This is a genomic window from Stenotrophomonas sp. CASM114 (genome assembly GCF_049384325.1).
In the GTDB taxonomy this organism is placed as follows: domain Bacteria; phylum Pseudomonadota; class Gammaproteobacteria; order Xanthomonadales; family Xanthomonadaceae; genus Stenotrophomonas; species Stenotrophomonas muris.
In genome coordinates this window covers 168077-225101 of record NZ_JBMRGJ010000004.1, presented here as the reverse complement: position 1 = coordinate 225101, position 57025 = coordinate 168077, and the positions used below count along the sequence as shown (strand labels likewise).

At 67.6% G+C, this 57025-nt stretch carries 51 protein-coding genes and 1 riboswitch (2 of these 52 cut by a window edge); of the genes, 33 read left to right on the top strand and 18 right to left on the bottom strand.

Annotated elements, in window-relative coordinates:
- On the top strand, positions 1-1496 hold the 3' portion of the coding sequence (locus tag VG566_RS07030; protein ID WP_241884677.1) for a S46 family peptidase. The gene continues 652 nt to the left of window position 1, outside the view; the window shows 1496 of its 2148 coding nt (coding positions 653-2148); the start codon falls outside the window, past its left edge; the stop codon is at positions 1494-1496.
- Positions 1497-1729: 233 nt separating this feature from the next.
- Positions 1730-5176, top strand: a complete 3447-nt coding sequence (locus tag VG566_RS07025) for a hybrid sensor histidine kinase/response regulator (protein WP_241884676.1) — start codon at positions 1730-1732, stop codon at positions 5174-5176.
- Positions 5177-5215: 39 nt separating this feature from the next.
- Here VG566_RS07025 and VG566_RS07020 read toward each other — a convergent pair whose 3' ends face one another.
- From VG566_RS07020 to acs, 4 genes are all read right to left on the bottom strand, one after another.
- Positions 5216-5791 carry a manganese efflux pump MntP family protein gene (locus VG566_RS07020; RefSeq protein ID WP_053494536.1) on the bottom strand — a complete coding sequence of 192 codons (576 nt, stop codon included), beginning with the start codon at positions 5789-5791 and terminating at the stop codon, positions 5216-5218.
- Positions 5792-5879: 88 nt separating this feature from the next.
- Positions 5880-5969, bottom strand: a riboswitch (yybP-ykoY riboswitch).
- A gap of 179 nt (positions 5970-6148) precedes the next feature.
- On the bottom strand, positions 6149-6541 hold the full coding sequence (locus VG566_RS07015) for a hypothetical protein (protein ID WP_197561334.1): 393 nt from the start codon (positions 6539-6541) through the stop codon (positions 6149-6151).
- Between the two features lie 171 nt (positions 6542-6712).
- Positions 6713-7378 (bottom strand): response regulator transcription factor, encoded by a 666-nt coding sequence (locus tag VG566_RS07010; RefSeq protein ID WP_006477308.1) that lies wholly within the window; start codon positions 7376-7378, stop codon positions 6713-6715.
- 110 nt (positions 7379-7488) lie between these two features.
- The gene (gene acs, locus VG566_RS07005) at positions 7489-9432 is read right to left on the bottom strand and encodes an acetate--CoA ligase (protein ID WP_069117630.1); all 1944 of its coding nucleotides are present in this window, start codon (positions 9430-9432) and stop codon (positions 7489-7491) included.
- A 245-nt stretch (positions 9433-9677) separates the two neighbouring features.
- Between acs and VG566_RS07000 the strand changes: the two genes are divergently transcribed.
- The 4 genes from VG566_RS07000 (at position 9678) to xth (ending at position 15434) form a co-directional block, all read left to right on the top strand.
- A complete protein-coding gene (locus VG566_RS07000; RefSeq protein ID WP_032957835.1) occupies positions 9678-11105 on the top strand; it encodes a DcaP family trimeric outer membrane transporter in 1428 nt (475 codons plus the stop codon).
- Between the two features lie 127 nt (positions 11106-11232).
- Positions 11233-12897: an MFS transporter gene (locus VG566_RS06995; RefSeq protein ID WP_014648890.1), complete on the top strand. Its 1665-nt coding sequence runs from the start codon at positions 11233-11235 to the stop codon at positions 12895-12897.
- 198 nt (positions 12898-13095) lie between these two features.
- Entirely contained in the window at positions 13096-14505 is a 1410-nt protein-coding gene (locus tag VG566_RS06990) for a coniferyl aldehyde dehydrogenase (protein ID WP_241884675.1), read from the top strand.
- A 161-nt stretch (positions 14506-14666) separates the two neighbouring features.
- Positions 14667-15434 (top strand): exodeoxyribonuclease III, encoded by a 768-nt coding sequence (gene xth, locus VG566_RS06985; RefSeq protein WP_053494539.1) that lies wholly within the window; start codon positions 14667-14669, stop codon positions 15432-15434.
- 72 nt (positions 15435-15506) lie between these two features.
- Here xth and VG566_RS06980 read toward each other — a convergent pair whose 3' ends face one another.
- Positions 15507-15758, bottom strand: a complete 252-nt coding sequence (locus VG566_RS06980) for a GlsB/YeaQ/YmgE family stress response membrane protein (protein ID WP_005411656.1) — start codon at positions 15756-15758, stop codon at positions 15507-15509.
- Between the two features lie 84 nt (positions 15759-15842).
- Here VG566_RS06980 and VG566_RS06975 point away from each other — a divergent pair, with 84 nt between their 5' ends.
- The 9 genes from VG566_RS06975 to VG566_RS06935 all read left to right on the top strand — a co-directional run bounded on the left by VG566_RS06975 (position 15843) and on the right by VG566_RS06935 (position 23972).
- Positions 15843-16442: a 4'-phosphopantetheinyl transferase family protein gene (locus VG566_RS06975; RefSeq protein WP_046433275.1), complete on the top strand. Its 600-nt coding sequence runs from the start codon at positions 15843-15845 to the stop codon at positions 16440-16442.
- Positions 16443-16481: 39 nt separating this feature from the next.
- A complete protein-coding gene (rsmG, locus tag VG566_RS06970) occupies positions 16482-17120 on the top strand; it encodes a 16S rRNA (guanine(527)-N(7))-methyltransferase RsmG (RefSeq protein WP_032957829.1) in 639 nt (212 codons plus the stop codon).
- Positions 17121-17232: 112 nt separating this feature from the next.
- Positions 17233-18030 (top strand): ParA family protein, encoded by a 798-nt coding sequence (locus VG566_RS06965; RefSeq protein ID WP_014648884.1) that lies wholly within the window; start codon positions 17233-17235, stop codon positions 18028-18030.
- Entirely contained in the window at positions 18030-18953 is a 924-nt protein-coding gene (locus tag VG566_RS06960) for a ParB/RepB/Spo0J family partition protein (protein ID WP_014648883.1), read from the top strand. Before VG566_RS06965 ends, VG566_RS06960 begins: the two co-directional genes overlap by 1 nt.
- 127 nt (positions 18954-19080) lie before the next feature.
- Positions 19081-19815, top strand: coding sequence for a suppressor of fused domain protein (locus VG566_RS06955; protein WP_241884674.1), 735 nt, complete (start codon positions 19081-19083; stop codon positions 19813-19815).
- A 45-nt stretch (positions 19816-19860) separates the two neighbouring features.
- Positions 19861-20826, top strand: coding sequence for an NAD-dependent epimerase/dehydratase family protein (locus VG566_RS06950; RefSeq protein WP_014648881.1), 966 nt, complete (start codon positions 19861-19863; stop codon positions 20824-20826).
- A 90-nt stretch (positions 20827-20916) separates the two neighbouring features.
- Positions 20917-21639: a glycosyltransferase family 2 protein gene (locus VG566_RS06945; protein ID WP_005420380.1), complete on the top strand. Its 723-nt coding sequence runs from the start codon at positions 20917-20919 to the stop codon at positions 21637-21639.
- Entirely contained in the window at positions 21639-21986 is a 348-nt protein-coding gene (locus VG566_RS06940; protein ID WP_014648879.1) for a lipid-A-disaccharide synthase N-terminal domain-containing protein, read from the top strand. Before VG566_RS06945 ends, VG566_RS06940 begins: the two co-directional genes overlap by 1 nt.
- 213 nt (positions 21987-22199) lie before the next feature.
- Positions 22200-23972: a DUF885 family protein gene (locus tag VG566_RS06935; protein WP_241884673.1), complete on the top strand. Its 1773-nt coding sequence runs from the start codon at positions 22200-22202 to the stop codon at positions 23970-23972.
- 95 nt (positions 23973-24067) lie between these two features.
- Here the strand turns inward: VG566_RS06935 and VG566_RS06930 are convergent, their stop codons facing one another.
- The 5 genes from VG566_RS06930 to VG566_RS06910 form a co-directional block, all read right to left on the bottom strand.
- Complete coding sequence (locus tag VG566_RS06930; protein ID WP_241884672.1) at positions 24068-27277, bottom strand: CusA/CzcA family heavy metal efflux RND transporter; 3210 nt, start codon at positions 27275-27277, stop codon at positions 24068-24070.
- Positions 27278-27287: 10 nt separating this feature from the next.
- A complete protein-coding gene (locus VG566_RS06925; RefSeq protein ID WP_241884671.1) occupies positions 27288-28493 on the bottom strand; it encodes an efflux RND transporter periplasmic adaptor subunit in 1206 nt (401 codons plus the stop codon).
- Entirely contained in the window at positions 28490-29743 is a 1254-nt protein-coding gene (locus VG566_RS06920) for a TolC family protein (protein WP_049407169.1), read from the bottom strand. Before VG566_RS06920 ends, VG566_RS06925 begins: the two co-directional genes overlap by 4 nt.
- A 56-nt stretch (positions 29744-29799) precedes the next feature.
- Positions 29800-30132, bottom strand: a complete 333-nt coding sequence (locus VG566_RS06915) for a hypothetical protein (RefSeq protein ID WP_014648874.1) — start codon at positions 30130-30132, stop codon at positions 29800-29802.
- Between the two features lie 241 nt (positions 30133-30373).
- Positions 30374-30763 carry a RidA family protein gene (locus VG566_RS06910; RefSeq protein WP_100450806.1) on the bottom strand — a complete coding sequence of 130 codons (390 nt, stop codon included), beginning with the start codon at positions 30761-30763 and terminating at the stop codon, positions 30374-30376.
- 108 nt (positions 30764-30871) lie between these two features.
- On the opposite strand from VG566_RS06910, the gene VG566_RS06905 reads away from it, so the two are divergent.
- Positions 30872-31765 (top strand): LysR family transcriptional regulator, encoded by an 894-nt coding sequence (locus VG566_RS06905; protein ID WP_100450805.1) that lies wholly within the window; start codon positions 30872-30874, stop codon positions 31763-31765.
- Positions 31766-31911: 146 nt separating this feature from the next.
- On the top strand, positions 31912-32421 hold the full coding sequence (gene dnaQ, locus VG566_RS06900; RefSeq protein ID WP_241884670.1) for a DNA polymerase III subunit epsilon: 510 nt from the start codon (positions 31912-31914) through the stop codon (positions 32419-32421).
- A 13-nt stretch (positions 32422-32434) separates the two neighbouring features.
- Here the strand turns inward: dnaQ and VG566_RS06895 are convergent, their stop codons facing one another.
- Positions 32435-33649 (bottom strand): glycosyltransferase, encoded by a 1215-nt coding sequence (locus VG566_RS06895; RefSeq protein WP_241884669.1) that lies wholly within the window; start codon positions 33647-33649, stop codon positions 32435-32437.
- A gap of 281 nt (positions 33650-33930) precedes the next feature.
- On the opposite strand from VG566_RS06895, the gene rpmB reads away from it, so the two are divergent.
- The 9 genes from rpmB to VG566_RS06850 all read left to right on the top strand — a co-directional run bounded on the left by rpmB (position 33931) and on the right by VG566_RS06850 (position 42140).
- On the top strand, positions 33931-34167 hold the full coding sequence (rpmB, locus tag VG566_RS06890) for a 50S ribosomal protein L28 (protein ID WP_005411638.1): 237 nt from the start codon (positions 33931-33933) through the stop codon (positions 34165-34167).
- 10 nt (positions 34168-34177) lie between these two features.
- Positions 34178-34345 (top strand): 50S ribosomal protein L33, encoded by a 168-nt coding sequence (rpmG, locus tag VG566_RS06885; protein WP_169411268.1) that lies wholly within the window; start codon positions 34178-34180, stop codon positions 34343-34345.
- A gap of 475 nt (positions 34346-34820) precedes the next feature.
- Positions 34821-35069, top strand: coding sequence for a hypothetical protein (locus tag VG566_RS06880; protein WP_049442085.1), 249 nt, complete (start codon positions 34821-34823; stop codon positions 35067-35069).
- A gap of 125 nt (positions 35070-35194) precedes the next feature.
- On the top strand, positions 35195-36613 hold the full coding sequence (gene cls / locus VG566_RS06875; RefSeq protein ID WP_014648869.1) for a cardiolipin synthase: 1419 nt from the start codon (positions 35195-35197) through the stop codon (positions 36611-36613).
- A gap of 45 nt (positions 36614-36658) precedes the next feature.
- Complete coding sequence (locus tag VG566_RS06870) at positions 36659-38080, top strand: FAD/NAD(P)-binding protein (RefSeq protein ID WP_241884668.1); 1422 nt, start codon at positions 36659-36661, stop codon at positions 38078-38080.
- A 9-nt stretch (positions 38081-38089) separates the two neighbouring features.
- The gene (uvrD, locus tag VG566_RS06865; RefSeq protein WP_049448186.1) at positions 38090-40282 is read left to right on the top strand and encodes a DNA helicase II; all 2193 of its coding nucleotides are present in this window, start codon (positions 38090-38092) and stop codon (positions 40280-40282) included.
- Positions 40283-40404: 122 nt separating this feature from the next.
- Complete coding sequence (locus VG566_RS06860) at positions 40405-40731, top strand: low molecular weight protein tyrosine phosphatase family protein (protein ID WP_032960648.1); 327 nt, start codon at positions 40405-40407, stop codon at positions 40729-40731.
- A 106-nt stretch (positions 40732-40837) separates the two neighbouring features.
- The gene (locus tag VG566_RS06855; RefSeq protein ID WP_049442082.1) at positions 40838-41392 is read left to right on the top strand and encodes a hypothetical protein; all 555 of its coding nucleotides are present in this window, start codon (positions 40838-40840) and stop codon (positions 41390-41392) included.
- Positions 41393-41693: 301 nt separating this feature from the next.
- On the top strand, positions 41694-42140 hold the full coding sequence (locus VG566_RS06850) for a universal stress protein (protein WP_005411629.1): 447 nt from the start codon (positions 41694-41696) through the stop codon (positions 42138-42140).
- 170 nt (positions 42141-42310) lie between these two features.
- On the opposite strand, the gene VG566_RS06845 is transcribed toward VG566_RS06850, so the two are convergent.
- A complete protein-coding gene (locus VG566_RS06845) occupies positions 42311-42595 on the bottom strand; it encodes a DUF2782 domain-containing protein (RefSeq protein ID WP_014038952.1) in 285 nt (94 codons plus the stop codon).
- A 97-nt stretch (positions 42596-42692) separates the two neighbouring features.
- Between VG566_RS06845 and polA the strand changes: the two genes are divergently transcribed.
- Both polA and VG566_RS06835 read left to right on the top strand, forming a co-directional pair.
- Positions 42693-45467, top strand: coding sequence for a DNA polymerase I (gene polA, locus VG566_RS06840; protein ID WP_241884667.1), 2775 nt, complete (start codon positions 42693-42695; stop codon positions 45465-45467).
- Between the two features lie 329 nt (positions 45468-45796).
- On the top strand, positions 45797-46276 hold the full coding sequence (locus VG566_RS06835; RefSeq protein ID WP_014648862.1) for a DUF421 domain-containing protein: 480 nt from the start codon (positions 45797-45799) through the stop codon (positions 46274-46276).
- Positions 46277-46320: 44 nt separating this feature from the next.
- Here VG566_RS06835 and VG566_RS06830 read toward each other — a convergent pair whose 3' ends face one another.
- The 6 genes from VG566_RS06830 to VG566_RS06805 all read right to left on the bottom strand — a co-directional run bounded on the left by VG566_RS06830 (position 46321) and on the right by VG566_RS06805 (position 54036).
- The gene (locus VG566_RS06830; RefSeq protein ID WP_241884666.1) at positions 46321-47841 is read right to left on the bottom strand and encodes a hypothetical protein; all 1521 of its coding nucleotides are present in this window, start codon (positions 47839-47841) and stop codon (positions 46321-46323) included.
- Positions 47842-47937: 96 nt separating this feature from the next.
- Entirely contained in the window at positions 47938-48834 is an 897-nt protein-coding gene (gene hemF / locus VG566_RS06825) for an oxygen-dependent coproporphyrinogen oxidase (RefSeq protein ID WP_032960638.1), read from the bottom strand.
- Positions 48835-48872: 38 nt separating this feature from the next.
- Positions 48873-50519, bottom strand: a complete 1647-nt coding sequence (locus VG566_RS06820) for a hypothetical protein (protein ID WP_241884665.1) — start codon at positions 50517-50519, stop codon at positions 48873-48875.
- 140 nt (positions 50520-50659) lie between these two features.
- On the bottom strand, positions 50660-51220 hold the full coding sequence (locus tag VG566_RS06815) for a hypothetical protein (protein ID WP_032960634.1): 561 nt from the start codon (positions 51218-51220) through the stop codon (positions 50660-50662).
- Between the two features lie 30 nt (positions 51221-51250).
- Positions 51251-51670, bottom strand: a complete 420-nt coding sequence (locus VG566_RS06810; protein WP_032960632.1) for an NUDIX hydrolase — start codon at positions 51668-51670, stop codon at positions 51251-51253.
- Positions 51667-54036: an alpha/beta hydrolase family protein gene (locus VG566_RS06805; RefSeq protein WP_241884664.1), complete on the bottom strand. Its 2370-nt coding sequence runs from the start codon at positions 54034-54036 to the stop codon at positions 51667-51669. Before VG566_RS06805 ends, VG566_RS06810 begins: the two co-directional genes overlap by 4 nt.
- 161 nt (positions 54037-54197) lie before the next feature.
- Here VG566_RS06805 and VG566_RS06800 point away from each other — a divergent pair, with 161 nt between their 5' ends.
- The 5 genes from VG566_RS06800 to VG566_RS06780 all read left to right on the top strand — a co-directional run.
- Entirely contained in the window at positions 54198-54650 is a 453-nt protein-coding gene (locus tag VG566_RS06800) for a hypothetical protein (RefSeq protein WP_241884663.1), read from the top strand.
- Between the two features lie 70 nt (positions 54651-54720).
- Positions 54721-55050 (top strand): hypothetical protein, encoded by a 330-nt coding sequence (locus VG566_RS06795; protein WP_005414880.1) that lies wholly within the window; start codon positions 54721-54723, stop codon positions 55048-55050.
- 37 nt (positions 55051-55087) lie between these two features.
- Complete coding sequence (locus VG566_RS06790) at positions 55088-55741, top strand: RNA polymerase sigma factor (RefSeq protein ID WP_049404032.1); 654 nt, start codon at positions 55088-55090, stop codon at positions 55739-55741.
- Positions 55738-55953, top strand: a complete 216-nt coding sequence (locus VG566_RS06785) for a hypothetical protein (RefSeq protein ID WP_014648852.1) — start codon at positions 55738-55740, stop codon at positions 55951-55953. Before VG566_RS06790 ends, VG566_RS06785 begins: the two co-directional genes overlap by 4 nt.
- 213 nt (positions 55954-56166) lie before the next feature.
- Positions 56167-57025, top strand: partial view of a cytochrome ubiquinol oxidase subunit I gene (locus VG566_RS06780; protein ID WP_049404030.1) — the 5' portion only. It continues 539 nt past the right edge of the window; the window shows 859 of its 1398 coding nt (coding positions 1-859); it begins with the start codon at positions 56167-56169; its stop codon lies beyond the right edge, outside the window.

Genomic DNA, 57025 nt, shown 5'->3' with positions numbered 1-57025 from the left:
ACACCGGCGACTTCACCCTGCTGCGCGCCTACGTGGGCAAGGACGGCAAGCCGGCCGCCTACAGCAAGGACAACGTGCCCTACCAGGCGCCGGCACACCTGCAGATGTCGGTGGAAGGCCCGAAGGAAGGCGATTACGCGATGCTGGCCGGTTACCCGGGCATCACCTACCGCCACCGCACCGCGGCCGAATTCGCCGGCCAGATCGATACCGTGCTGCCGCGCCGCGTATCGGTGTTCCAGCAGATGATCGACACCATCGAGGCCGCCAGCGCCAAGGACGCGCAGGCGCGTACCCGCTACGCCTCGCAGCTGCAGTCGCTGAAGAACAACCGCAAGCGTGCCGCCGGTGAGCTGGAAGGCCTGCTGCGCAGCGACGCCAAGGCACAGCGTGCGGTCGACGAGACGGCCATGCTGGCTGCCACCGACCGCAGGTACCAGGGCGACATCAAGGCGCTGCTGGCCAACCTGTCGCAGGGTGCGGCGGTGGGCGAGCGTGACCTGCTGCTGGAGCAGATGGCCGCGCAGAGCCAGCTGCTGCGCTCGGCGCTGCTGCTGGAACGCCTGCGCATCGAATCGGCCAAGCCGGACGCGCAGCGCGAGAGCGGCTACCAGCAGCGCGACCAGGCGATGATCGAAGGGGTGCTCAAGCAGGTCCAGCGCCGTTACGCGCCGGAGGTCGAGAAGGCCCTGCTGACCACCCTGCTGACCCGCTACCAGCAGCTGCCGGACGCGCAGCGCGTGGCCGAGTTCGACGCGGCCTTTGGTCGTACCCCACAGCAGCTGGCCAAGGCGCTGGACACCCTGTATGCCGGCACCCAGCTGGGTGAGGAAGCGCAGCGCCTGTCGCGCTTTGCCGCCGCACGCGAAGGCAAGGCACTGGCCGCCGATCCGCTGATCACCGTGGCCGGCCCGCTGGTGGCCGCGCAGCTGCGCATCGAGAACGAGAGCAAGACCCGCGAAGGCGAGCAGCTGCGCCTGCGCCCGGCGTACATGCAGGCGCTGTTCGCCTGGCGTGCCAGGCAGGGCCGCGCGGTGTACCCGGATGCCAACCGCACCCTGCGCATCAGCTACGGCAAGGTCGAGGCGCTGCACCCGCGCGATGGCGTGACCTACTCGCCGGTGACCACCGTGGCCGGCATCGTCGAGAAGAACACCAACGCCTACCCGTTCGATGCACCCAAGCCGCTGCTGGCCGCCATCGCCAAGGGTGACTTCGGCAGCACCGCCGATCCGGCACTGAAGACCCAGACGGTCAACTTCCTGACCAACCTGGACACCACGGGCGGCAACTCCGGCTCGCCGGTGCTCAACGCCAGGGGCGAACTGATCGGCCTGAACTTCGACAGCAACTGGGAGTCGGTCAGCGCCAGCTGGTGGTTCGACCCGCGCTACAAGCGCGCCGTGCACGTGGACATGCGCTACCTGCGCTGGCTGCTGGCCAAGGTCTACCCGGCGCCCGAGCTGCTGAAGGAAATGGGCGTGCCGGCCCAATAACGCCGGTACCTGGCAGGCGCCCACCGCTTCCTGGTGGGTGCCCATTGATTCCCGGTAGGTGCCCACTGTTAGTGGGCACGGATGTCCCCGTCACGACCAACGGTCGTGACCCACCAGACGGATCAACGATCGTGACCTACTGCCATGCCCCACCCTTGCGGTCCTTCCTCGTGACCTACCCGCACGACCAGCGGTCGTGATCTACTGACCCCTGTCCTGACGGAAACGCACGCGTGGTCTCCAGCTGGATCCTGCTGCTGGTCTCGGTTGCCTATGCCGCGCTGCTGTTCGGCGTGGCGTGGTGGGGCGACCGTCGGCCGATGTACCCCGACCGGCCGTGGCTGCGGCCGGTGGTCTACAGCCTGGCACTGGCCGTGTACTGCTCGTCGTGGACCTTCTACGGCGCGGTCGGCACCGCCGTGCGCAACGGCGTGGGCTATCTGCCCATCTACATCGGCCCACTGCTGCTGCTGCTGTTCGGCTGGCGCATCATCGAGCGCCTGGCGCTGATCGCGCGCAGCCAGAACGTGGTCTCCATCGCCGATTTCATCTCCTCGCGCTTCGGCCGTTCCCGGCGGCTGGCGGCGCTGGTGGCGATCATCGCGCTGATCGGCATCATTCCGTACCTGGCGCTGCAGTACAAAGCGGTGGCGATGAGCCTGCAGGTGCTGACCGGCAACACCGGCCCGACCGGCTTCTTCACCGATCCCGCGCTGTACGTGGCGCTGCTGATGGCGCTGTTCGCCACCCTGTTCGGTACCCGCCAGGTCGATGCCACCGAACACCACCACGGCATGATGCTGGCCATCGCCTTCGAATCGGTGATCAAGCTGCTGGCGATGCTGGCCGTGGGCGTGTTCGCCTACCTGTGGCTGAGCAACCGCACCGACGCGGTGGTCGAGTCGGTGCATACGCTGTTCACCGGCCTGCCGCCGGTGGGCTTCATCTCGCAGACGCTGCTCAGTTTCCTGGCCATCATCTGCCTGCCGCGCCAGTTCCACGTGGCCGTGGTCGAGTGCGGCGATGTGCGCGACGTGCGCCGCGCGCGCTGGATGTTCGGCGGCTACCTGGTACTGATCTCGGGCATGGTGCTGCCGATCGCCACCGCCGGCGTGACCCTGTTCGGCACCGGCGGCAGCGTCGCCGACGACTCGATGGTGCTGGCCCTGCCGCTGGCCGAGGGCCGCAACGCGCTGGCGCTGATCGCCTACGTGGGCGGCTTTTCGGCGGCCACCGGCATGGTCATCGTGTCGTCCATCGCACTGGCCACCATGGTCAGCAACGACCTGGTGATGCCGGTGCTGCTGCGTCGCAGTGGCGACCACCAGGAGGCCGCCGACGTCGCCTCGCGCGTGCTGTGGATCCGCCGCCTGGCGATCCTGCTGCTGGCGCTGATGGCCTACAGCTACTACCGCACCAGCAGCAACGACAGCACGCTGGCCTCGTACGGCCTGATGGCGTTCGCAGCGGTGGCGCAGTTCGCACCGGGCCTGATCGGCGGCCTGTACTGGCGTGGTGCCAGCCGGCGCGGCGTCGAGGTGGGCATGCTGCTCGGCTTCGCCACCTGGCTGTACACCCTGCTGTTGCCGGCGATGACCATGGCCGGCTGGGTCGATGCCGGCTGGGTGCAGCATGGACCGTTCGGCATCGAGTGGCTGCGCCCGCAGCAGCTGTTCGGCATGACCGGTTGGGATCCGCTGACCCATGGCACGTTCTGGTCGCTGCTGGTCAATGCGGCGACGATGATGCTGGTGTCCGCGCGCTGGCGGCCCGGCGTCGACGAGCGACTGCGTGCCGCACCCTTCCTCGATCCGTATGCCGAACGCCCGTCGGTGGCCGGCGGCTGGCCCGGCCACGTGCACGTGGGCGACCTGCTGGCACTGGCGTCGCGCGTGGTCGGTGAGCGCCACGCGCGGCGTTCGTTCTTCGAGCAGGCGCAGTCGCTGGGCCGCGAGCTGCAATCCTCGGCGCCTGCGGACCGGCCGTGGGTACAGTTCACCGAGCGTCTGTTGGCGGCCTCGATCGGCGCGGCATCGGCGCGCCTGCTGCTGACCAGCCTGCTGCGTGGCTCGGGCATGGACCTGGGCGAAGTGGTGGCGGTGCTGGACGAAGCGGGGCAGGAGCTGCGCTTCAACCGCGAGATCCTGTCGACCACGTTGGAGAACATCAGCGCCGGGGTCAGCGTGGTTGATCCGGACATGCGCCTGACCGCATGGAACCGCCGCTACCAGGACATGTTCGGCTACCCCGACGGCATGCTCTACGTGGGCCGCCCGGTGGCCGACCTGATCCGCTACAACGCCGAGCGCGGCGAGCTGGGCGAGGGCGATATCGAAGTGCAAATCAACCGCCGCATCGGCTACATGCGCGCCGGCTCACCGCACGTGTTCGAGCGCACCCGCAGCGACGGCAAGGTGATCGAGATGCGCGGCCAGGCGCTGCCCGGCGGCGGTTACGTGACCAGCTACAACGACATCACCGACTACAAGCACGCGGAAAAAGCACTGCTGGAGGCCAACGAGACGCTGGAACAGCGCGTGGCCGAGCGCTCGCACGAGGCCGAGGTCGCGCAGCAGTCGAAGACCCGCTTCCTGGCGGCGATCAGCCATGACGTGCTGCAGCCGTTGAACGCCGCACGGCTGTTTGCTTCGGCGCTGCGCGACAGCGACCATGTGAGCGACGAGCAGAAGCACCTGGCCGAGCGCGTGGATGCGTCGCTGCGTGCTGCCGAAGAACTGCTTGATGGCCTGCTGGACGTGTCGCGGCTGGATGCCGGTGGCCTGCACCCGGTGATCGGCGAGTTCGACGTGAGCGCGCTGATGCGCGAACTGGCCGCGCAGTACACGCCGGTCGCCGCCGGCCGTGGCCTGCGCCTGGACCTGTTCACGCGTCCGGCCTGGGTGCGCAGTGATCGCCGCCTGCTGCGCCGCGTGCTGCAGAACTTCCTGGCCAATGCGCTGCGCTACACCCGTCAGGGCCGCATCGTGCTGGCGGTGCGCCAGCGTGGCAACGAAGTGGAGCTGCAGGTATGGGATACCGGCCCGGGCATTCCCGAGCACCACATGCGGCAGATCTTCGACGAGTTCCACCGCTACCAGCAGCCGTTCGACTGGGGCGAACAGGGGTTGGGCCTGGGCCTGTCGATCTGCCAGCGCATCTCGCGCCTGCTTGACCATCGCCTCAATGCGCGCAGTCGGGTCGGCAAAGGGTCGATGTTCTCGATCATCCTGCCGCGGGTGGCGCCGCTACCGGGCTACACCGAACTGGCCGCGCCGGTACAGGCCGCAGCCGCGCCGCTGCGCAGCGATTCGCTGGCCGGCCTGCGCGTGCTGTGCGTGGACAACGACGAAGAGATCCTCGACGGCATGCGCGCGCTGCTCGGTCGCTGGCAGGTGCAGGTGATCACCGCCGCCACCGTTGACCAGGCACTGGAGAAGATCGCCGAGCGCCCGCAGGTGATGCTGGTGGACTACCACCTGCACGACCGCATGGACGGCCTGGATGCACTGGTGGCGTTGCGTGAAGCCGCCGGTTACCCGCTGCCGGGTGCGTTGTTGACCGCCGATGGCCGCGACGAACTGAAGCGGATGGCACGCGAACGCGGCTACCGCGTGCTGACCAAGCCGATCAAGCCGGCCTCGCTGCGCGCCTTCCTGGGCGCGCTGCGCGATGCGCAGTAGTGCCGGCCGCTGGCCGGCAACCACGTAATCGCGGAAGCGTTACCCCACGCCGTGCAGGTGCTCGTACAGGATCATCGCGCCGATGATCACCAGGATCACGCCACCGATGATCTCGGCACGCTTGCCGACCATGCTGCCCAGCACACGGCCGAGCATGATGCCGACGGTGACCATGGAGAGCGTGCACAGGCCAATGACCGCGGCCATCACGCCGATATGGACGTCCATGAAGGCCAGGCCGATACCCACCGCCATCGCGTCGATGCTGGTGGCGAAACCGGTCAGCGCCAGCTTCCAGAAGCCGTGGTGATGCGAGGGGTCCTCGTCGTCCTCGGCACTATCCGGGCGCAGGCCGTTGTAGATCATGTGGATGCCCAGCGCACCGAGCAGGCCGAACGCGATCCAGTGGTCGAAAGCTTCCACGTACTGCAGGGCGGCGCGACCGAGCAGCCAGCCGATGATGGGCGTGATCGCCTCGATGACGCCGAAGATGATGCCGGCACGCAGTGCATCGCGGAACACCGGCTTGCGCATGGCCGCACCCTTGCCGATCGCCGCAGCGAAGGCATCGGTGGACATGGCAAAGCCGATCAGGAGGATCGAAATGGGGGACATGGACAGCTGCTGAGGTCGGGCAAGGACGGACGCACGGCTCGCGCTCGCGCCCAACCTGACGTTGCGCGCGCGGGCCGCTGGTCTCGCCAACCATCATGGTTGTCCACGCCACGGCGCACTGGCCGAGTATGTTGACGTGGACGATTCCTGCGAAGGAATCCGGCTACTCCCCAAGGGGACGCGAAGCTTAGCATCGCGACTCGCGCGTGGCGCATTTCCAGCGAAACGCGCAGGCAGGGCTGGTTTGTATAGCGATGGCTATAACAGGGCGAAGCAAAGGCGTGCCAAGCAAGCTTGGCACCCACCCGGGATGCGGTAGTGCCGGCCGCTGGCCGGCATGGCTCCTGCCACAACCGGCTACATCACGTGCATGTCGTACAGCCTGGGCCCGCTGAACGCTGCACTCTCACGATCAAGATCGAAAGTGGCGGTCAAGTCGCATCGCTCGCCATCAGCGAATAGATCCAACTCCACGTGAATACCCGATGGGTGCTCGTAGACCTGGGCCTCAGCACGGATGTACTCATCGCTGGGGACATCAATCCGGAAATGATTGATGGGATCTGGCGGATCGGAGAAGTACTCGAGGGCTGCGCGCCTGAAGTCGTCGATCCGGTCAGCAGGAAAACCGGGAGGACAAGCGCCGTCTGGACAGCCTTCGCGGACGAAGGCAATCAACCTGCGGATGGACTCCCGTTCTTCCGGTTGGAGCTGTAGCCGAGCCCCTGTGGTGTCGAGCGGATTGTTCATTGTCGGCGGTGTGTGGAATGGCAGCAGCAGTTTGCAACGACAGCCGGTTCAGCCACAGGGCCGAAAGCGTCGTTCGAGTCGGCGATGTTGCCCAGGTGGCGCCGGGCCATGCCCGGCGAGCACAGCGGCGGCGCGGTTCCAAGCGATTGCCGGCCAGCGGCCGGCACTACCTCAATCTTCTTCCGGCGGCAGCACGATGGCGTCGTCGTCGATGGCCAGCTTGCCGGCCATCAGCACGGCCTGGGTGCGGTTGGTCACGCCCAGCTTGCGCAGGATGGCGGTGACGTGGGCCTTGATCGTCGCTTCGGAGACGTTGAGGTCGTAGGCGATCTGCTTGTTCAAGCGCCCGGCGCCCAGCATCTGCAGCACGCGGAACTGCTGCGGGGTCAGCTCACGCAGGCGCTGGCCGACTTCGCGTTCTTCGCTGCCGGTCGGCGGCACGTTGTGCGCTTCCGGCGGCGCCCAGGTCTCGCCATCGAGGATGGTGCCCAGTGCGTGGCCGATGGTGTCCGAATCCGCAGACTTCGGAATGAAGCCCAGCGCACCGTGGTCGAGCGCGCGGCGCATCACCGTGGCTTCTTCGCGTGCGGACACCACCACCACCGGCAGGTGCGGGTGCAGCGAACGCATGTGCACCAGCGCGTTGAAACCCTGCGCACCGGGCATGTTGAGGTCCATCAGGACCAGGTCGGCGTCGTTGTGCTGGTCGGCCAGTGCATACAGCGCTTCCACGCTGTCGGCCTCGAACAGCTGCACGCCGGGGATGACCCGCTGCACGGCCCCACGCAGGGCTTCGCGGAACAGCGGGTGGTCATCGGCAATCAGGAGGGTGGTCATGGTCGGGGGGAACCGTGGGGGGAAACTGCATGGGGCCAGATCCTCCGGGGGGCAGAGCCCGTTCCTGGCGGAACGGGATCCGGCCCCGGGATTCGGCCCCGGGTCGTACGTCAGCGCACCTTGCGCTCGTCCACCAGCGAGGCCACCACCGATGGGTCGGCCAGGGTCGAGGTATCGCCGAGCTGGTCCGGCGCGTTCTCGGCGATCTTGCGCAGGATGCGGCGCATGATCTTGCCCGAGCGGGTCTTCGGCAGGCCCGGCGCCCACTGCAGGTGGTCGGGCGTGGCGATCGGGCCGATTTCCTTGCGCACCCAGGCGATCAGCTCCTTGTGCAACTCATCGCTCGGCGCCTCTTCGGCCACCAGCGTCACGTAGGCGTAGATGCCCTGGCCCTTCACGTCATGCGGGAAGCCCACGACCGCCGCTTCGGCCACCTTCGGGTGCGAGACCAGCGCGCTTTCCACTTCGGCGGTGCCGATGCGGTGGCCCGACACATTGATCACGTCGTCAACGCGGCCGGTGATCCAGTAGTAGCCGTCCTCGTCGCGGCGGCAACCGTCGCCGGTGAAGTAGCTGCCCGGGTAGGTGCGGAAATACGTATCGATGAAACGCTGGTGGTCGCCGTACACCGTGCGCATCTGGCCCGGCCAGGAATCACGGATGATCAGGTTGCCTTCGGTCGGGCCGTCCTGGATCTCGCCATCGGCATTGACCAGCGCCGGCTGCACGCCGAAGAAGGGCAGGGTGGCCGACCCCGGCTTGAGGTCCATCGCGCCGGCCAGCGGCGAGATCAGGATGCCGCCGGTCTCGGTCTGCCACCAGGTATCGACGATCGGGCAGCGGCTGTCGCCGACCACTTCGTAGTACCAGCGCCAGGCTTCCGGATTGATCGGCTCGCCGACGCTGCCGAGCAGGCGCAGCGACGCGCGCGAGGTCTTCTTCACCGGCTCCTCGCCTTCGCGCATCAGCGCGCGGATGGCGGTCGGGGCAGTGTAGAAGATGGTCACCTTGTGCTTGTCGATGACGTTCCAGAAACGCGAGGTGTCCGGGTAGTTCGGCACGCCTTCGAACATCAGCGAGGTCGCGCCGTTGGCCAGCGGCCCGTACACGATGTAGCTGTGGCCGGTGACCCAGCCGACATCGGCGGTGCACCAGTAGACGTCGTCCTCGCGCAGGTCGAACACCGCTTCATGGGTGTAGGCCGCGTACAGCAGGTAACCGCCGGTGGTATGCAGCACACCCTTCGGCTTGCCGGTGGAACCGGAGGTGTAGAGGATGAACAGCGGATCTTCCGCGTTCATGCGTTCCGGTTCGCAGGTGGACGGCTGGCTGTCCACCACATCGTGGAACCAGCGGTCGCGCGGGGCCTGCATGTCCACCGCGCCGCCGGTGTGGCGCACCACCAGCACGGTTTCAACCGTATTCGTGCCCGGCAGCTTCAGCGCGGCATCAACGTTGGCCTTCAGCGGAATCCTGCGGCCACCGCGCAGGCCCTCGTCGGCGGTGATGATCAGCTTGCTCTGGCAGTCGCTGACGCGGTCGGCGATCGAATTCGGCGCGAAGCCACCGAACACCACCGAGTGGATCGCACCGATGCGCGCACAGGCCAGCATGGCCACCGCGGCGTCGACGATCATCGGCAGGTAGATGGTGACCCGGTCGCCCTTCTTGACGCCGAGGTTGCGCAGCGCGTTGCCGAGGCGGCAGGTGCGCTCGTACAGCTCGCGATAGGTCACGTGCTGGGCCGGTGCATCCGGGCCGTCCGGCTCGAACAGCAGGGCGGTCTTGTCGCCGCGCGTTTCCAGCTGGCGATCCAGGCAGTTCACGCTGGCATTGAGCTCGCCATCTTCGAACCACTTGATGTGGAAGTCGGACAGGTCATAGCTGACGTTCTTGATCTTCGTCGGCTTGCGCATCCATTGCAGGCGCTCGGCGGCCTTGCCCCAGAAACCATCCGGGTCGGTCACCGACGCCTGGTACTGCTGTTCGTACGACGTCTTGTCGATGCGTGCCTTGGCGGCGAACTGCGGATCGACGGGGTAGATATCAGCCATGGCACCCTCACTTGCACGTTGACTTTGTATGTGCGGTCGCAGCATCGCAACGACCGATCCCCCTCAGTTTGCCCCATTCACCCCCGGCCGCGTCACCACCCTGGTTAGACCATGGTCGAAAGTGAGCGCCCAGCAGGGCCGGGTTCGACCAATGGCCAATAGCCGCTGTGCGCGAACGCCCCGCAGTCTCGGCTCGACCGTGCCCCACGCGCGGCATCACCTTGCCACTTGGGAGAGAGGGCAACATGAGCCACCGTACGTTGAAAGCCGTGCGCACACCTTTGGCGGCCTGCCTGTTGGTCGCCCTGGTCGCACCGGGCATGGCGTTCGCAGAGACCGCCAAAGAGAAGGCACTGGAAGCACGCGTTGCCGAACTGGAACGCCAGGTCCAGCTGCTGCTGTCTTCGCAGCAACAACAACAGACCCAGATCAGCCAGACCCAGCAGGCGGTGACCGAAGTGCGCACGGTGCAGGCCGGGCAGAAGCCGGTCGCCTCGGTGCCGGCGGGCAAGCAGCCGATCCAGGTCACCACCATCACCCCGGGCGCCGCGCCGGGTACCACGGTCAAGATCGGCGGCTTCATCAAGGCCGACTTCCTGGCCACCCAGACCAGCGATGGCCAGCTGGCCGACGACGCCACCGGCCGTTCGCTGTACCTGCCGGGCCAGACCCCGGTGGAAGGCGCCGGCGGCAGCGGCAAGCGTTCGGGCACCGACTTCAACGCCCACGCCAAGTTCTCGCGCTTCAACCTGGGCATCGACAACGTGAGCGAATCGGGCAACAAGGCCGGTGCGTTCTTCGAGATGGACTTCTTCGGCAATTCGCTGGGCAACCAGACCGCCACCAATACCTATGGCGTGACCCTGCGCCACGCCTACATGTACTGGAACAACTGGATGGCCGGCCAGACCTGGTCCAACTTCATGGACGCGGCCGCGCTGCCGGAGGCGGTCGACTTCGTCGGCCCCACCGACGGCGTGATCTTCGTGCGCCAGGCCCAGGTGCGCTACACCCAGGGCGGCTTCAGCGTCGCACTGGAAAACCCGGAAACCACCACCCTCACCGGTACCCGCAACCCGGTCACCGGGGCCTGGACCAACGCCAGCGCCAACTCCGACCGTGGCAGCCTGCCCGACCTGACCATGCGTTATGGCTGGAAGGGCGACTGGGGCACCTTTGGTGTCGGTGGCATCGTCCGCCAGTTGAAGGTGGACAACCAGGCCACCGGCGCGAAGGCCGACAAGGTGGCCGGCGGCCTGACCCTGGGCGGCAAATGGGTGATGGGTGACAGCGATTCGCTGCACTACCAGCTGACCGGCGGCGAAGGCATCGCCCGCTACATCGGCCTGGGCATCACCGCCGACAGCGCCTACGACGTGGCCCGCGACGAGCTCAACCCGACCGGCGTGCTGGCCGGCTACGTGGGCTGGCGGCATGCGTTCTCGCCGAAGCTGCGCACCAACCTGATCTATGCGCGCAGCGACTACGACAACGACAGCATCCTCGGCCCGCTGGTGACCAAGAGCGTGCAGAGCATCCGCGGCAACATCTTCTATTCGCCGCTGCCCAAGGTCGATATCGGCGCCGAACTGATGTACGGCCGTCGCGAAGTGGAGAACGGCAACAAGGGTGACATCACCCGATTGCAGTTCACCACGAAGTACAGCTTCTAAGAGCGTGCCGGCCAGCGGCCGGCACCTACCGAGATGGGGTGCCGGCCAAGGTCGGCATCTACCGAATTGAGTGCCGACCAACGGTCGGCACCCACCCACAACGATTGCTTCGGAGGGGAAGCGTCTTATGTCCAGCACTGCACCAGGCCCGCACCATGCGGCGGGCACCCTGACCAAGGGCCACAAGAAAGTCATCTTCGCCTCGAGCCTCGGCACGGTCTTCGAGTGGTATGACTTCTTCCTGTACGGCTCGCTCGCGGCCATCATCGCCAAGCAGTTCTTCAGTGGCGTCAATGAAACCACGGGCATGATCTTCGCCCTGCTGGCGTTCGCTGCCGGCTTCTTCGTGCGTCCGTTCGGCGCGGCCTTCTTCGGCAGCCTCGGCGACCGCATCGGCCGCAAGTACACCTTCCTGGTCACCATCCTGATCATGGGCATCTCGACCTTCCTGGTCGGCGTGCTGCCCAACTACGCCTCGATCGGTTTCGCCGCACCGGTGATCCTGATCATCCTGCGCCTGGCCCAGGGCCTGGCGATGGGGGGCGAGTACGGCGGTGCCGCCACCTATGTGGCCGAGCACGCACCGGACGACAAGCGCGGCCTGTACACCAGCTTCATCCAGTGCACCGCCACGCTGGGCCTGTTCCTGTCGCTGCTGATCATCCTGGCCTGCCGCATGACGCTGGGCAACGAGGCCTTCGAAGCCTGGGGCTGGCGCATCCCGTTCCTGGTCTCGATCCTGCTGCTGGGCATTTCGGTATGGATCCGCCTGCAGCTGAGCGAATCGCCGCTGTTCCAGCAGATGAAGGCTGAAGGCAAGGGTTCCAAAACCCCGTTCCGCGACAGCCTGAAGGGTGGCAACCTGAAGCTGATGCTGCTGGTCCTGCTCGGTGCGGCGGCTGGCCAGGCGGTGGTCTGGTACGGCGGCCAGTTCTACGCGCTGTTCTTCCTCAGCAGCATGCTGAAGGTCGATGCCACCACCTCCTACCTGCTGATCGCCGCTGCGCTGGCACTGGGCACGCCGTTCTTCATCTTCTTCGGCTGGCTGTCCGACCGCATCGGTCGCAAGAAGATCATCCTGGCCGGCTGCCTGCTGGCGGCCATCACCTACATCCCGATCTTCAAGGGCCTGACCCACTTCGCCAACCCGGCCATCGAAGAAGCCCGCAGCAGCTCGCCGGCCCTGGTCGTGGCCGATCCGGCTACCTGCTCGTTCCAGTTCGATCCGGTTGGCCTGCGCAAGTTCACCAGCTCCTGCGACGTGGCCACCGCCGCGCTGACCAAGGCCGGCGTGCCCTACGACGTGCAGCCCGCCGCCGCCGGTTCGCTGGCGATGGTGAACGTGGGCAGCGCCAGTGTCACCTCGTATGAGGCCGCCGGCCTGACCAAGGAAGAAGGCAAGGCCAAGGCCGATGCGTTCGGTGCGGAACTGAAGACCGCCCTGACCACCGCCGGCTACCCGGCCAAGGCCGATGGCGCCCGCATCAACATCGCCGGCACCATCTTCATGCTGTGGCTGCTGGTGCTGTACGTGACCATGGTCTATGGCCCGATCGCCGCCTACCTGGTCGAACTGTTCCCGACCCGCATCCGCTACACCTCGATGTCGCTGCCGTACCACATCGGCAACGGCTGGTTCGGTGGCTTCCTGCCGGCGATCTCGTTCGCGCTGGTGGCCGGTACCGGCAACCTGTACTACGGCCTGTGGTACCCGATCGCGATCGCACTGATGTCGGTGGTGATCGGCGGCCTGTTCCTGCGCGAAACCAAGAACGTGGATATCACCAAGTAACCGGTGGGTTCCATGCAGTGAAGGAAAGGCCGCGGTGCAGACCGCGGCCTTTCTGCTTGTGGGCCGTGCCCACTCGGCCCGCATCCGGTAGTGCCGGCCGCTGGCCGGCAACCTCCTGAATCGCCGCGGACATGAAGCCCTTGCCGGCCAGCGGCCGGCACTACCATTGCGTTGCGCAGCACCCCGTATAGTCGGCCCATGACCACCACCACGCCAGCAGACCTCCCCGCCCTCCTGCACACCCTGCGCAGCACCTGGCAGGCCCAGCGCCCCTCGCTCGACCAGCGCGAAGCCGACCTGCGCCGCCTGCGCGAGGCGTTGAAGCCGCGCCTGGACGAGATGGCCCAGGCCATCGCCGAGGACTTCGGCCACCGCGCCCACGTTGAATCGAAGCTGGCCGATGGCATGAGCGTGCTGTCGGCCATCGACCACCTGCGCCGCCACCTGCGGCGCTGGTCGAAGCCGCAGCGCGTATCGGCCGGCTGGAAGCTGTGGCCGGCACGCGCGCAGCTGCGGCCGACGCCGCTGGGCGTGGTGGGGGTGATCTCGCCCTGGAACTACCCGGTCACCCTGGCACTCGTGCCGTTGGCCACTGCGATTGCCGCCGGCAACCACGTGCTGCTCAAGCCCTCCGAACACACGCCGCGCACCAGCGCGTTCCTCGCCGACCTGCTGGCCAGCGTGTTCCCGCCTGATCGGGTGGCGGTGGTGCAGGGCGGGGCGGATGTGGCCGCAGCGGTGTCGTCGCTGCCGCTGGACCATCTGCTGTTCACCGGCTCGACGGCGGTTGGCCGCAAGGTGATGGCCGCCGCCGCTGAGCATCTGGTACCGGTCACACTGGAGCTGGGCGGCAAGTCGCCGGCGATTGTCTGTCGCGATTTCCCGCTGGACAAAGCCGCTGCGCGGCTGGCCACCGGCAAGTGGTTCAGCGCGGGCCAGACCTGCATCGCGCCGGATTACGTGCTGATCGATACCGTTCGCCAGCGCGAATTCGTACAGGCGCTGCAGCAGCAGGTGCGCGAGCGCTATGGCGACTTCAGCGATGCCGACGACTACACCCGCATCATCAATGAAGGCCAGTACCGGCGCCTGCAGGGCTACCTGGCACAGGCGCGGCAGCGCGGGGTGCCGGTGATTCCGCTGGCGCAGGTGGATGACGCGCGCGCCGACCGCGAGCGCCTGCTGGTGCCGACCGTGGTGCTGGACCCGCCGGACGACCTGGACCTGATGCGAGAGGAGATCTTCGGGCCGATCCTGCCGGTGCGGGCCTACCCGGATCTGGACGCCGCGCTGGGCGACGTGCTGTCCCGCGACCGGCCGCTGGCGCTGTATCCCTTCAGCCACGACACGGCGACGGTGGAGCGCATCCTTGGCCAGGTGGTGGCCGGCGGGGTGACGGTGAATGACACGCTGCTGCACTTCGCCGCCGATGGCCTGCCGTTTGGCGGTGTAGGGGCCAGCGGCATGGGCGCGTACCACGGCCGCGCCGGGTTCGATGCGATGAGCAAGCGGCTGCCGGTGCTGTGGCAGTCGCGCTGGGCGGCCAGCGACCGGCTGCGGCCGCCGTATTCGAAGATTGCGGGGTTGTTGAAGCTGCTGCTTCGGTAGTGCCGGCCGCTGGCCGGCAACTGCAGGGTCTTGCCGACGGTTCATGGGGTTGCCGGCCAGCGGCCGGCACTACCGGTGGGTGCCAACCTTGGTTGGCACGCGGGGGCCGTGCGCCAACCAAGGTTGGCGTCTACCAAAGCTGGCCCGGGTAGAATGCCCCCATGAAAATCGCCTCGTGGAACGTCAATTCGCTCAATGTCCGCCTGCCGCACCTGGAGCAGTGGCTCAGGGAGTTCGGCCCGGACATCGTCGGCATCCAGGAAACCAAGCTGGAGGACCACAAGTTCCCCGATTCGGCGCTGATCGCCGCGGGCTACCGCAGCGTGTTCGCCGGCCAGAAGACCTACAACGGCGTGGCGCTGCTGTCGCGTGAGCCGGCGCAGGACGTGCAGATCGGCATTCCCGGTTTCGAGGACGAGCAGAAGCGCGTCATCGCCGGCACCTTCGGCGACCTGCGGGTGATCAACCTGTACGTGGTCAACGGCCAGGACATCGGTACCGACAAGTACGACTACAAGCTGCGCTGGCTGGAAGCGGTGCATGCCTGGATCGCCGAAGAGCTGCAGCGCCACCCGAAGCTGATCGTGATGGGCGACTTCAACATCGCCCCGGACGCGCGCGACGTGCACGACCCGGCGGTGTGGAACGACAACCACATCCTGACCTCCACCGCCGAGCGCGGCGCATTGAACAAGCTGCTGCAGCTGGGCCTGCACGATGGCTTCCGCCTGCACAACGACGAGGCGGGTACCTTCAGCTGGTGGGACTACCGTGCCGCCGGCTTCCGCCGCAACCTAGGCCTGCGCATCGACCTGACCCTGGTCTCAGAGGCGCTGAAGGGCAGTGCGGTGGCCTCGGGCATCGACCGCGAGCCGCGCACCTGGGAACGCCCGAGTGACCATGCGCCGGCCTGGGTGCAGATCGGTTGAACGAACGGGGCCCGACGATTGCCGGGCCCGTTCTGGAACATCTGCCGGCCAGTGGCCGGCACTACCCTCAGATCACCGTATGCTCTTGCGGGTGAACAGGTTGACGATCGCCAGCAGGATCACCGCACCGATCAGCGAGAACAGGAAGGTGCGGATGGTGATCGCTTCGTTGATGCCGCCGCCGAACAGCCAGCCGGAAATCAGCGCGCCGACGATGCCGACCACGATGTTGAGGATGATGCCCTGCTGGGCATCGCGCTTCATGATGATGCTGGCCAGCCAGCCTACGATGCCGCCGACGATCAGCCAGATGATGATGCCCATGATCGAACCTCCGGTGGGGAACTGTGACCAGTTGACGCGCAGGGCTGTGAACCCGTCGTGGAATTGCGTGATGGGCGTGTGCGGATGAGCCTGCCAGCCACCCTCGATGGCCCGTGGCGCTTCGGTCCGGTGACGGTCTGGCGGCGCCCGCATGTGCCGGGCCAGCGTGGTGAACCGCAGGCGCGGCAGGTGCTGGCGCAGGCATTGGGCGCCGACCCGCAGACGCTGCCGCTGGTCCGCGATGACAAGGGCCGGCCGGAACTGAGCGGCCCGTTGGCCCACTACGGCACCGGTTGGAGCCACAGCGGCGAGGTGCTGCTGGTGGCGCTGGGCGAAGGCGTGCGGCTGGGCGTGGACCTGGAGCTGCTGCGGCCGCGACCGCGCCTGCTGGAGATCGTGCGGCGCTTCTTCCACCCGCAGGAGGTGGCCTGGCTGGAACGCCTGGATGAGGCCGGGCGCGAGCACTGGTTCTTCCGCGTGTGGTGCGTCAAGGAGGCCATCCTCAAGGCGCATGGGCAGGGCATCTCGTTCGGCCTGCACCGCCTGCAGCTGGCGCCCGGGCCCGATGGCGCCCTGCACCTGCGCTGGTGCGACCCGGAACTGGGCGAGGCCGCGCGCTGGCACCTGCACGAGTGGCAGGCCAGCGGCCAGTTCCGCGCCGCATTGGCCTGGTATCCACACTGAAGCGGGGAATCGGCGCGCAAAACCGGCGATAATGCCGGCATGAGCGAACACCCACTTCCCGCCAGCGTGTCTGCCACGCTGGAACAGGGCCTGGCCAGCATGGGCCTGGACGCCGCGCTGGCGCCGCCGTTGCTGCGCTACCTGGCCCTGCTGCACCGCTGGAACGGCACCTACAACCTCACCGCCATCCGCGACCCGCAGGAGATGGTCACCCGCCACCTGCTCGACTCGCTGGCGATGCAGCCGTTCGTGGCCGACGGCAGCCTGGCCGACCTTGGCACCGGCCCCGGGCTGCCCGGCATCCCGCTGGCGATCGCCTGCCCGGGCCTGCAGGTCACCCTGGTCGAGAGCAACGGCAAGAAGGCGCGCTTCATGCGCGAAGCCGTGCGCCAGCTCGGCCTGGGCAACGCCCGCGTGGCCGAGTCGCGCGCCGAGGCGCTGGACGAGGCCGGCCGCTACGACCAGTTGACCGCGCGCGCGATGGACACCCTGGCCGGCATCGTCCGCGTCGGTGGCCACCTGCTGCGCCCCGGCGGCGTGTTGCTGGCCATGAAGGGCGTCCACCCGCATGAGGAGATCGCGGACCTGCCGGCGGGCTGGCAGGTGCGTGAGGTGACCCCGTTGAGCGTGCCCGGCCTAGCCGGCGAACGCCACCTGGTCACTGTTACAGGCCCCTGATTCCCGCCGCCAGCCCCTTGTGGAACAACGGGTTGGCGATCCACGATTTCCGCAAGGGGCCGGTTGTACGCATAATGACCGGTCCCAGCACACGTCGACGAGGCACACCCGCATGGCCCGCATCATCGCCATCGCCAACCAGAAGGGTGGCGTCGGCAAGACCACGACCGCCGTCAACCTGGCCGCTTCCCTGGCCAACGCACCCAAGCGCGTGCTGTTGGTCGACCTGGATTCGCAGGGCAACGCGACCATGGGCAGTGGCGTGGACAAACGCGAGCTGGCCGCCTCCACCTGTGACCTGCTGCTCGGCGAGAACAGCGCTGCCGATGTACGCGTGCAGACTGCCGAGGGTTACGACCTGCTGCCCGGCAATATCGACCTGACCGCCGCCGAGATCCAGCTGATGGGCCAGAGCGAGCGCGAGCAGCGCCTGAAGCGCGCGCTGGCGCCGATCCGCGACGAGTACGACTACATCCTGATCGACTGCCCGCCGGCGCTGTCGCTGCTGACGCTCAACGCGCTGGCCGCCGCCGACTCGGTGATCGTGCCGATGCAGTGCGAGTACTACGCGCTGGAAGGCCTGAGCGCGCTGGTGGAAACCATCGAAGCGTTGCGCACCAGCCTGAACCCGGCGCTGGAGATCGAAGGCGTGCTGCGCACCATGTTCGACGTGCGCAACAACCTGGCCAACGCAGTGTCGGCCGAGCTCACCGAGCACTTCGGCGACCGCGTGTTCCGCACCATCGTGCCGCGCAACGTGCGCCTGGCCGAGGCACCCAGCCATGGCCAGAGCATCGTCGGCTACGACCGCGCCTCGCGCGGTGGCGTGGCCTACCTGGGCCTGGCCGGCGAGATCATCCGCCGCAACAACGAACGCAACAAGGCCGGCAAGGCCGTGGAGATCGTCTGATGACCAGCAGCAAGCCGGCAGCCAAGAAGCGAGGCCTCGGCCGTGGCCTGGATGCGCTGTTGGGCCCGAAAGGCGCGGTCAGCCAGGTGCAGGCCACCACCGCGGTGATCGAGCCGCTGCCGGGTGAAGTGCTGCGCAAGTTGCCGGTCGGCCAGCTGCAGCCGGGCAAGTACCAGCCGCGCCGCGAGATGGACGAGGGCAAGCTGTCCGAGCTGGCCGACTCGATCAAGTCGCAGGGCGTGATCCAGCCGATCCTGGTGCGCCAGCTGCCGGCAGGCAACTACGAAATCGTCGCCGGTGAACGCCGTTGGCGCGCATCGCAGCTGGCCGGCCTGGACGAAGTGCCGGTGGTGGTGCGCGAGCTGGAAGACCGCACCGTCATCGCGATGGCGCTGATCGAGAACATCCAGCGCGAAGACCTCAATCCGCTGGAAGAAGCCGAGGCGCTGCAGCGCCTGATCAGCGAGTTCACCCTGACCCATGCCGAGGCCGCCGAGGCCGTCGGCCGCTCGCGCGCGGCGGTGTCCAACCTGCTGCGCCTGCTGGAGCTGCCGGTGGCGATCCGCCTGCTGCTGGAAACCCGCCGCCTGGAAATGGGCCACGCCCGCGCGCTGCTGACCCTGGCTCCCGAGCTGGCCGGCAAGCTGGCCCAGGAAGCAGCCGATGAAGGCTGGTCGGTGCGCGAGGTCGAGCGCCGTGCGCAGGCCTTCGCCGCCGGCAAGGTGCCGAGCAACCGCCCGGCGGCCACGCCGAAGGTGCAGCAGGCCGACATCGCCTCGCTGGAAACCGAACTGTCCGAAGCATTGGGCGCCAAGGTGGCGATCAATCATGGCCGCGGTGGCAAGGGCAAGCTGATCATCCACTACACCGACCTGGATACCCTGGACGGCGTGCTGGAAAAGCTGCGCACGCGCCAGGGCTGAGCCCGGCGCAGTGACAGGGGGCGCGGCCCGTTCCTGCCGTGTCCCGCCAATGACAGGGAACGTACCGCCGCGCGCGCCGTGGGAATGCACTGCCTTCCGGTCCGTGGCCTCATCCAGGGAGCAGGATATGAGCAACGAATACGAGGACGTCAGCCCGGACGGCACCCAGATACTGGTACATCGCCGCGAAAAGGACTTCGTGCTCGCCACTGGCGAAGAACGCCACATCGAGGCGATCAGCGCCCACCTCGAACGCCATCTGGGCCCGGTGTCCGGTGTCTTCCACGAGATCATCTCCGACCTGGTGCACATCGACGTGCACGTGGTGCCGGCCAATGACCACTGCCCTTACCTGCGCCTGGTCACCTCCGGCATGAGCGACCTGCCGATGACCGTGCCCGCCGAGGTGGACCCGGACGTGCCGCGCTACATGGAACTGATGGTGACCCTGCCGGCGGACTGGCCCATCTCCCAGGACGCCTTCGAGGACGAGCGCAATTACTGGCCGGTGCGCCTGCTGAAGGGCATGGCGCGGTTGCCGCACGAGTACGACACCTGGCTGGGCTTCGGCCACACCATTCCCAACGGCCATCCCAGCGAGCCCTATGCGCCGGGCGTGCGCTTCGACGGCGCCATCGTGCTGACGCCGGTAACCACCCCGGAGGACTTTGCCACGCTGGAACTGGACGACGGCAAGACCATCAGCTTCATGAGCCTGGTCCCGCTGTACCCCGAAGAGATGGACCTGAAGCTGAGGAAGGGCGCCGAGGCGCTGCTCGACCGCTTCGACGCGAAGAGGATCCAGGATGTAATCGAACCCGGCCGCACCAACGTGGCGAAGAAGCGTTTCGGTTTGTTCTGAGACCGGTAACATCAGGGGCCTGAACTTCGTTTCCAGGCCCCTGCCATGACCATCCTGCTCACCGGCGCTGCCGGCTTCATCGGTGCCTACACCGCCCGCGCACTGCTGGAGGCCGGCCAGGCCGTGGTCGGCCTGGACAACTTCAACGATTACTACGACCCGCAGATCAAGCGCGACCGCGTGGCCGCGCTGTGCCCGTCGCTGGACCTGCGCGCGCTGGACCTGACCGACCGCGAGGGCCTGGCTGCGCTGTTCGATGAAGTGCAGCCGACGGCGGTGATCCATCTGGCCGCCCAGGCCGGCGTGCGCTATTCGCTGGAAAACCCGCACGCCTACGTCGACAGCAACCTGGTCGGCTTCGTCAACATGCTCGAACTGTGCCGCCACCGCGGCGTGCAGCACCTGGTGTATGCCTCCAGCAGCTCGGTCTACGGCGATTCGGCCACGCCGCCGTTCTCCGAGGACCAGCGCGTGGACCAGCCGCGTTCGCTGTACGCGGCGACCAAGGCGGCCAATGAGCTGATGGCCTACACCTACGCGCAGCTGTACGGCCTGCATGCCACCGGCCTGCGCTTCTTCACCGTGTATGGCCCGTGGGGCCGGCCGGACATGGCACCGTTGCTGTTCTCCCGCGCGGTGCTGGCCGGGCGGCCGATCGACGTGTTCAACGAAGGCCGCATGCAGCGCGATTTCACACATGTCTCCGACATTGTGTCCGGTATCCTCGGCGCCCTCGCGCATCCGGCCGACGGCCCGGTGCCGCACCGGGTGTTCAACCTCGGCAACCATACGCCGGTCGAGCTGGAGCGCTTCATCAGCGTGATCGAGCAGGCCGCCGGCCGCCCCGCGCAGAAGGTGTACAAGCCCATGCAGCCCGGCGACATGGTGCGCACGATGGCCGATACCCGGCGCGCACATGACGCTTTCGGCTTCGATGCGGTGACCCCGATCGAAGAAGGCCTGCCGCCTGTGGTGCAGTGGTGCCGCGAGTATTTTGGCGATCGCGCCTGAGGATGGATCCTCACGCCGCGGGGTTCATCTTCGGATAACCTCGGCAGCGGAGAATGCGCGGTCTTTGTCCCCCCTTTGGCCGAGTGCCTTATGAGCCAACCCGAGCTTTCCGTTGTCGTCCCGGTATTCAACGAGCGCGACAATGTCGCCCCGCTGGTCGCCGAAATCACCGCCGCGCTGCGTGGCCGGCTGCCGTTCGAAATCGTCTACATCGACGATCACTCGCGCGATGACACCCTGGCGGTGCTGCAGGGACTGAAGGCGACCACCCCGGAACTGCGCGTGCTGCACCATGTGAACCAGAGCGGGCAGAGCACCGCGGTGCGCACCGGCGTCAAGCACGCCCGCGCGCCGTGGATCGCGACCCTGGATGGCGATGGCCAGAACGATCCGGCCGATATCCCCAAGCTGCTCGCCGCACGCGACGCCGCCGAGGCGCAGGTGAAGCTGTTCGCCGGCTGGCGCGTCAACCGCCAGGACAGCGGCAGCAAGCGCTGGGCCAGCAAATGGGCCAACGCCATCCGTGCACGCATGCTGCGCGACGATACGCCCGATACCGGCTGCGGCATCAAGCTGTTCGAACGCAGCGCGTTCCTCGACCTGCCGTACTTCGACCACATGCACCGCTACCTGCCGGCGCTGATGCAGCGCGCCGGCTGGAAGACCACCAGCGTGCCGGTCAACCACCGCCACCGTACCGCTGGCGTGTCCAAGTACAACAACCTCGGCCGCGCGCTGGTCGGCATCCGCGACCTGCGTGGCGTGGCCTGGCTGATCACCCGCAGCAAGCGCACCGCGGTGGAGGAGCGCTGATGGATCTGGAGCTGCATTGGCTCGACCAGCCGCTGACCTGGCTGTACTGGACCGGCCTGCACGTGACCGGCTGGAAGCTGATCGGCTATACCGGCGCGCTGATGTTCGGCGGCCGCTGGCTGGTCCAGTTCGTCGCGTCCAAGCGCGCCGGCAAGCCGGTGATCCCGCGCCTGTTCTGGTACATGAGCGTGCTCGGCAGCCTGATGACGCTGAGCTACTTCCTGTTCTCGGCCAAGCAGGACTCGGTGGGCGTGCTGCAGAACCTGTTCCCGGCGTTCACCGCGCTGTACAGCCTGCACCTGGACATCAAGCACCGCGGCTGGAAGCGCGACAAGGCCAGCCACTGAGGCCCCGGGGGTCGGATCCCTTTCCATGGGAAAGGGCTCTGACCCCGTCCGGATCACCCCGTCCGGATCCGCGGCGCATCCACGCATGACGTGGGTCTACTGCGTACCTGGCTACCGGGGCCCCGGTCTGCTGCGCAGGCAGGACCTTCGTCCCATGCCACGGGCGATGGGCGGTGCCATGATCGGGGTCTGCCTTCCCGGGAACCTGTGCTCGTGAAAACCCGTCTTGCCGTTGCCCTGCTGATCGCCCTGTCCGCCCCCGCCGTGGCCCTGGCCGCGCCGCCCGCCACCGCCGCACCGTCCGGCGCGGCCACTGAATCGCCCGCCGACGCCGCCTTCCGCGCGCTGTACGAGAAGGAATGGAAGTGGCGCCAGCAGGGCGGTGGCGAGGCCAGCGAGGACGAGGACGCCCCGGCCAACGCCACCCGCATGCCCGACGTCGGCCCGGCCGCGCAGCAGGCGCGCCTGAAGGTGTGGGACGAGACCCTCGCCGCGCTGAAGAAGATCGACCCGAAGACCCTGTCGGCCGACAACCAGGTCAACTACGCGATCTACCACGACCAGGTGTTCAACCTGGCCGAAGAGACGCGCCTGCGCGGCTACGAGATGCCGTTCAACGCCGATTCCTCGTTCTGGTCCAACCTGTCCTTCATGGCCCGGCGCGAGATGAAGACCGTGCAGGACTACCAGAACTACATCGCACGCCTGAATGATGTACCGCGCTACTTCGGCCAGCAGACCGAGAACATGCGCGCCGGCCTGAAGCGTGGTTTCAGCGTGCCGCGCGCGGTGCTCGATGGCCGCGAAGTGTCCATCGCCACCGTCGCCGAGCTGAAGGACCCGACCGAATCGCCGCTGTACGCGCCGTTCAAGAAGCTGCCCACCACCATCCCGACCGCCGAGCAGGCCAGGCTGCAGGCGCAGGCGCGCGCGGCGATCAGCGGCAAGGTGGTGCCGGCGTTCCAGCAGCTGCGCACCTTCTTCGTCAACGAGTACGTGCCACAGGCGCGCACCACCCTGGCCGCAGAAGCGATGCCCGATGGCAAGGCGTACTACCGGCAGCAGATCCACGAATACACCACGCTGGACCTGTCGCCGGACGAGATCCACCGCATCGGCCTGGGCGAGGTCGAGCGCATCCAGAAGGAAATGAACGACATCATCAAGCAGGTGAAGTTCAAGGGCAGCTTCGCCGAGTTCCTGACCTTCCTGCGTACCGATCCGCAGTTCTATGCAAAGACACCGGAAGAGCTGCTGTCGCGTGCCGCGTGGATCTCCAAGCGGGCGGACGGCCAGCTGGGCAAGTACATGACGTTGCCGCGCGCGCGCTTCACCATCGTGCCGGTGCCGCCGGACATCGCACCGTTCTGGACGGCCGGCCGCGGTGGCATGGGCACCTACTGGCTCAACACCTACAACCTGCCGTCGCGCCCGCTGTACAACCTGCCGGCGCTGACCCTGCATGAATCCGATCCGGGCCACTCGCTGCAGGGCGCGATCGCCGCCGAGCAGAAGAACCTGCCGGAGTTCCGCCGCAACGCCTACATCTCCGCCTATGGCGAAGGCTGGGCGCTGTACTGCGAGAAACTGGGCGTGGAGATGGGCATCTACGAAACCCCGTACGAGGATTTCGGCCGCCTGACCTACGAGATGTGGCGTGCCGCGCGCCTGGTGATCGACACCGGCGTGCACAGCAAGGGCTGGACCCGCGAGCAGGCGTTGGCCTACCTGCGTGACCACACCGCGCTGAGCGAGCATGAAGTGACCACCGAGGTGGACCGCTACATCTCCTGGCCTGGCCAGGCGCTGAGCTACAAGCTGGGCGAGATCGCCATCGTGCGCCTGCGTGCGCAGGCCGAGAAGGAGCTGGGCGACAAGTTCGACATCAAGGGCTTCCACGACACCCTGCTCAAGCAGGGCTCGGTGCCGCTGCCGGTGTTGGAACAGCAGATCCAGGCCTACATCGCCGAGCGCAAGAAGGCCTGACCGTGCGAGGGTAGTGCCGGCCGCTGGCCGGCAACCCGACCCGGTCACGGGGTCGGATCCCTTTCCTGTGGAAAGGGCTCCGACCCCCTCTCGCCTCACCCCACCGGCCGCGGCTTGGCCACCCGTGCTGCGAAGGTCGGCAGCACCAGCAGGGTCAGCACGGTGGCGGTGATCAGGCCACCGATCACCACCGTGGCCAGCGGCTTCTGCACCTCCGCACCGGAACCGCTGGCAATCGCCATCGGGATGAAGCCGACGATCGCCACCAGCGCCGTGGTCAGCACCGCGCGGATGCGGCTCGAGGCACCGTTGATCGCCGCCTGCAGCGGCAGGTCGCCGGCATCCAGGCGTTCGCGGATCGCCTGCATCAGCACCAGGCCGTTCAACGTGGCCACGCCGGAGACGGCGATGAAGCCAACTGCCGCCGATACCGAGAATGGCATGCCTCGCAGCAGCAGCGCGAGGATGCCACCGACCAGCGCCAACGGCACGCAGCTGAACACCAGAATGGCTTCCTTGCCGCTGCGCAGGGCCATGAACAGCAGGCTGCCGATCAGCAGGAACACCACCGGCACCACGGTTGCCAACCGCTTCTCCGCGCGCTGCAGGTTCTCGAACTGACCGCCCCAGGTCAGGTAGGCACCCGGCGGCAGCGCCACGTCGGCCACCGCGGCCTGCGCCTCGCCGACGAAGCCGCCCAGATCGCGACCGCGCACGTTGGCCTGCACCACCACGCGGCGGCTGCCGTTGTTGCGGCTGATCTGGTTCGGCCCTTCGCTCACGGTAATGCGCGCCACCGACGACAACGGAATCACGAGCCCCGATGGCGTGGCGATCGGCAGCGAGGCCAGCTGGTCCGGATCGTTGCGCGAGGCATCGTCCAGGCGCACCACCACGTTGAAGCGGCGGTCGCCTTCGAAGATCTTGCCGGCCGTGGTACCGCCGATGCCGGTGGACAGCGCATCACTCACATCTGCAGCGCTCAACCCGTACTGTGCCGCCGCCACGTGGTCGATCGCCACGTTGAGCGTGGGCAGGCCGGAGATCTGTTCCACCCGCACGTCGGCCGCGCCATCCACCGCACGCAGCTTCAACGCCACCTGGTCGGCCACCTTCTGCAGCTGGCTGAAGTCATCACCGAAGATCATTACGGCCAGGTCGGTACGCACGCCGGAAATCAGTTCGTTGAAGCGCAGCTCGATCGGCTGGCTGAACTCGAAGCTGTTGCCCAACTGCTGCCCGGCCAGTTTCTCGAAGCGCGCCACCAGTGCGTCCTTGGCCAGCGTCGGATCGGGCCAGTCCTTGCGTGGCTTCAACACGATCACGCTGTCGGAAATGTTGGTCGGCATCGGGTCGATCGCCGCCTCGGCGGTACCGGTGCGCGAGAACACGGTTTCCACTTCCGGCTGCTTGGCAATCGCCTTTTCCAGCGCCAGCTGCATTGCCAGTGACTGCTCCAGCGAGGTCGATGGCACGCGCAGGGCCTGCATCGCCACGTTGCCTTCATCCAGGGTCGGCATGAACTCGCGGCCCAGCAGCGAGAACGCGCCGATGCCCACCACCACCATCATCACCGCACCGGCCAGCACCGTGCGCGGGTGCGCCACGGCCTTGCGCACCACCGGTTCGATGCGCGCACGCAGCACGCGGATCAGCCTGGTTTCGTGCTCGCCGTCGTCCGCGTGCGCATCGCCGTCCTTCACCTTGGGCTCGCGCACCAGCAGCGCGGCCATCGCCGGCACGAAGGTGAAGGAAAACAGGAAGGCACCGACCAGGGCCAGCATGAACGTGGCCGCCATCGGGTGGAACGTCTTGCCCTCCACGCCCTCCAGCGTGAGGATCGGCGCGAACACCAGCAGGATGATCAGCTGGCCGAAGGCCGCGGGGCGCGCCATCTTAATGGCCGAATCGGCGGCTACGCGCAGGCGTTCCATCGCGGTCAGCGCACGGCCCAGTTCGGCGCGGCGCTGGCCCAGCATCAGCAGTGTCGACTCGACCACGATCACCGCACCGTCCACCAGGATGCCGAAGTCCAGCGCACCCAGGCTCATCAGGTTGCCACTGATGCCGAAGCGGTTCATGCCGATCACTGCGAACAGGAACGACAGCGGAATCACCAGCGCGGTGATCGTTGCCGCACGCAGGTTGCCCAGCAGCAGGAACAGCACCACCACCACCAGCAGCGCGCCCTCGGTGAGGTTCCTGGCGACGGTCTTGATGGTGGAATTGACCAGCACGCTGCGGTCCAGCACCGGTGCCGCCACGATGTCGGCCGGCAGTGACTTGTTTACCTGTTCCAGGCGCGCGGCCGCTGCCTGGGCCACGGTGCGGCTGTTGCCACCGGCAATCATCAGCGCGGTGCCCAGCACGGCTTCATGGCCGTTGCGGCTGGCCGCACCCAGCCGCGGCGCGCGGCTCAGTTCCACCGTGGCCACATCGGCTACGCGTACCACCACGCCATTGCGGGTCGCCACCGGGGCCTGTGCCAGGTCGTCGGTGGTCAGCGCCAGGCCGTCGGCACGTACCACCAGGCCCTCGCCGGCACGCTGTACGAAGCCGGCACCGGCCTGCACGTTGGAACGCTGCAGGGCAGTGACCAGGTCGGCCAGGCCGAGGCCATGCGCGGCCAGTCTGGCGCTGTCCGGATGCACGCCGTATTCCTTGACGTAGCCGCCAACCGTATCGACGCCGGCCAGCCCCGGGCTGGAACGCATCTGCGGCGCGATGATCCAGTCCTGCACGGTGCGCAGGTAGGTCGCACGTTCTTCGGGCGTACCCAGCAGGTTGCCTTCCGGTGTGCGGTAGACCTCGCCGGCCTGCCAGCCCGCTTCATCGGGTTTGGCCAGTTTGGCCGGATCGAACGCGGTGAAGTCCACCGTCCACATCAGCACCTCGCCAAGGCCGGTGGTGACCGGCGACAGCATCGGTGATGCACCATCGGGCAGGTCTTCCGATGCCTCGCGCATGCGTTCGGCCACCTGCTGGCGGGCGAAGTAGATGTCGGTGGCATCGGTGAAGATCGCGGTGACCTGCGAGAAACCATTGCGCGACAGCGAACGCGTGGTGGTCAGGCCGGGGATGCCGGCCAGCGCGGTTTCCAGCGGATAGGTCACCTGCCGCTCGATCTGCTCCGGTGTCAGCGCCGGTGCCACCGTGTTGATCTGTACCTGACGGTTGGTGATGTCCGGCACCGCGTCGATCGGCAGCTTGCCCAGCTGGAACAGGCCCACCGCGGCGATCAACGCGGCCATGAACACCACCAGCCAGCGGTGGCGCACCGCTGTTTCAATGATCAGCTTGAACATGGTCGCCTCCTCAGTGGCCGTGCTCGGCTTCGCCCTTGGCCAGCTCGGCCTTGAGCAGGAAGGCATTGGCACCGACGATGCGCTCGCTGCCGGTCAGCCCAGCGAGGATCTCGATGCGGTCACCGGCACGGCGCCCGGCCAGGACCGGCTGCGCCTTGAAGCCACCTTCGACGGCGACAAACACCGCGTTGCTGCCATCAACGTTCTGCACTGCATCGGCCGGGACGCTGAGCGAACCGTCCCGGCCTTCGGTGACCACCACGGCCGAGACCGGCGAACCGGCCGGCGGCAGCGACGCATCCACCGGGGTGGCGCGGATCACCGCGACGCCGCCCTGCTGGCGCACATCGGCGGCCGAACCGGTGACGGTGGCGGTGAAGCTGCCACCCGGCACGCTCACTTCCAGCGTCATGCCGGGCGTGACCTGTGCGGCCAGCGCCGGCGGTGCGGTGAACACCAGCTCGTTCATTGTCGGGTCGGCGACATCGGCGACTGCACTGCCGGCGGCGACTACACCGCCCGGAGTGACCTGCACGTTGCCGACGATGCCGGCCACCGGGCTGGTGATGCGCACGCGGCCACTGGCATCGGGCGCACCGTTGGCAGCGGCCTGGGCCTGCGCGGCAGCGGCCTGGGCCTGTGCCGCCAGCGACCGTGCGCGCGAGGCTTCCATCTCCTGGCGGGCGACCACGCCCTGGTCGACCAGCGCCTTGTCGCGACCATAGGCCAGGCGCGCGGCCTCGGCTTCGGCCGAGGCGGCCAGCGCATTGGCGCGGAACACCGCCGCTTCGCCGCTGACCACGATCGCCAGTGCCTGGTTCTGCTTCACCGCGGTGCCCGGTGCGACCAGCACGCGTTCGACGCGGCCGGTCACGGTCGACGCCACCGAGGCGCGTGCACCGACCGACGGTTCGACCCGGCCGGACAGGCGCGTGGAGCTACCGCCACCACGACCGACCGCGACCACTTCGATACCGGACGCCTTGATCTGCTCAGGAGTCAGCTGCACGACACCCTCATCGCCATCGGCGGGCGCCTTTGCGGATTCGGCCTTGGCCTCCTTGCTGTCGGCGGCATGGCCGTGGCCATCGTCGGTGCCGGCCTTGGCCGCAGCCGGGTCTTCATTGGCAGGTGTCTGCGCGTTGCCAGCGCAGCCGGCCAGCAGCGCGGCCAGCAGCACGCCGCCGATCAGCGGGAAAGTACGGGAGAGCGTCATGGGACCTCCACAAAAGGTGCGCGCCCTTCAAGGCGGGCAAGATCGATTTCCGCGGCGACGCGCGACAGGCGCGCATCCACGGCGGTGCCGCGGGCGGCGATGAGGGCGCTGCGCGTGCTGCGCAGTTCCAGCTGCGAGATGCGCCCGGCGTCGAAGCCGATGCGGGCCAGGCGATACGCCTCTTCGGCGGCGACCACGCTTTCATCGGCGGCGCGGGTACGGCTGCCGGCGGCCTTCAAACCGGCCACCGCGGAGAGGCGTGCCGCCTCGCTGTCGCGGCGCTGCTGGTCCAGGCGTGCCTCGGCCGCGCGCTGGTCGGCATTGGCGGCGCGTATGCCCCCGCGGTTGCGGTCGAACAGCGGGATGCTGAGGCTGACCCCGAGGTTGTAGGCGCGCTCGCCCCCCTCGCGGAAGCGGGTCTGCGCGGCAGTGACGCTCAGGTCGGGCAGGGCGCGCTTGCGCTCCACGTCGACCAGCTTGCCCGCCGCATCCGCTTCGGCTTCGGCGATGCGCACCGCCAGCGCGGTATCGGTGGCACCGCGTGGCAACGGCGGCGCGCGGTCGAGCAGGCTGTCGCCGATCGACTGCACCGGCGCATCCAGCAGCGCGGCACCGGCCAGGCGGGCCAGCGCGGCATCGCGGAAGGCCTGCGCCTCATCCAGCGCGGCGCTGGCGTTGGCGACTTCGCTCTGCGCCTGCACGGCGCGCAGCTGCGGCTCGCGGCCCTGCTTGACCATCGCGTTGACCGCGTTGGCGTCAGCGCGGGTGAGGCTCAGTGCTTCTTCGGCCAGGGTGTAGCGGCGCAGTGCACTTTCCGCCTGTGCATAGACCACCGCCAGCTGGCTGGCCACGTCGCTGCGGCTTTGGGCACCACGCAGGTTGGCGGCCTGTGCCTCGGCACGGGCGGCACGGACACGCGCGCCACGCTGGCCCCAGACCTCCAGCGGCTGGGACAGGGTGAGCACGGTATCGGCCTTGCCCATGCCGCCATAGGAGCCGGTGCCCCAGGCGTTTTCGGCGGAGTAAGAGAGGGAAGGGTTGGGCAACGCACGGGCCTGGTCGGCGCGCGCGTCGGCGGCCTCGGCCAGCGCCGCACCGACGCGGGTGCCGGGCAGCTGGTCCAGGCGTTCAAGCAGGGTGTCGTAGGAAGGGGCGGCTTGCGCCATCACCGATGCCGCCGGGGCCAGGCCCAGCAACACGGCGACGACCCGCCCGGCCGCACGCAGCGGCCGACGTGTCAGGGTCGACATGAAGAATTTCCGGAGGTGAGGGGAACCGAAGCCCGCGAATGCGGGACGCGCTCAACTCACGCCCGGGGAGGACGCGTCAGTTCATCCTGGGCGACCGCATAGGTCGCCGCGTCGCCGGCATTCATCCAGCGCGCCGGAAGCGGCGCACCGAAGGCGGCGAAGGTACTGGCCGGCAGGCTCAGATTGGAGTGGTGGCAGTGGTTGTGGCCACAGGCACCGACGTGCTTGCCGTCGGCATCGCCATCGGCATCCGGTGCGGACTCCACATGCACCGTGCTGGCATGCGGTTCCACCGTGCAGGCCAGCGCGTCGGCCACCGGCACGACCACGAATGCCGCCATCAGCAGCATCAGCAGGGTCGAACGGAGGTGGCGGGTGATCCAGCGCATGGACGGCAGGCTAGCAAGCGGTTTTCGCCGGATACAATATCAATGGACGCTTCGGGAATTCGTCGGAATCTCCCGTTCAGCTGGGCCGGGCGCGGGGTCGGATCCCTTTCCTCCGGAAAGGGCTCTGACCCCATCACATCGTTCGGGTGCGCCGCGCACATGTGCTCTGGTAGGTGTCGACCTTGGTCGACACGCTTTTCGACCCCACCGCGTTGCCGGCCAGCGGCCGGCACTACCCGTATCACGGCAGCTTCGCGATCACCTTGATCTCGAACTGGAACCCATACAGCCAGGTCACGCCGATACCGGTCAGGGTCGGGTGCGGCGCCTCGCCCCAATACTCCGGCACGATTGCCCAAGCCTTCTCAAAGTTCTTCTCTGGATCGACCAGGAACACGGTCACGTCGATCACGTCATCGAACGTGCAGCCGGCAGCAGCCAACACCGCATTGAGATTCTCGAAAGCGCGGCGCACCTGCGTTTCGAAGTCTGGCTCGGGCGAGCCGTCCTCACGGCTGCCGACCTGGCCGGATACGAACAGGAAGCCGTTGGAATGGATCGCAGGCGAGTAGCGGTTGCGCTCGTACAGGGCCTGGCGGCCGGCGGGGAAAACGACATCACGCTGTGACATGGGGAAGATCCCGTGGGAGAGAACGCCATCCTCCCCGTCAGCGCTGTCTGGATAAACCGCGATGATCGGCCTAGATTGATTGTCAATTCCAAACAATCATGGCCCGCCATGGACCGTTTCGAGGCGATGCGGGCCTTTGCCCGGGTGGTGGAAACCGGCAGCTTCACCCGCGCCGCGCAGACCCTGCAGATCAGCCGCACCACGGCCACCCAGCTGGTGCAGCAGCTGGAGGCGCACCTGCGGCTGCGCCTGCTCAACCGCACCACGCGCCGGGTCAGTGTGACCGCTGACGGCGCGGCCTACTACCCGCGCATCGCCCGCCTGCTGGCCGAGCTGGAAGAGGTGGAAGGCGGGCTGGGTGACGCGGCCAGCCAGCCGCGCGGACGCCTGCGCGTGGATGTGCCCGGGCCGTACGCGCGGCTGCGGCTGGTGCCGGCGTTGCCGGATTTCCAGGCGCGCTACCCGGAGATCCAGCTGGACATCGGCGTGAGTGACCGCGAGGTCGATGTCATCGCCGACAACGTCGACTGCGTGATCCGGGGTGGCACCCCGGCCGACCCGGCACTGGTGGCGCGGCCGCTGGCGGCGCTGCCGATCGGCTTCCACGCCAGCCCCGGCTATGTGCAGCGTTTCGGGTTGCCGACCGATCCGCGCGCGCTGGAAGGACCCGACCACCACATGGTCGGCTTCCTCAGCCCGCGCAGTGGCCGCGCACGCGTGTTCGTTGCACAGCGCGGCGATGAACGCGTTGAGGTGCAGGGCCGCTATACGGTCGGCTTCGATGATGGAAACGCCTATCTGGCCGCTGCGTTGGCGGGGTTGGGCGTGGTGGCGCTGCCCAGCTACATGGCCGAGCCGCACGTGGCGCGCGGCGAGCTGTTGCCGGTGTTGCCGGACTGGCAGCTGCCGCCGATGCCGATGCATGTGATGTTCCCGCCGAACCGGCACATGAGCCAGCGGCTGCGGGTGTTCATCGATTGGGTGGTGGAGGCGTTGGGTTGATCGCGCGCGCGCATCTGTAGAGCCGAGCCCACGCTCGGCTGCTTCTGGCATCACCAAGCCCGCGCTACGCGCGCCAGCCGAGCGTGGGCCCGGCTCTACCGGCATGCGAAAATCACCACAGCACGTAACAGGAAACATCGCCACGCATGAGTCGCATCGTCGCACTGGATACCGAAACCACCGGCATCTCCCACCGCCTGGGGCACCGGGTGATCGAAATCGGTGCCGTCGAACTGATCGATGGCCGGCTCACCGGCCGCCAGTTCCACACCTATCTTCAGCCGCAGCGCGGGGTCGACTGGGGTGCACAACGCGTGCATGGCATCAGTGATGCGATGCTGGTGGGCAAGCCACTGTTTTCCAGCAAGGCCGCCGAACTGCTGGACTTCCTGCGCGGCAGCGAGATGGTCGCGCACAACGCCACCTTCGATGTGGGCTTCCTGGACAACGAGCTGCGTCTGTCCGGTATTCCTGGCACGCTGGCCCAGCATTGCCGCATCACCTGCAGCCTGAAGCTGGCGCGCGGGCGCTGGCCGGGCCAAGGCAACAAGCTGGATGATGTGCTGCAGCGCCTGCGCATTCCCAGCCAGCGCGGCCTGCACGGCGCGCTCAAGGATGCCCATCTGCTGGCGCAGGTGATTTCGCACCTGCGCTGAGGCTTGGCCGCTGTTACACCGGCCGTAACCAGCGCTCGATCATCGCCACGCCACAGGCCACCCCGTCCTCATGGCCCATCGCCACGCCCAGGGTCGCCGCGCGTGCGCGTGTTGCGTCGGTTTCAACGAAGGTGATGGCTGCCGCCAGCGTTGCTGCATCCAGTCGCTTCGGTGACAACGGTGCCGGTGCCACGCCCAACCGATACAGGCGATCGGCCCAGAAGAACTGATCCGCGGCGAACGGCATCACCAGCGAGGGAATGCCGGCGCGGCTGGCCGAATGCGTGGTGCCGCTGCCACCATGGTGGATGGCGAGTGCGCAATGCGGGAACAGTGCTTCGTGTGGCGTCGGGCCGAGCACGAACACATCTGCTGGCAGCGCACCCGTCGGCAATCCGGCCCACCCTGGAAACAGCAGCACCCGGCGCGGTGCCAGCGCCTGCAGCAGGGCCGGCAGTACGCGCTCGCGATCGAATCCGGTCATGCTGCCAAAGCCCAGATAGACCGGCGGCGGCCCGGCATCGAGGAAGGCCTGCAGATCGGCCGGCGGCGTCCAGGGCGCATCAGGAAGCCGCCATTGGCCACAGGCGATGTGGTCGGCCGGCCAGTCCGCCGGTGGCGGCAGCAGCTGCGGCGAGATGCCATAGAGCATCGGCAGGTCGGACCACAGCGCGCGACGCGGCGATTGCCCCAGTTGCTGGCGTGCCGCGTTGATCGGCCGACGGAACTGGCGCCAGATCAGGCCGTTGACCCACCCGTAGCTGGCCCGGTTCAACCAGCCCGGCGAGCGTCCGGGTGGCAGGAACGGAGAGCGGAAGGCTCGCGTCGGGGTCAGCGGAATCATGCCGGTGCCGATGACCGGCAGACCCCGACGTTCGCCCACGCTCATGCCGACAAGGGCCGCCAGTCCGCCGGTCAGAATCGCATCGCAGCCTTCGGCGGCGGCATCGGCCTGGCGCATCCAGCCGCTGACATGCTGCAGCGCCATCCGTGCCAGACCGGTACTGGCGGCGGCAACACCGTTGCCCCGCGAGACAAGGGCGACCACTTCGTCATGGATGTCACCCTCAAGGGCCGCGTGGGGCACATCCAGGGCCTGCGCGCTGCCCAGGGTGCCGCCATCGGCCAGCAGTGTCACCGCGTGGCCTGCGCTGATCAGCCCATGGCAGAGCATGGCCAGCGGACGCGTATCGCCTTCGGTTCCGTAGGTCAGGGCCAGCAGCCGCATGGAAAGCTCCGCAGTGATCCGGGCCAGTATGCCGGTTGGCGAAGTCTCCCCGGCCCCGCCGGTCCAGTCCCCGCCTGTGGGTAACTTGCGCAAGTGCTTGAACCCGTGCATAATGCGCGGCTCGCTGTGTCCGGTTTTCTACCGGGCGGCGCCCCCGGGAGCACGTCCCCGGCCGCCCAACGCCAGCGTAACCCTTTGATTCTCTTGACGTGTGGTGGGCAACCATCGAGGCCGCCGTCGCCCGGGCTACGGGCTGACAACTACTACTATCGAGGTGCGCAATGTCCCGCGTATGCCAGGTTTCCGGCAAGCGAGTGCAGACGGGTAACAACGTCTCGCACGCCAACAACAAGACCCGTCGTCGTTTCCTGCCGAATCTGCACGAGCGCCGTTTCTGGGTGGCCAGCGAGAACCGCTGGGTCAAGCTTCGTGTTTCCGCGCATGCACTGCGCACCATCGACAAGAACGGCATCGATTCCGTTCTGGCTGAGCTGCGTGCGCGCGGCGAAAAGGTCTGAGGAGTAAAGCATCATGGCAGGCAAGCGCGATAAGGTCCGTATGATTTCCTCGGCCGGTACCGGCCACTTCTACACGACCGACAAGAACAAGAAGAACACCCCGGGGAAGATGGAATTCCTGAAGTACGATCCGGTCGTGCGCAAGCACGTCCTGTACAAGGAAGGCAAGATCAAGTAATCCGCACGGATTGCTGGTCCCCGCGAAGAAACCCGCCCTTGTGGCGGGTTTTTTCATGCCTGGCGTGCAGACTTCGGTAGCGGCCGACCTTGGTCGGCACTGCCGCACTCCCTGCGCACGCTGTCGCCAATGGCGCCATGCCTGGAGCGAAGGGCCGAATGCGATAAGTGATTGTTCCTACCGGTTCCGGCGCCTCGCACGGTTCAAATCGATTGGAACGACGGGCCCCGCCGTGCCCATGATGGCTGGCCGCTGCGGTTGCAGTGGTCGGGCTTGCAATCCCGTCGAATCGGTAGCCAGTAAACTCGCCCGCCGTTGCCGGAAAGCTCCGCCGACGGCGGGCGACCCATCTGCCTCTATGGCGGACGGTGCGTGGGGGCCTCGCGCCCGCCGGTTTGGTGGCTACCGTTCCCGGTATTGCAACCACGCATCGTCCGCCACCTTCACGGTGGCCAGATCCGTTGAAGGAGGTTGCATGAACACCCCATCACACCGGCAGGACCTGGAACTGGGCTGGCTGCGCCTGCAGCGCATGCTGCAAGGCATCGAGGGCATGGCGCTGCTGCTGTGCGACCACCATCTGGCACTGGCCAACGGCGCGCCGTCGCCGCTGCCGGAGGCGCAGCTGGAGCGGGCCGCACAGGCGATCGCCTGCATGGCGCTCAACGGCCGCCGCCATGCCGACACGGTGCGGCAGCTGTGCGAGGTGCCGGTGCGGCATTGAGCCATCCTGTAGAGCCGAGCCCACGCTCGGCTGCTGTGCGGTCGGACCGGAAGGCCGTCGAGCGCGGCTCGACTCCACAAGGGCCGGTGGGCAGAATGGCCCATCACCTCCCGACGGGCGACACGATGCTGTTCGAGTGGTTGCTGGGTTCGTACCTGCTGCTGATCGACTGGCTGATCCGGCTGGTTGCACTGTGCTGGATCCCCACCCGCACCACGCCGGGGGCGGCGCGCAGCTGGCTGCTGCTGGTCGGCTTCGTGCCGCTGCTGGGCCTGCCGCTGTACCTGCTGTTCGGCCACCCATGGCTGTCGCGCGAGCGCATCCGCCGCCAGGCCGAGGCCTCGCAGGTCATCCGCGAGGAACAGGCGCTGCAGCATCGCCTGCGCTGGACACCGCAGCCGGACACCGCCAGCGCCGAGATCGTGCCGCTGGTGCAGCGCCAGGGCGACTTCATGCCGGTGCACGGCAACGCCGTCGATCTGCTGACCGACTACGACGAATCACTGCACACGCTGATCGCCGACATCGACCAAGCCGAAGACCGCGTGCACCTGCTGTACTACCTGATGTTCGACGACGCGGTGGGCGAGGCGATCGTCGAGGCCCTGCAGCGTGCGGCTGCACGTGGCGTGCAGTGCCGCGTGCTGCTCGACGCGGTGGGCGCCAAGCGCGGCCTGCGTGCCTATCGCAAGCGCCTGCAGGCGCGCGACATCGAAGTGCGCGCGATGCTGCCCGGTGGCCTGCGCTGGCGCCGCAGCGGGCGCATGGACCTGCGCAACCATCGCAAGATCGCGGTGATCGACAACGAAGTGGCCTATGTCGGTTCGCAGAACCTGGCCGGCCCGCAGTTCGTGCCTGGCCACCCGAACCGCGAGCTGGTGGCGCGCGTGCGCGGCCCGGCGGTGGCGCATCTGGAAGCGGTGTTCGCCAGCGACTGGTACATGGAAACCGGCCAGCGCCTGGACGTGATCGCCGATGTGCCCGAGTGCAGCGACGACATCGCCACCCAGTTGCTGCCCAGCGGCCCCGCCTATCCCTACAGCAACGCACGCGATGCGGTGGCGGCGCTGATCCACCTGGCGCGGCGCCGGCTGGTGATGGTCACCCCGTATTTCGTGCCCGACGAAGCCACGCTCAGCGCCTTGCGCATTGCGGCCTTGTCCGGCGTGCAGGTGCAGCTGATCCTCTCGGCCAGCAACAACCAGCGGCTGACGTCGTGGGCGCAGGAGGCCTACTACGACGAGCTGCTGCGCTGTGGCGTGCGCATCGCGCTGTACGAGCCGCAGTTCCTGCATGCCAAGCACATGAGCGTGGACGAGGACATCGCCGTGCTCGGCTCGATCAACATGGACATCCGCTCGTTCGCGCTGAATGCCGAAATCGGCCTGGTCTGCTACGACCGCGCGCTGGTGCAGCAGCTGTGCGCGATCGAGGATGGCTACCTGCGCGAGTCGCGGCAGCTGGACCTGCAGCAGTGGCGCAGCCGTCCCACGTGGCGGCGCAGCCGCGAAGGCATCGCACGGCTGGCCGATGCGTTGATGTGAAACGGCGGCAACCGCCCGCTTCGGCAATCCGGCCCGTCATCGCCGATGGCCTACAATCGGCGCATGACTGATTCACCGCGTAATGGCGAACTGGACCTGGCAATCATCGGTGGTGGTGCGGCCGGGGTGCTGGTGGCGATCCAGGTGTTGCGCCAGGCCCAGGCGCCGCTGGCGCTGGCCATCTTCGAACCGGCTTCGCAGCTGGCGCAGGGCATCGCCTATGCCACGCCGTGGCCGGAGCACCTGCTGAACGTGCCGGCGGCGAAGATGAGTGCGTTTGCCGACCAGCCCGGCGATTTCCTCGACTACCTGATGGCCGCCAACGCCTACCCGGGCGAGGCGCGCGAGGTGCTGGGCGAGCGTTACGTGTGCCGCCACTACTTTGCAGCGTACCTGCAGCGGCGCCTGCAGGAGGCCGCCGCGGCCAGCCCGGCACAGCTGCAGGTGATCGCGCAGCCGGTACTGGGCCTGCAGCCGGATGACCACGGCTACCAGCTGGCACTCGGCGATGGCCAGACGCTGCACGCCGCACAGGCAGTGCTCGCCACCGGCAACAGCATGCGGCCGCTGCCGGTAGCCGGTGCCGAGGCACTGCCCGCCGATGACGTGATCGAGGCCTGGGACTACGACGGCATACGCACCCTGGCCGGTGAGCAGGCCGTGGCCATCGTCGGCTCCGGCCTGAGCATGGCTGACACCGTGCTGGCATTGGTCGCTGCCGGCCACACCGGCCCGCTGCACGTGATCTCGCGCCATGGGCTGCTGCCGTTGCCGCATGCGCATGGCGGCCTGCCCTCGTTCGACCCGGCTGCGCTGCTGCCGATGAGCCTGCGCCAGCGCCTGCGCGCGTTGCGCGGGTTCGCGCGCCAGGCGCAGGCCGATGGTCTGCCGTGGCAGGGGGTGATGGACCGCATTCGTCCGCACGGGCAGGCACTGTGGTGCAGCCTCGACGCGGCCGACCAGCGCCGCTTCCTGCGCCATGTGGTGCGCTACTGGGACGTGCATCGCCACCGCATCGCCGAAGAGGTCGACGCACAGCTGCAGGCGCTGATCGAAAGCGGCCAACTGCGTATTCACCGGTCCCGCCTGCAACGCGTCGGCCGCGAAGGCGAAGCGCTGCGGCTTTCTGGCCGCGCTCCGTCTGGCAATGAACAGCACTGGACGATCGGCGGCGTGATCAACGCCACCGGCGTGGAAACCCGCGCCAGCGCGCTGCGCAATCCCTTGCTGCAACAGCTGCAGAGCGATGGCCTGGCCCGCCCCGGCCCGCACGGGCTGGGTCTGGACAGCACGGTGCCGGGCGACCGCCTGCGTGCCGCCGGTGGCCAGCCGCAGGCGCGGCTGGGCGTGCTCGGCAGCCTGCGCATCGGCAGCCTGTGGGAAAGCCTGGCGGTGCCTGAACTGCGTCAGCAGGCACAGGCACTGGCCACCCAGGTGGTCGCAGGAGCCGCGACGGCGATGCCGTAAAATGGGGGCATGGATGTCTCCCACCTGCTTGATGGCCTGAACCCGGCCCAGCGCGAAGCCGTCTCCGCTCCCCCCGGTCACCACCTGGTGCTGGCCGGTGCCGGTTCCGGCAAGACCCGCGTACTCACCCACCGCATCGCCTGGCTGCATGAAGTCGATGGCGTGCCGACCCACGGCATTTTCGCGGTGACCTTCACCAACAAGGCGGCTGGCGAAATGCGCCACCGCATCGATGCCCAGCTGCCCCATGGCAGCCGTGGCATGTGGATCGGTACCTTCCACGGTCTGGCCAACCGCCTGCTGCGCCTGCACTGGCAGGACGCGAAGCTGCCCGAAGGCTTCCAGGTGATGGATTCGGACGACCAGCTGCGGCTGGTCAAGCGCGTGGTGCAGGCGCTGGAGCTGGACGACGGCAAGTACCCGCCCAAGCAGATCGCGTGGTGGATCAACGCGCAGAAGGACGAGGGCCGCCGCCCGCAGCACATCCAGCCCGAACCGCACGACGCGTGGCTGGAAACCATGCGCCAGGCCTACATCGAGTACCAGGCGCGCTGCGACCGCGCCGGCCTGGTCGACTTCGCCGAGCTGCTGCTGCGCGCGCATGAACTGCTGCGCGACAACCCGGCGCTGCTGTCGCACTACCGCGCCCGCTTCCGCGAGATCCTGGTGGACGAGTTCCAGGACACCAATGCCATCCAGTACGCCTTCGTGCGCGTGCTGGCCGGTGATTCCGGCCACGTGTTCGTGGTCGGCGACGACGACCAGGCCATCTACGGCTGGCGTGGTGCCAAGGTCGAGAACGTGCAGGGCTTCCTGCGCGATTTTCCGGGCGCGCAGACCATCCGCCTGGAGCAGAACTACCGCTCCACCGCCAACATCCTCGGCGCGGCCAACGCGGTGATCGCGCACAACCCCGACCGCATCGGCAAGCAGTTGTGGACCGACAGCGGTGACGGCGAGCCGATCGACCTGTACGCCGCGTACAACGAGATGGACGAGGCACGCTACATCGTCGAGCGTGCCCGCCAGTGGGTGCGCGACGGTGGCAGCTACACCGAAGTGGCCGTGCTCTACCGCAGCAACGCGCAGTCGCGCGCGCTGGAAGAAGCGCTGCTGAGCGAGCAGGTGCCGTACCGCGTGTATGGCGGCATGCGCTTCTTCGAACGGGCCGAAATCAAGGACGCGCTGGCCTACCTGCGCCTGCTGTCCAACCGCAACGATGACGCCGCCTTCGAGCGCGCGGTCAACACGCCCACCCGGGGCATCGGCGACCGCACGCTGGACGAAGTGCGCCGAGAGGCGCGCGCGCAGGGCATCTCGCTGTGGGAAGCAACGATGCTGGTCACCCAAGGCAACGCGCTGGCCGCGCGCGCGCGCAATGCGCTGGCCGGCTTCCTGGGGCTGGTCAACGAGCTGCAGGCGCAGACCGTGCACATGACCCTGGCCGAGCGCGTGGACCACGTGCTGGCCCGCTCGCAGCTGCGCGAGCACTGGAGCAAGGAAAGCCGCAATTCGCTGGATTCGGAATCGCGCACCGACAACCTCGACGAACTGGTCTCGGTCGCCTCGCGCTTCGTGCGCCGCGCCGACGACATCGAGGAAGTGGGCGAGGACATGGACGAGCTGGTCGCGTTCCTGGCCTATGCCGCGCTGGAGGCCGGTGAAGGCCAGGCGCAGGCCGGCGAGGACGGTGTGCAGTTGATGACCCTGCATTCGGCCAAGGGCCTGGAATTCCCGCTGGTGTTCCTGGCGGGCATGGAAGACGGCCTGTTCCCCAGCGCACGTTCGCTGGAAGAAAGCGGGCGGCTGGAGGAAGAGCGCCGCCTGGCCTACGTCGGCATCACCCGCGCGCGCCAGAAGCTGGTGCTGAGCTACGCCGAGTCGCGCCGCATCCACGGCCAGGACAACTACAGCCTGCCGTCGCGCTTCCTGCGCGAGATTCCGCGCGAGCTGCTGCACGAAGTGCGCCCGAAGGTGCAGGTCTCGCGGCCGGCCTCGATGGGCGCCAGCCGGGTGATGGGCCATGCCTCGATCGAGGCGCCGCCAGTCAAGCTCGGCGCGCTGGTCACCCATCCCAAGTTCGGCGAAGGCATGGTGACCGACTATGAAGGCAGCGGCGCGCACGCCCGCGTGCAGGTCGAGTTTGCTGATGCCGGCAGCAAGTGGCTGGTGATGGCCTACGCCAACCTGACGGTGATCTGATCACCGTTCAGGGGTCAGATCCCTCCCGAAGGGAGGGCTCTGACCCCATCGCCGAATGCACGTGGTTGGGGCCGGAGCCTTTTCCGTTGGAAAAGGGATCCGGCCCCGATTAGGCTGCGCTCATGACCCGCAACGTGCTCTTCCTCTGCAGCCAGAACCGCCTGCGCAGCCCGACGGCCGAGCAGGTATTCGCCGATTGGCCGGGCATCGAGACCGCCTCGGCCGGGCTGCTGGCCGACGCCGAGGAAGTGCTCAGCCCCGAGCTGCTGCAGTGGGCCGATATCGTGTTCGTGATGGAGCGCGCCCACCGCAACCGGCTGTCCAGCCGCTACAAGGCCTGGTTGAACGGCAAGCGGGTGATCTGCCTGGATATTCCGGATGACTACGAGTACATGGACCCGGTGCTGGTGGAACTGCTGAAGCGCAAGGTCACGCCGTTCCTGCGTTGACAGGCTGTTGTAGAGCCGAGCCCATGCTCGGCTGCTTTTCCGGCCAGAAGCAGCCGAGCATGGGCTCGGCTCTACAATAGGTGGCACTTCTTCCAGGAACGCCCCCATGACCGAACCCACGCTGCACGTCACCGTGAAGTTGAACGCCCGGCTGCAGCCGGAGCACCGCCACGAACTGTTCGAGGATCCGCTCGACGCGCTGCTGCAGGCGGCCCAGGTGGGCGAGCTGACCGGCGGCGGCACCGCGATGTCCGACCTGGGTGAGGTCGAATACGGCGATATCGAAGTGGCACTGGTCGATGCCGCGGGCGTGCCGAAGCTGATCGACCTGCTGGAGCAGCTGGGTGCACCGAAGGGTTCGCAGATACAGGGCGCAGGCGAGGCCGATCGCAGCTTCGGCGTGACCGAAGGCCTGGGCATCTACCTGGATGGCCTGAACCTGCCGGACGAGGTCTACGAGCAGTGCGATTCCAACCACGTGTTCGAGCAGCTGTCCGGGAACATCGACGGCCTGGGCGAGATCTGCAGCTGGTGGCAGGGCCCGACCGAGACCGCGCTGTACATGTACGGCCAATCGTTCGAGGCGATGCGCGATGCGATTGACGAGTTCGTGGCCAGCTACCCGCTGTGCCAGAACGCGCGCATCGTGCAGATCGCCTGAGCGACGTTGTTGTAGAGCCGAAGGTAGCGGCAGGAGCCGCTGCCAACGTCGCTTGCGACGGCCCGAAGGGTGCCGGTCAGGACGACCGGCATAGCCCATGTTCGGCTGCTCTTCCCGCCAGAAGCAGCCGAGCACGGGCTCGGCTCTACAGAAGAGGGCGGGCCGAGCCTGTCCCCCGGACCACGTGACGGTGCGCACACGCCGCTGCGCGGCGCCGGATTGATCCTGCTCAAGGCGCCGCCTCCACATCCGGTGTGCAATGGTGTCGTTCCCATCTGGCAGACCGCCACGGAGCCCCACCATGTACAAGCGCATCCTGATTGCCACTGACGGGTCCGAACTGGCCGACAAGGGCCTGGCCAAGGGCTTGGAGCTGGCCAAGGACCTTAACGCCGAGGTCGATATCGTCACTGTTTCCGAGCCGTGGGCCGTCGGCATGTACGACGCCATGGGCTGGAGCGTGGGCTACATGAACAGCCCCGAATACAAGGCCGACCGCGAGGAAGGCGCGCAGAAGGTGCTGCAGCCGGCGCTGGCCAAGGCCGCCGAGCAGGGCATCACCGCCAACCCGGTGCACGTGCTGGACCGCTATGCGGCCGACGGCATCATCGAGACCGCCGGCGAGCGCAACAGCGACCTGATCGTGATGACCTCGCACGGCCGCCGTGGCGTGACCCGTGTACTGCTGGGCAGCCAGACCGCCGAAGTGTTGGCACGCAGCACGCTGCCGGTGCTGGTCATCCGCTGATCCATACCCGCTGATTCAAGCGTTCCCGGGGAGGGGACCCGACGCCGGCCGCAGGATGCGCGCCGGCGTTGTTTTTTTGTGGGGGGATCGGGGCCGTGCCGGTGGCTTCGAGGGGGTCAGAGCCCTTTCCTGTGGAAAGGGATCCGACCCCGGTCACAACCCCGGTCACCTCACCAGCTGTACAGCTTCCAGTAGACCGGCGACACGCCGTCCTTGTCGTTGTCCATGCGGCCGTCGCCGTTCTTGTCGTACATGTAGAACGGGGCACCGCGCGACGGGGTCACCTTGACCATGCGCAGCTGGCCGGACACGCGGTATTCCTCGATGGTGTCACCGTTGTCCATGGTGCGCTTGGATACATCCGCGCCCTTGACGTCCACCGGGGGAGCGCCCGCGCCACCCATGCTGGCGCAGCCAGCGAGCAGGAGCAGGGAAGCCAGCATCAGGGTCTTCATCGGCGGGGCCTTTGCCTGGAAAGAGCCCTGATTATGCCCCATCGCGGTGTACGGGCCGTGTCGCCGCGGTGCAGGCACGGGCGCGTAGAATCGGCACATGAGCAGATTAGTCCTGATCGACGGGTCCAGTTACCTGTACCGCGCGTTCCACGCGCTGCCGCCCCTGTCCAATGCACAGGGTGAACCCACCGGCGCGCTGTTCGGCGTGGTCAACATGCTGCGTTCGACGCTGAAGGAGCGCCCGGCCTACGTCGCGTTCGTGGTCGACGCGCCGGGCAAGACCTTCCGCGACGATCTGTACGAGCAGTACAAGGCCAACCGCCCGCCGATGCCCGATGAGCTGCGCAGCCAGGTCGAGCCGATGTGCCGCATCGTCGAAGCGCTGGGCATCAGCATCCTGCGCGTCCCCGGCGTGGAAGCCGACGATGTGATCGGCACGCTGGCCCTTCAGGGCCTGGCGCAGGACCTGAAGGTGACCATTTCCACCGGCGACAAGGACTTCGCCCAGCTGGTGCGCCCGGGCATCGAACTGGTCAACACCATGACCGGCAGCCGCATGGATTCGGATGCGGCGGTGATGGAGAAGTTCGGCGTGCGCGCCGACCAGATCATCGACCTGCTGGCGCTGATGGGCGACGCGGTCGACAACGTGCCGGGCGTGGAGAAGTGCGGGCCGAAGACCGCCGCCAAGTGGCTGGCCGAGTACCAGCACCTGGACGGCGTGATGGCGGCCGCGCCGGCCATGAAGGGCAAGATCGGCGAGAACCTGCGTGCCGCACTGGAGCGGCTGCCGCTGAACCGCGAGCTGGTGACCATCCGTACCGACGTGCAGCTGGACGCCAGCCCGACCACGCTGGCCCTGCGCGAGCAGGATGTGCCGGCGCTGACCGAGCTGTATACGCGCTATGGCTTCACCCAGGCGCTGAAGGAGCTGGGCGCGCCGGTGCCGGCACCGGTGGCCGCCAGCGAGACGACCCCGAGCCTGCGCGGCACCGCCGCTGGCTTCGCCCGTGGCAGCGTCGAGGCGCCCGCCGCTGGCACGCTGGATCCGGCACTGTCCGCGCCGGGTGAGTACGAGACCGTGCTGACCGCCGAGCAGCTGCAGGCCTGGGTCGAACGCCTGCAGCAGGCCGAACTGATCAGCTTCGATACCGAGACCGATGCGCTGGACGCGATGCGCGCGCGCCTGGTGGGCATCAGCCTGGCCGTCGAGCCGGGCAGGGCGGCGTACATTCCGGTCGGCCACGATTACCCGGGTGCGCCGGCCCAGCTGCCCATGCAGCAGGTGCTGGACGCACTGCGCCCGGCGCTGCAGGACCCGGCGAAGAAGAAGCTGGGCCAGCATGGCAAGTACGACCTGCATGTGCTGCGCCGCCACGGCGTGGCGATGCAGGGCTACCACGACGACACCATGCTCGAGAGCTTCGTGCTCAATTCCACCGCCACCCGCCACGACATGGATTCGCTGGCGCTGCGTTACCTGGGCTACAGCACCATCAAGTTCGAGGACGTGGCCGGCAAGGGCGCCAAGCAGATCCCGTTCTCGCAGGTGGGCATCGACGAAGCCAGCCGCTACGCCGCCGAGGACGCCGACATCACCCTGCGCCTGCACCACGCATTGCAGCCGCAGCTGCTGGCCGAGCCGGCGCTGGACAGCGTGTACCGCAACATCGAGATGCCGCTGGTGCCGGTGCTGGCCAGCATTGAAGCCAATGGCGTGCGGATCGACACCGACGAACTGCGCCGGCAGAGCCAGGACCTGTCCTCGCGCATGCTGGCCGCGCAGCAGAAGGCCACCGAGCTGGCCGGCCGCAGCTTCAACCTGGATTCGCCCAAGCAGCTGCAGGCGGTGCTGTTCGACGAGCTGAAGCTGCCGGCGGTGGTGAAGACCCCGAAGGGCCAGCCCAGCACCAATGAAGAGGCGCTGGAGGCGATTGCCGACCAGCATGAGTTGCCGCGGGTGATCCTGGACTACCGCGGGTTGGCCAAGCTGCGCAGCACCTACACCGACAAGCTGCCGGAGATGGTCAACCCGGACACCGGCCGGGTGCATACCAGCTACCACCAGTCCGGTGCCGCCACCGGCCGCCTGTCCTCGTCGGACCCGAACCTGCAGAACATCCCGATCCGCACCGAGGACGGCCGCCGCATCCGCCGCGCGTTCATCGCCCCGGAAGGCTTCCAGCTGCTGGCGGCCGACTATTCGCAGATCGAACTGCGGATCATGGCCCACCTGTCCGAGGACCCGGGCCTGGTGCGTGCCTTCGAGCAGGGCGCCGACGTACACCGTGCCACCGCCGCCGAGGTGTTCGGGCGCACGCTGGAGGAGGTGACCCCGAACGAGCGTCGTGCCGCCAAGGCCATCAACTTCGGCCTGATGTACGGCATGAGCGCCTTCGGCCTGGCCCGCAACCTGGGCATCGACCGTGGCCAGGCGCAGGACTACGTGGCGCTGTACTTCAGCCGCTACCCGGGCGTGCGCGACTTCATGGAGCGGATGCGCCAGCAGGCCCGTGACCAGGGCTACGTGGAAACCCTGTTCGGCCGTCGCCTGTACCTGAACGACATCCACGCCCGCAACCAGGGCCTGCGTGCCGGTGCTGAACGCGCGGCGATCAACGCGCCGATGCAGGGCACTGCCGCCGACATCATCAAGCGCGCGATGGTGGATGTGGACCAGTGGCTGCGTGACAACGGGGCGCCGGCACGGATGATCCTGCAGGTGCACGATGAACTGGTGTTCGAAACCGAAAGCAGTTTCGTCGAGGACCTGCGTTTGCAGGTGGTGGAGCGCATGTCGCAAGCGGCCAAACTGCGGGTGCCACTGGTGGTCGACACGGGCGTCGGCAACAACTGGGACGAAGCGCACTGACGGTGTTTCAGGCCGAAAACGACGTGAATTTGTTCATGAGTCGGGTGTTTCTGACTCGACCATGAATGTTGCCCCTATTGAAATTCATTAAATGGGGCCCCTTCACGAACCGTTAGTGTTCGAAGTGCTTCTATAACTCCCGACAGGCGCAACGCCTGTTGTGGATCTCTCCCATCCCCTGGAGCAGATCTCGGAACGGGGACTCCTCCCCAAGTGCCCGTTCCCCGGCCCCGTTGACCTCCCCCTGGTCAGCGGGGCTTTTTATTTGTGCCGCCGGAACATCTCGACCCCGGGTGCTAGGCTGGGCCACCGTTCCGCAGGGGAAGACCATGCCCGACCTGTTCGCCCTGGCCATGCCGTGGTGGGAATTCATCCTGCGCGCGGTGGTGGTCTATGTCGTGGTGCTGGGCATGGTCCGGCTGGGCGGCAAGCGGGCTCTGGGGCAGATCACGCCCTTCGACGTGCTGCTGATCGTGCTGCTGGGCAACGCGGTGCAGAACGCGCTGCTGGGCACCGACACCTCGCTGGGCGGTGGCCTGCTGCTGGCGGCCACCCTGATCGTGCTGAACTACGGGGTGGGCTGGTTGACCACCCGGAATCGGCGCATGGAGCGGATGATCGAAGGAGAGCCCACCGTGATCGCGCGTGATGGCCGGCTGTTGGAGGGCGTTCTCCGCCGCGAACTGATCAGCCGGGCCGATTTCGATGCCGCGCTGCGCCAACAGGGCGGCCTGCGGATCGAGGACGTGCAGATCGCCCTGCTGGAGACGACCGGGCACATCACGATCATCGCGCGGAAGAGCACCTGACCTCGTAGCGCCGGGCCCATGCCCGGCTCAACAGGTGCCTGGCCTCAGGGAGCGGCTTCCGCCTTCAGCGCCGGCCAGTTGCGCGTCGCGTCCACATCGCAGGCGACGTGGGTGCCCTTGCCGTCCTTCGCGCAGATCGCAGCCATCGCCTGCGGAATCTTCGGATCCGCGGTATGTGCATACACCGCGGCCATTGCCAGGCAACCTTCGCGCACACCCGCGCTGCACAGCGTCTGGAAGTAGGACCGCGATGCGGCCCATTGTTCGTTTTTGAACAGTGCCTCGCCGGCAACCTTGCAGCCCAGCAGCTTGCCATCGGTGCAGCAGGCCTTGGCGCCGTCCTTGCGGTCCAGGGTCGGGCAGTCCAGCGGCAGGGGGATCTCCACGAAGGCCACCGGCGGTGCGCAGCTGGCATTGCCTGAGCCCGGCTTGCGCTCGTAGTAGGCGAAGCGGTTGCCGCCGTCGACGCTGGCCAGGTTTCCGTTCTTCAGCGGCTGCAGTACGAAGTCGCTGCCGACGTCGCGATGGATGAGGATGCGCCCGTCCTGCAGGCTCGCGCGCAGGCGCTGGTCGCGGCCCCCGGCTTCCACCAGGCCACCATCGAGGAAGCGCAGCTGCGAGAGCACGCCGTACTCCGCTTCATAGCTCCCACAGGGCAGCGCGGAAGCCGGCACCGGGGCCAGTGCAGCGGCCGGTACCGAGGCCAGTCGGGCAAGCGCCTCGGCGCGGCCGCAGGCCACGCCCTCCGCGCGCTGGGCGCACGACAGCTGCAGCGCCTCATGGGCCTGCAACAGGCGCCCACCACTCCACAGCGCCTCGGCAACGTCGGCACAGAACGCCTCGCCGTGCTGCCGCCGGCACAGTGCGGCCAGTTCATCGAGCTGCGCGGTCGGCAAGGCAGGGTCGTTCGAATGCTGCAGGCCGAGCACGGCCTTGCCCATCATCTCGGCGCCGACCACCTCGGCGATCGCCCTGCAGCCCTCGGCATTGAACGACGCCGAATCCTCCTTGCAGATCTCCGGCATCGGCGGCTCGGAACGTGCAGGCGCCGGCGCTGCGTCCTTGGCCTGCCGCTGGTAGGTCTCCAGCAGCTGCATGCAGGCCGCGCCCACGCCTTCGGCGCACCAGGCATGCAGCTTCAGCGGTTCGGCTTCCGGCAATGCCTCCAGGCACTCGGAGGTGTTCATCACGCAGCCGCCCTCGATGGGCTCCGGCATCGTCCTGCAGGTGGCAGCGTGCTCGCGGGTGAATTCGCGATAGGGGGTGCTGATCGTGCGATCGTTGTCCGAGAAGTACCAGTTTTCCAGGCGGCCGGTGGACAGGTTGCCGGTGCCGAGCACGTCCTCCTGGCGAGCGATGCGCAGCTGCTCGGTGGCCTGGTAGGGGCCGGACAGGAAACCATGCCCTTCACTTTCGATGGTCAGCGTGGTGTTGCCGTCGACGTCCTTGTAGGTGCCGCAGGCCATCGATTGCGCGGCGGCCGGCAGGCTGGCCGAGGCCAATGCAAGCAACAGCAGGGAGCGCCAGCCCGCGGCGCGGGGGCGGAAGGGAACAGCAGCAGGCATGGGGTCATCCTTGAAGGAGGCAGTGCAGGGCCTGTCCGGCGCGGGGCGCACCACAGGCGTGAGAAGGCGCCACGGATCAGGCGTGGCGCCGGACGATCAGAGCCAGTCGCGTGGCACCAGGTAGTCGGCCAGGCGCGCCTCGGCGCTGCCCGCTTCCGGGGTGAAGCCGTACTCCCAGCGCACCCGCGGCGGCAGGCTCATCAGGATGCTTTCGCTGCGGCCACCGCTCTGCAGCCCGAACAGGGTGCCGCGGTCGTAGACCAGGTTGAACTCCACGTAGCGGCCGCGGCGGTACAGCTGGAACTCGCGTTCGCGCTCGCCATATGCGGCGTCCTTGCGCTGCTGCACGATCGGCAGGTAGGCGTCGAGGAAGCCATCACCGACCGCACGCAGATAAGCGAAATCGCGCTCGAAATCGCCGTGCAGGTCATCGAAGAACAGGCCGCCGACGCCGCGCGTTTCATTGCGGTGGCGCAGGAAGAAGTATTCATCGCACCAGCGCTTGTGCGCGGCATAGCGCTCGTCGCCGAACGGCGTGCACAGGTTGCGTGCGACCCGGTGCCAATGCTGCACGTCCTCGTCGAACGGGTAGAACGGAGTCAGGTCGAAGCCGCCGCCGAACCAGCTGGCCACCACTTCGCCGTCGCGCTGCGCCTGGAAGAAGCGCACGTTGGCATGGGTGGTCGGCACGTAGGGATTGAGCGGGTGGAACACCAGCGACACGCCGGTGGCGCGCCAGGAGGCGCCGGCCAGTTCCGGGCGGTTGGCCGAGGCCGACGGCGGCAGGCGGCTGCCGGCCACGTCGGAGAAGCCGATGCCGGCCTGCTCGAACACCGCGCCGTCGCGCAGCACGCGGGTACGCCCGCCACCGCCCTCGGCCCGCTGCCACAGGTCTTCCTGGAAGCGGGCCTGGCCATCGACGGCCTCGATCGCGGCACAGATGCGGTCCTGCAGGTCGGTGAGGTAGGTGCGCACGCGCTCGAATTCGTTCATGGCGCTACTTTACCGCAGGGCCCGGGTAGGCAAGCCCCTTACTGCTTGTGGTTGGGGGTGCGTGGCGCCGGTCCGGTCTGATCCTCGTCCGCCGACTGCTCCTGGACAGCACGTTGCAACGCCTGGCCGAAACCCAGCAAGCTCCAGTTGCGCGTCGCCAGCACGTCACATGCCACGTGGCGGCCACTGCCCTCGGCCTCGCAGACGGCCTCAAGCATGGGGCGGACGTCCACACTGCTGCTGTTCTCCATCACGCTGGCCAGGTTTTCACAGCCTTCGCGGATGCCGGCCTGGCACACCTTCTGGTAGTGCTGGCTGGCCTCGACCCACTTCCCGCCCAGCGCGGCGCGGCTGCCCAGCACATTGCAGCCCTGCATCCTGCCGGCCGCGCAGCAGGCTTCTGCTTCGCCGTCGACCGACGCGCGTGGGCAATCCTGCGGGAACGGGATTTCGTCGAACACCAGCGGTGCGCTGCACTGGGCACTTCCCGGCTGTCGCTGGAAGCGCTCAAAACGCATCGAATCGTCCAGCCCCAGCAGGTCACCGTTGGCCAACGGTTGCAGCACGTAGTCACCCCCCAGCTCGTGGCGCATGCGGATTTGGCCGTCCTGCACGCGTGCACGCACCCGCGAACCGTAGCCCACCTCCACCAGTCCACCATCGCCGAATGTCAGTTCGTCCAACAGCCCGCCGGAGGCCACGTAGTGGCCACAGGGCACGGCGCTGGCGGCCTGCGGCAACAGCTCCCCATCCAGCGCCCGCAGTGCAGCCGCCTGCCGGCAGGACGTCTCGTTGCCGCCTTCGCAGGCCATCTGCAACGCCGCCCTGCCGTCCTGCAGATTGCCGGCGGTCCACTGCAGGGTGGCAACCTCCATGCAGAAGTCACTTTCACCCACCTGGGTGCATAGGTCCTGCAGGCGCTGCAATCGCGCGTCGGACAGCGCAGGCTTGGCTGCAGGCGAGAACACTTCAACCATCTTGGCCGCCATCGAGGCGGTGCGGATGGCAGTGGCGACGGCCTCGACCAGCTCTGGCCGCTCTTCCAGGATGGCCATGCAGGCCTCGGTGTCGGCCGCAGGGTCATCCTTGCGACACTGGCGGGGGAAGTCCATCTCGGCCATCTCCTTTTCCATCGTGGCCTGTATCACCGCGATCTGTGCTTCGGTCGGCGTATCGCTGCGGGGGGCCTGGTCAGCCTCGCGATAGCGATCGGGCAGGCGCTGGCACAGAAACGGAACCCCTTCGGCACAGGCCGATTCCAGCGCCGGCAGGCTCAGCTCACGATGATGCCTGTCAAGGCAGCGCTGGGCATCTGCCAGGCAGCTGCCTGGCGCGTGCTCGACCGGGGGCAGGCAAGCTGCTGGCTGGATCAGGCGGTAGCGCGTGTTGCCCTGCTGCAGGACGCGACCGCCACGCTGGACCTTCAGTCCAGATGTAACTCCGAAGGTGAGGTTGACGAGGCTCAGCTCGCCATCGATCTCTTGGACAACGAAGGGCCGATCAGAGATGTGCGTGTTCTTCGCCACCCCGCGGTCAGGCCCATCCACGCGCAGCTGGTTGCCACCGCCTTCGGCCGCGAATAGGCCACAGCGTGGCAGACCGGTTGCGGCCGCCTGCTGCGCCCAGGTCAGCAGCAACAAGGCAATGAAGGCCGGAATCAGGTGGCGTGGGGCGAAAGGAAGCATCTTGGAGCCAGGGCAGAAAGACGCGGGCCACGATAGCCAACCGCCACCGATCCGCAATCAAACCCGCTGGAACGCCTGTGCTGCGGTCACGGCGTCTGAGCCGGGCAGGTTGTTCGCGTCAAAAATGCCGGGGCGAGAGCTCAGCGGAAGCGCGAGCGCACATCCGGCCGCAGCAGGCGCCAGGCCAGCCAGCCCTGCAGGCCGAGAAGCACGAACGACATGCCGACCACGGTCAGCGTGATCAGCCAGCGTTTCAGCTGCAGCTCCTGCAGCAGGGCCGGGTCATCGGCCAGCAGCGGAATGAAGTCGCCCATGAACAGGTCCAGCCACCAGGCGGCCGCGAAGTTGGTCAGGCCACTCAGCAGCAGCAGTACCACGAAGCTCCACAGGCCCCAGCGCCGTTCGCGCAGCAGGCCCCAGCTGGATACGGTCGAGGCCAGGCACAACAGCGCGACGACCATCGATGCGGCTACCGGGTGCGCCAGCAGCCAGATCAGGCTGTGCAGCTGCTGGTGCTGCACTTCGCTTTCCACCAGGCGCCACAGCGCGAGGTTGTGCAACGGCCACAGCACCAGTCCCTGCAGCACGAAGTAGATTGTCAGCACCAGTGACAGCCAGAACGAGGCCTGTGCGACAGGACGCACCCAAGCGTGATAGGCCGGGGAAGGCAGCGAGGGGATCGACGTGATCGACATTGACATCCGATGTCCTTGCAGTCGGCGCCCGCCTGCTCAGCGGGCCGTCACCCGGGTGGCGACCGCCGGCAGGATATGGTGTTCGCTCAAGGGTGCCAAGGGCAGGCCATGCGGTGGTTGCAGCGGCACCCAGGCCAGTTCGGCAATTTCGGCGCACGCCTGTGGCGTACCGTCCACCTGCACCCACCAGGCCTGGGCCTGCACGCGGTGGCCGGGCTCGTTCACTGCCCAGTCCTCGAACGTGCCCAGTGCGATGGCGGCACCGGTGCACAGCTGCACGCCCAGTTCCTCGTGCAGTTCGCGGGCCAGCGCCTGCAGCGGTGCTTCGCCGGGTTCGGGCTTGCCACCGGGCTGGATGAAGCGGCGGGCACCGTGCTTGCGCACCAGCAGCGCCCGGCCGCGGTCATCCAGGATGACCGCGGCCACGATCCGGATCATGGCCGCGGCGTTGCTCACTTCAGGTTCTGCTCGAACAGCTTGAGGATGCGCTTGTACTGGTCCAGCCAGGAATCGGCACGCACGTAGCCGTGGCGTTCCAGCGGGTACGGTGCGATCGACCAGTTGTCCTTGTGCAGTTCGATCAGGCGCTGGGTCAGGTTCACCGAGTCCTGGAAGAACACGTTGTCATCCATCATGCCGTGGGCGATCAGCAGGTTGTCCTGCAGGTTCTGCGCGTACTCGATCGGCGAGGACACGCGGTACGCCTCCGGATCGATGTCCGGGGTGTTGAGGATGTTGCTGGTGTAGCCGTGGTTGTAGTTGTGCCAGTCGACCACCGGGCGCAGCGCGGCGCCGGCCTTGAAGGTGCCCGGTGCACGGAACAGCGCCATGAAGGTCATGAAGCCGCCGTAGGAGCCGCCGTAGATGCCGGCGTGGTCACGGTCGCCCTGCTGGGTGTCGACCAGCCAGTCCAGGCCGTCCTTGTAGTCTTCCAGTTCCGGGTGGCCCATGTTGCGGTAGATGGCCGTGCGCCAGTCGCGGCCGTAGCCCTCGCTGCCGCGGTAATCCATGTCCAGCACGATGTAGCCCTTCTGCACCAGCAGGTTGTGGAACATCTGCTCGCGGAAGTAGGCCGGGTAGCGCTGGTGCACGTTCTGCAGGTAGCCGGCGCCGTGCACGAACATCACGATCGGGTACTTCTTCCCCGGTTCCTTGTTTTCCGGCTCGTAGTACTTGGCCCAGACCACGCCGGCACCGTGCCTGGACGGCACTGCCACCAGCTTCGGCTGGATCCACTGGCGTGCCTTGTAGTCGGCGGTGCGGGTGTCGGTCAGCACGCGTGCCTGGCCGCCGGTGCTGGGCAGCACCGCCAGCTGCGGCGGCAGGTAGGCACCGGAGTAACGCACCAGCAGCTGCTGGCCATCCGGCGACAGCGAGAAATCCTCCACGCCATTGAGGCTGGTCAGCTCGCGTACCTGGCGGTTGCCGGTGTCGACCGCGCAGACTTCGTAGTCATGCGGCGCCTGCTGGTTGCACAGGAAGTAGAAGCCCTTGCCATCGGCCGACGGCACCGGTGCCGAGGTTTCCCACTTGCCGCTGGTCAGCGCCTGCGGCTTGGCGGTGCCGGCCTGGGTGTACAGGTGCGAGAAGCCCGATTCCTCGGACAACAGCCACAGCGTGCGGCCATCGGCCATCCAGCCGAAATCGTTGAAGCCCCAGTTGATCCAGGCGTTGTCGGTCAGGCGGTGGCGGTTCTGCACGCGGCCGTCGGCGGCATTGACGCTGATGATCCAGCGGTCCTTGTTGTCGTTGGCACGCAGCATCACCGCGGCTTGCTGGCCGTCGGCGCTCCAGCGGATGCCGCCGCCCATGAAGTCGCTCATCACCTGCACGCTGCGCTCGCCCTTCAGCGCATCCTTGCCGGCCTTGCGGCGCAGCTCGGCCAGTGGGTCGGTGCTGATGCCCGGCAGGCTGGACAGCGAGACTTTCTCGGCCTTGCCGGTGCGCACGTCCACGTACCACAGGGTGTGTGGCTCGAAGCCGTTGCGGCCGACGCGCGTGCGGGTGTCCTCGGTTTCCTCGTAGCCCGATTCGGTCACGTACAGCGGCATCTTGCTGGTGCGGCCGTCGTCGAAGTCCTTCGGCTTGGTCACCACGATCAGGTGGGTCAGGTCCGGCGACAGCACGCTGTCACCGATCTCGACGTCGGCGCCCAGGTAGACCGGGCCCGGTGCGCGGGTCGGATCGGCCTGGCGCCAGCGCTGGTCCTGGTCCTTCAATGCCTCGCGCTGCTCGCGGTCGCGGCGCAGGGTTTCCAGCGTGCGCAGCTGCTGGTCGCGCAGCACGTCGGCCTTCGGTGGCGTACGCGGGTCCTTCTCGGCCTTCAGGCTGGCCACCTGCTGCACGCCGCTGGCGGCGGTCCAGTGGAACCAGTTCTGGCCGACGCGCCAGATCACGCCGTTGTCGGCGGCAAAGTTCACGTTGCCCGCGCGCTCGTTGCTGCGGGTGAGCTGGGTCAGCGCGCCGCTGCGCAGGTCGCGCACGAACACATCGCCATTGCGGACGAAGGCGCTGCGGCTGCGGCTGCGGTCGTAGACCGGCTCGGCCACGTCCAGGGTGCCGCGCTGGTCATCGGCCACCTGCGCGGCCACGCCACCGGCCACCGGCTGGCGGAAGGTATCGCGTACCGGGCTGCCGTTGCGCTTGAGCTGGTACTCCACCTGCTGGCTGTTCCACGACCACCAGGCCTTCTCGACCGGCGGACCGATCCAGTCCGGGTCGGCCAAGGCCTGTTCGATGGTGATCGGTGTCGGCGCGGCATGCGCAGCCGGTGCGGCCAGCACGGCCGACAGCAGGAGGGACAGGGGCAGCACTCGGGACATGGGCGGACGGCACCAGTAGAGGAAACCGGGCAAGCGTAGCAGCCGCACGGGCCCGGGGCAGGGGCCACAGGTCATGGCAGCGGAATCGGCAAAATGGCCCCCTCCAGGTCGCTGCGACGGCGTGTGCGGCATGATGGCCATTCCGTTCGGATGGAACCGATATGTACTGCTACGACTACAGGATCTCGCTGCGCGTGCAGTACCCAACAGAGGCCGGCGCCGGGATTGCCGCCCGGCTGGATCTGGAACCGGCGTTTTCCCGAGACGTCGGAACCGGATACCGGGATCGCGACGGCAGCCTGATCAGCGGGCATGCGGAGACCCGCGTGGTGTTCGTACTGGAGAGGGGCAAGGACGGCTGGCTGATGGATGCCTGGCCGGCGTTGGTCGATCTCCTGCGGGCACGCGCCGATGTGATCGGGGAACTGCTGCAGGAGGAGGCTTCGATCGGCGTGCGTGTCGGCATCTTTGGAAAGACCGCATGGGCGGGTTTTGTGCTGGATCAGCAGTTGCTGCGACTGTTGGCGGACCTGCAGCTGGGTTTCCAGGTGGAGACCTATTTCCCGGACCCGGCGGACACGCCCGGCGCCAGCGACGAGGTGGCAGGCAGCTAGTGCAACCGGTTGCCGTGGTCGCGCATCCATTCTCCTGAACCCGCATCATCCATCGAACAGGAGCCCGACCATGCAGGAACTGATCCCGATCACCCTCTTCATCTGCATCGCCTACGCGATCCATGCCATTGCCGATGCGCGCGCGCGCAGCAAGCTGGTGGCCCCGCACGTGCCGGAGGAAGTGATCCGCTCGCTGGCCGTGCTGGAAGAAGAGCGGCGCCGCCAGGGGGCGTTGCGCTGGGGCATCAGCCTGGTCTGCCTGGCCCTGGCCATGGCCCTGCTGGAGGCCATCGGTGCGCGTGACCTGACCTTCGGTGCCGCTGCCGCGCTGGTCGGCAGTGCCGGCCTGGGCCAGCTGCTGGCCTGGCACTTCACCCGTCCGGCCGCACGCAAGGGCTGAGCCGGCGCATGCCACGGGCACAGGGGGCGCCCCGTAGATGAGCCTGCTCGGCGAAGCACTGTCGGCACTGCGGGGCCGTCGCCGCCACGATGCAGTATCGGCGGCACCGCCCGCCGAGCCGCTGGACGCGGACCAGGCCCTGGTGCGGGCCATCATCGATGGCTCGCAGTCGGCCTTCGCGCAACTGGTTGAAGCCCACCAGCGCACCTGCGCGCATGTGATCGGACGCATGGTGGGCGACCGCGACCAGGTGGCTGACCTGCTGCAGGAAACCTTCCTGGCCGTGTTCCGCCAGCTGCACCGGTTCCGCTTTGAATCTTCGTTGCGTACCTGGGTTTCGCGGGTGGCCTACACCACTGCACTACAGCACCTGCGCCGGCGGCGGCTGGAGGCGCAATGGATGGTGGCGGTGGAGGTGCCGGAGCAACTGGGGATCGGCGATGAAGGCCCCGGGCCCGCCGAGTTGAGCGAGGCGCTGCAGGCCGGGCGCCAGCTCGGCGCGGCACTGGAACGGCTGAGCGCGCCGCAGCGCCTGATCGTCGGCCTGCATTACCTGGAGGATTTCGATCTGGCCGAGATCGAGCAGGTGACCGGACTGGCACGCGGTACCATCAAGAGCCACCTGCACCGCGCGCGCCAGGTCCTGAAGCAGGAACTGACGCGGCATGCCACTGTCGGAGAGCTGCTGTGAACCCACCCACCGATCCTCGCGATGCGGAAGCGCGCGTGCTGGCACAGGCGTTGCGCGAGCAGGCGCAGCAGGAAGCAACGCCGGATGTGAGCGAGGCGCTGCAGAAGCGCATTGCCGCTGAGTCGCGCGACGGTGGCGTGGGCTATGTGGTGGTGCAGGTGCTGTTGTTTGGCGCGCTGCTGGCTGCAGCGGCCTGGTATTTCTGGCTCTGAGGCGCCCTCCGGGCGGTGGGCCGTTCCAGTCGCCGTTGGCAGATGCCGACCTGGGTCGGCGTTTGGGCGTGTGTGCCAACCAAGGCTGGCAGCTACCAGAACGGTTGACCCCTGCGACAAAGTGAAGCAGCGCGTCACCCGGTCGCATCCAACCTTAACGAAATCCTCCTAAAGTGGTCCGGTATCCCACCGGTCGCAGGCAGGAGGCGTCCCTTGGACGCGTTGTTGTTGTCCCGGATCCAGTTCGGATTCGTCATCAGTTTCCACGTGCTGTTCCCGGCCTTCACCATCGGCACGGCCAGCTGGCTGGCCTTCATCGAATGGCGCTGGCTGCGCACGAAGTTGCCCGTGTGGCGCGAGCTGTATTTCTTCTGGCAGAAGATCTTCGCGGTGTCGTTCGGCATGGGCGTGGTCAGCGGCATCGTCATGGCCTTCCAGTTCGGCACCAACTGGCCGCGGCTGAGCGAGGTGGCCGGTACGGTCATCGGCCCGCTGCTGACCTACGAGGTGCTGACCGCGTTCTTCCTGGAAGCCAGCTTCCTCGGCGTGATGATGTTCGGCTGGGGCCGGGTCTCGCCGCGCCTGCATTTCCTGTCCACCTGCATGGTGGCGCTGGGCACGTTGTTCTCCACGTTCTGGATCCTGTCGTCCAACAGCTGGCTGCATACGCCTGCCGGCTACGAGATGGTCAACGGCATCGTGCATCCGGTGGACTGGTGGCAGGTGGTGTTCAACCCCTCGTTCCCGTACCGCCTGGCGCACATGGCGCTGGGCTCGTTCATCACCACCTGTTTCGTGATTGGTGGCGTCGGTGCGTGGTACCTGCGCAGGGGCACGCACGTGGAAGCGGGGCGGCGAATGCTGATCGCGGCGGTGGCGTTCGCCGCACTGACCGTGCCGGTGCAGATCTTCGTCGGCGACATGCATGGCCTGAACACGCTCAAGCACCAGCCGATGAAGATCGCGGCGATGGAAGCGCACTGGCATGAAACCGAGGAAGGCGAGGGCGTGCCGCTGGTGGTGTTCGCGCTGCCCAATGAAAAGGAAGAGCGCAACGATTTCGAAGTGGCCA

What these genes read in the sequence shown, in the direction of transcription:
- VG566_RS07020 (WP_053494536.1), bottom strand. Translation starts at nt 5,791, where the DNA reads ATGTCCCCCATTTCGATCCTCCTGATCGGCTTTGCCATGTCCACCGAT.
- VG566_RS07015 (WP_197561334.1), bottom strand. Translation starts at nt 6,541, where the DNA reads ATGAACAATCCGCTCGACACCACAGGGGCTCGGCTACAGCTCCAACCG.
- VG566_RS07010 (WP_006477308.1), bottom strand. Translation starts at nt 7,378, where the DNA reads ATGACCACCCTCCTGATTGCCGATGACCACCCGCTGTTCCGCGAAGCC.
- acs (WP_069117630.1), bottom strand. Translation starts at nt 9,432, where the DNA reads ATGGCTGATATCTACCCCGTCGATCCGCAGTTCGCCGCCAAGGCACGC.
- VG566_RS07000 (WP_032957835.1), top strand. Translation starts at nt 9,678, where the DNA reads ATGAGCCACCGTACGTTGAAAGCCGTGCGCACACCTTTGGCGGCCTGC.
- VG566_RS06995 (WP_014648890.1), top strand. Translation starts at nt 11,233, where the DNA reads ATGTCCAGCACTGCACCAGGCCCGCACCATGCGGCGGGCACCCTGACC.
- VG566_RS06990 (WP_241884675.1), top strand. Translation starts at nt 13,096, where the DNA reads ATGACCACCACCACGCCAGCAGACCTCCCCGCCCTCCTGCACACCCTG.
- xth (WP_053494539.1), top strand. Translation starts at nt 14,667, where the DNA reads ATGAAAATCGCCTCGTGGAACGTCAATTCGCTCAATGTCCGCCTGCCG.
- VG566_RS06980 (WP_005411656.1), bottom strand. Translation starts at nt 15,758, where the DNA reads ATGGGCATCATCATCTGGCTGATCGTCGGCGGCATCGTAGGCTGGCTG.
- VG566_RS06975 (WP_046433275.1), top strand. Translation starts at nt 15,843, where the DNA reads ATGAGCCTGCCAGCCACCCTCGATGGCCCGTGGCGCTTCGGTCCGGTG.
- rsmG (WP_032957829.1), top strand. Translation starts at nt 16,482, where the DNA reads ATGAGCGAACACCCACTTCCCGCCAGCGTGTCTGCCACGCTGGAACAG.
- VG566_RS06965 (WP_014648884.1), top strand. Translation starts at nt 17,233, where the DNA reads ATGGCCCGCATCATCGCCATCGCCAACCAGAAGGGTGGCGTCGGCAAG.
- VG566_RS06960 (WP_014648883.1), top strand. Translation starts at nt 18,030, where the DNA reads ATGACCAGCAGCAAGCCGGCAGCCAAGAAGCGAGGCCTCGGCCGTGGC.
- VG566_RS06955 (WP_241884674.1), top strand. Translation starts at nt 19,081, where the DNA reads ATGAGCAACGAATACGAGGACGTCAGCCCGGACGGCACCCAGATACTG.
- VG566_RS06950 (WP_014648881.1), top strand. Translation starts at nt 19,861, where the DNA reads ATGACCATCCTGCTCACCGGCGCTGCCGGCTTCATCGGTGCCTACACC.
- VG566_RS06945 (WP_005420380.1), top strand. Translation starts at nt 20,917, where the DNA reads ATGAGCCAACCCGAGCTTTCCGTTGTCGTCCCGGTATTCAACGAGCGC.
- VG566_RS06940 (WP_014648879.1), top strand. Translation starts at nt 21,639, where the DNA reads ATGGATCTGGAGCTGCATTGGCTCGACCAGCCGCTGACCTGGCTGTAC.
- VG566_RS06930 (WP_241884672.1), bottom strand. Translation starts at nt 27,277, where the DNA reads ATGTTCAAGCTGATCATTGAAACAGCGGTGCGCCACCGCTGGCTGGTG.
- VG566_RS06925 (WP_241884671.1), bottom strand. Translation starts at nt 28,493, where the DNA reads ATGACGCTCTCCCGTACTTTCCCGCTGATCGGCGGCGTGCTGCTGGCC.
- VG566_RS06920 (WP_049407169.1), bottom strand. Translation starts at nt 29,743, where the DNA reads ATGTCGACCCTGACACGTCGGCCGCTGCGTGCGGCCGGGCGGGTCGTC.
- VG566_RS06915 (WP_014648874.1), bottom strand. Translation starts at nt 30,132, where the DNA reads ATGCGCTGGATCACCCGCCACCTCCGTTCGACCCTGCTGATGCTGCTG.
- VG566_RS06910 (WP_100450806.1), bottom strand. Translation starts at nt 30,763, where the DNA reads ATGTCACAGCGTGATGTCGTTTTCCCCGCCGGCCGCCAGGCCCTGTAC.
- VG566_RS06905 (WP_100450805.1), top strand. Translation starts at nt 30,872, where the DNA reads ATGGACCGTTTCGAGGCGATGCGGGCCTTTGCCCGGGTGGTGGAAACC.
- dnaQ (WP_241884670.1), top strand. Translation starts at nt 31,912, where the DNA reads ATGAGTCGCATCGTCGCACTGGATACCGAAACCACCGGCATCTCCCAC.
- VG566_RS06895 (WP_241884669.1), bottom strand. Translation starts at nt 33,649, where the DNA reads ATGCGGCTGCTGGCCCTGACCTACGGAACCGAAGGCGATACGCGTCCG.
- rpmB (WP_005411638.1), top strand. Translation starts at nt 33,931, where the DNA reads ATGTCCCGCGTATGCCAGGTTTCCGGCAAGCGAGTGCAGACGGGTAAC.
- VG566_RS06880 (WP_049442085.1), top strand. Translation starts at nt 34,821, where the DNA reads ATGAACACCCCATCACACCGGCAGGACCTGGAACTGGGCTGGCTGCGC.
- cls (WP_014648869.1), top strand. Translation starts at nt 35,195, where the DNA reads ATGCTGTTCGAGTGGTTGCTGGGTTCGTACCTGCTGCTGATCGACTGG.
- VG566_RS06870 (WP_241884668.1), top strand. Translation starts at nt 36,659, where the DNA reads ATGGCCTACAATCGGCGCATGACTGATTCACCGCGTAATGGCGAACTG.
- uvrD (WP_049448186.1), top strand. Translation starts at nt 38,090, where the DNA reads ATGGATGTCTCCCACCTGCTTGATGGCCTGAACCCGGCCCAGCGCGAA.
- VG566_RS06860 (WP_032960648.1), top strand. Translation starts at nt 40,405, where the DNA reads ATGACCCGCAACGTGCTCTTCCTCTGCAGCCAGAACCGCCTGCGCAGC.
- VG566_RS06855 (WP_049442082.1), top strand. Translation starts at nt 40,838, where the DNA reads ATGACCGAACCCACGCTGCACGTCACCGTGAAGTTGAACGCCCGGCTG.
- VG566_RS06850 (WP_005411629.1), top strand. Translation starts at nt 41,694, where the DNA reads ATGTACAAGCGCATCCTGATTGCCACTGACGGGTCCGAACTGGCCGAC.
- VG566_RS06845 (WP_014038952.1), bottom strand. Translation starts at nt 42,595, where the DNA reads ATGAAGACCCTGATGCTGGCTTCCCTGCTCCTGCTCGCTGGCTGCGCC.
- polA (WP_241884667.1), top strand. Translation starts at nt 42,693, where the DNA reads ATGAGCAGATTAGTCCTGATCGACGGGTCCAGTTACCTGTACCGCGCG.
- VG566_RS06835 (WP_014648862.1), top strand. Translation starts at nt 45,797, where the DNA reads ATGCCCGACCTGTTCGCCCTGGCCATGCCGTGGTGGGAATTCATCCTG.
- VG566_RS06830 (WP_241884666.1), bottom strand. Translation starts at nt 47,841, where the DNA reads ATGCCTGCTGCTGTTCCCTTCCGCCCCCGCGCCGCGGGCTGGCGCTCC.
- hemF (WP_032960638.1), bottom strand. Translation starts at nt 48,834, where the DNA reads ATGAACGAATTCGAGCGCGTGCGCACCTACCTCACCGACCTGCAGGAC.
- VG566_RS06820 (WP_241884665.1), bottom strand. Translation starts at nt 50,519, where the DNA reads ATGCTTCCTTTCGCCCCACGCCACCTGATTCCGGCCTTCATTGCCTTG.
- VG566_RS06815 (WP_032960634.1), bottom strand. Translation starts at nt 51,220, where the DNA reads ATGTCAATGTCGATCACGTCGATCCCCTCGCTGCCTTCCCCGGCCTAT.
- VG566_RS06805 (WP_241884664.1), bottom strand. Translation starts at nt 54,036, where the DNA reads ATGTCCCGAGTGCTGCCCCTGTCCCTCCTGCTGTCGGCCGTGCTGGCC.
- VG566_RS06800 (WP_241884663.1), top strand. Translation starts at nt 54,198, where the DNA reads ATGTACTGCTACGACTACAGGATCTCGCTGCGCGTGCAGTACCCAACA.
- VG566_RS06795 (WP_005414880.1), top strand. Translation starts at nt 54,721, where the DNA reads ATGCAGGAACTGATCCCGATCACCCTCTTCATCTGCATCGCCTACGCG.
- VG566_RS06790 (WP_049404032.1), top strand. Translation starts at nt 55,088, where the DNA reads ATGAGCCTGCTCGGCGAAGCACTGTCGGCACTGCGGGGCCGTCGCCGC.